Annotated in this window: 52 protein-coding genes and 1 tRNA gene (2 of these 53 cut by a window edge); 36 read left to right on the top strand and 17 right to left on the bottom strand. The window is 41.1% G+C overall.

Annotated elements, in window-relative coordinates; all coding sequences use genetic code 11:
- The 5 genes in view from BLR84_RS25195 to BLR84_RS25175 are tightly spaced (at most 12 nt apart) and all read left to right on the top strand, a layout consistent with a single transcriptional unit that may run on beyond the window.
- A protein-coding gene (locus BLR84_RS25195; RefSeq protein ID WP_090473032.1) for a carboxylesterase/lipase family protein crosses the window boundary here: on the top strand, positions 1–281 show its end. 1,342 nt of this gene lie to the left of the window's left edge; 281 of the gene's 1,623 nt are visible here — the last part of the coding sequence; its start codon lies off the left edge, out of view; its stop codon occupies positions 279–281.
- A gap of 12 nt (positions 282–293) precedes the next feature.
- A complete protein-coding gene (locus BLR84_RS25190) occupies positions 294–1,157 on the top strand; it encodes an alpha/beta hydrolase (RefSeq protein WP_090473031.1) in 864 nt (287 codons plus the stop codon).
- Between the two features lie 3 nt (positions 1,158–1,160).
- Positions 1,161–2,456 carry a CitMHS family transporter gene (locus BLR84_RS25185; protein ID WP_090473030.1) on the top strand — a complete coding sequence of 432 codons (1,296 nt, stop codon included), beginning with the start codon at positions 1,161–1,163 and terminating at the stop codon, positions 2,454–2,456.
- Entirely contained in the window at positions 2,457–3,791 is a 1,335-nt protein-coding gene (locus tag BLR84_RS25180) for an acyclic terpene utilization AtuA family protein (RefSeq protein WP_090473029.1), read from the top strand.
- Positions 3,781–4,104 carry an AtuA-related protein gene (locus tag BLR84_RS25175; RefSeq protein WP_090473028.1) on the top strand — a complete coding sequence of 108 codons (324 nt, stop codon included), beginning with the start codon at positions 3,781–3,783 and terminating at the stop codon, positions 4,102–4,104. Before BLR84_RS25180 ends, BLR84_RS25175 begins: the two co-directional genes overlap by 11 nt.
- A gap of 8 nt (positions 4,105–4,112) precedes the next feature.
- Here BLR84_RS25175 and BLR84_RS25170 read toward each other — a convergent pair whose 3' ends face one another.
- Positions 4,113–4,889 carry an NUDIX hydrolase gene (locus BLR84_RS25170; RefSeq protein WP_090473027.1) on the bottom strand — a complete coding sequence of 259 codons (777 nt, stop codon included), beginning with the start codon at positions 4,887–4,889 and terminating at the stop codon, positions 4,113–4,115.
- A 120-nt stretch (positions 4,890–5,009) separates the two neighbouring features.
- Here BLR84_RS25170 and BLR84_RS25165 point away from each other — a divergent pair, with 120 nt between their 5' ends.
- From BLR84_RS25165 to BLR84_RS25140, 6 genes are all read left to right on the top strand, one after another.
- On the top strand, positions 5,010–7,514 hold the full coding sequence (locus BLR84_RS25165) for a glycoside hydrolase family 2 TIM barrel-domain containing protein (protein WP_090473026.1): 2,505 nt from the start codon (positions 5,010–5,012) through the stop codon (positions 7,512–7,514).
- 19 nt (positions 7,515–7,533) lie between these two features.
- The gene (locus tag BLR84_RS25160; protein ID WP_090473025.1) at positions 7,534–7,911 is read left to right on the top strand and encodes a hypothetical protein; all 378 of its coding nucleotides are present in this window, start codon (positions 7,534–7,536) and stop codon (positions 7,909–7,911) included.
- A 35-nt stretch (positions 7,912–7,946) separates the two neighbouring features.
- Positions 7,947–10,256, top strand: coding sequence for a beta-glucosidase family protein (locus BLR84_RS25155; protein ID WP_090473024.1), 2,310 nt, complete (start codon positions 7,947–7,949; stop codon positions 10,254–10,256).
- Positions 10,253–12,631 (top strand): glycoside hydrolase family 3 C-terminal domain-containing protein, encoded by a 2,379-nt coding sequence (locus tag BLR84_RS25150; RefSeq protein ID WP_255367041.1) that lies wholly within the window; start codon positions 10,253–10,255, stop codon positions 12,629–12,631. Before BLR84_RS25155 ends, BLR84_RS25150 begins: the two co-directional genes overlap by 4 nt.
- Positions 12,632–12,636: 5 nt before the next feature.
- On the top strand, positions 12,637–13,437 hold the full coding sequence (locus BLR84_RS25145; protein ID WP_090473023.1) for an SDR family NAD(P)-dependent oxidoreductase: 801 nt from the start codon (positions 12,637–12,639) through the stop codon (positions 13,435–13,437).
- Positions 13,438–13,565: 128 nt separating this feature from the next.
- Complete coding sequence (locus tag BLR84_RS25140; RefSeq protein WP_090473022.1) at positions 13,566–14,345, top strand: DUF3667 domain-containing protein; 780 nt, start codon at positions 13,566–13,568, stop codon at positions 14,343–14,345.
- Positions 14,346–15,124: 779 nt separating this feature from the next.
- On the opposite strand, the gene BLR84_RS25135 is transcribed toward BLR84_RS25140, so the two are convergent.
- Positions 15,125–15,379, bottom strand: a complete 255-nt coding sequence (locus tag BLR84_RS25135) for a hypothetical protein (protein ID WP_090473021.1) — start codon at positions 15,377–15,379, stop codon at positions 15,125–15,127.
- A gap of 268 nt (positions 15,380–15,647) precedes the next feature.
- On the opposite strand from BLR84_RS25135, the gene BLR84_RS25130 reads away from it, so the two are divergent.
- Positions 15,648–15,935 carry a hypothetical protein gene (locus tag BLR84_RS25130; RefSeq protein WP_090473020.1) on the top strand — a complete coding sequence of 96 codons (288 nt, stop codon included), beginning with the start codon at positions 15,648–15,650 and terminating at the stop codon, positions 15,933–15,935.
- A 25-nt stretch (positions 15,936–15,960) separates the two neighbouring features.
- Here the strand turns inward: BLR84_RS25130 and BLR84_RS25125 are convergent, their stop codons facing one another.
- Together BLR84_RS25125 and BLR84_RS25120 are read right to left on the bottom strand one after the other, a co-directional pair.
- Positions 15,961–16,233: a DUF7825 domain-containing protein gene (locus BLR84_RS25125; RefSeq protein WP_090473019.1), complete on the bottom strand. Its 273-nt coding sequence runs from the start codon at positions 16,231–16,233 to the stop codon at positions 15,961–15,963.
- A gap of 71 nt (positions 16,234–16,304) precedes the next feature.
- Positions 16,305–17,807 (bottom strand): RtcB family protein, encoded by a 1,503-nt coding sequence (locus BLR84_RS25120; RefSeq protein WP_090473018.1) that lies wholly within the window; start codon positions 17,805–17,807, stop codon positions 16,305–16,307.
- A 246-nt stretch (positions 17,808–18,053) separates the two neighbouring features.
- On the opposite strand from BLR84_RS25120, the gene BLR84_RS25115 reads away from it, so the two are divergent.
- Complete coding sequence (locus tag BLR84_RS25115) at positions 18,054–19,097, top strand: helix-turn-helix transcriptional regulator (RefSeq protein WP_090473017.1); 1,044 nt, start codon at positions 18,054–18,056, stop codon at positions 19,095–19,097.
- Positions 19,098–19,976: 879 nt separating this feature from the next.
- Here BLR84_RS25115 and BLR84_RS25110 read toward each other — a convergent pair.
- The 6 genes from BLR84_RS25110 to BLR84_RS25085 form a co-directional block, all read right to left on the bottom strand.
- Positions 19,977–21,383 carry a HEPN domain-containing protein gene (locus BLR84_RS25110; RefSeq protein WP_090473016.1) on the bottom strand — a complete coding sequence of 469 codons (1,407 nt, stop codon included), beginning with the start codon at positions 21,381–21,383 and terminating at the stop codon, positions 19,977–19,979.
- Between the two features lie 122 nt (positions 21,384–21,505).
- A complete protein-coding gene (locus BLR84_RS25105) occupies positions 21,506–21,829 on the bottom strand; it encodes a hypothetical protein (protein ID WP_090473015.1) in 324 nt (107 codons plus the stop codon).
- 25 nt (positions 21,830–21,854) lie between these two features.
- The gene (locus BLR84_RS25100; protein ID WP_090473014.1) at positions 21,855–22,577 is read right to left on the bottom strand and encodes a DUF6602 domain-containing protein; all 723 of its coding nucleotides are present in this window, start codon (positions 22,575–22,577) and stop codon (positions 21,855–21,857) included.
- A gap of 2 nt (positions 22,578–22,579) precedes the next feature.
- The gene (locus BLR84_RS25095; RefSeq protein ID WP_090473013.1) at positions 22,580–23,515 is read right to left on the bottom strand and encodes an AAA family ATPase; all 936 of its coding nucleotides are present in this window, start codon (positions 23,513–23,515) and stop codon (positions 22,580–22,582) included.
- Positions 23,516–24,028, bottom strand: a complete 513-nt coding sequence (locus BLR84_RS25090) for an HORMA-1 domain-containing protein (protein WP_176852152.1) — start codon at positions 24,026–24,028, stop codon at positions 23,516–23,518.
- A 4-nt stretch (positions 24,029–24,032) separates the two neighbouring features.
- Positions 24,033–24,998, bottom strand: a complete 966-nt coding sequence (locus BLR84_RS25085) for a CBASS oligonucleotide cyclase (RefSeq protein ID WP_090473012.1) — start codon at positions 24,996–24,998, stop codon at positions 24,033–24,035.
- Between the two features lie 132 nt (positions 24,999–25,130).
- On the opposite strand from BLR84_RS25085, the gene BLR84_RS25080 reads away from it, so the two are divergent.
- From BLR84_RS25080 to BLR84_RS25055, 6 genes are all read left to right on the top strand, one after another.
- Positions 25,131–25,868, top strand: a complete 738-nt coding sequence (locus tag BLR84_RS25080; RefSeq protein ID WP_090473011.1) for an RNA polymerase sigma factor — start codon at positions 25,131–25,133, stop codon at positions 25,866–25,868.
- 7 nt (positions 25,869–25,875) lie between these two features.
- Positions 25,876–26,217 carry a hypothetical protein gene (locus BLR84_RS25075; RefSeq protein WP_090473010.1) on the top strand — a complete coding sequence of 114 codons (342 nt, stop codon included), beginning with the start codon at positions 25,876–25,878 and terminating at the stop codon, positions 26,215–26,217.
- 1 nt (position 26,218) lies between these two features.
- Positions 26,219–27,016 carry an ImmA/IrrE family metallo-endopeptidase gene (locus tag BLR84_RS25070; protein ID WP_090473009.1) on the top strand — a complete coding sequence of 266 codons (798 nt, stop codon included), beginning with the start codon at positions 26,219–26,221 and terminating at the stop codon, positions 27,014–27,016.
- 473 nt (positions 27,017–27,489) lie between these two features.
- On the top strand, positions 27,490–29,361 hold the full coding sequence (locus BLR84_RS25065) for an NACHT domain-containing protein (RefSeq protein ID WP_090473008.1): 1,872 nt from the start codon (positions 27,490–27,492) through the stop codon (positions 29,359–29,361).
- An 80-nt stretch (positions 29,362–29,441) separates the two neighbouring features.
- On the top strand, positions 29,442–31,520 hold the full coding sequence (locus BLR84_RS25060) for an AAA family ATPase (protein ID WP_090473007.1): 2,079 nt from the start codon (positions 29,442–29,444) through the stop codon (positions 31,518–31,520).
- Positions 31,517–32,479 (top strand): hypothetical protein, encoded by a 963-nt coding sequence (locus BLR84_RS25055; RefSeq protein ID WP_090473006.1) that lies wholly within the window; start codon positions 31,517–31,519, stop codon positions 32,477–32,479. The genes BLR84_RS25060 and BLR84_RS25055 overlap by 4 nt, the downstream gene beginning before the upstream one ends.
- A gap of 98 nt (positions 32,480–32,577) precedes the next feature.
- Here the strand turns inward: BLR84_RS25055 and BLR84_RS25050 are convergent, their stop codons facing one another.
- Together BLR84_RS25050 and BLR84_RS25045 are read right to left on the bottom strand one after the other, a co-directional pair.
- Positions 32,578–35,112, bottom strand: a complete 2,535-nt coding sequence (locus BLR84_RS25050; protein ID WP_090473005.1) for a S8 family peptidase — start codon at positions 35,110–35,112, stop codon at positions 32,578–32,580.
- Entirely contained in the window at positions 35,112–36,089 is a 978-nt protein-coding gene (locus BLR84_RS25045; RefSeq protein ID WP_090473004.1) for an AAA family ATPase, read from the bottom strand. Before BLR84_RS25045 ends, BLR84_RS25050 begins: the two co-directional genes overlap by 1 nt.
- Positions 36,090–36,306: 217 nt before the next feature.
- Between BLR84_RS25045 and BLR84_RS25040 the strand changes: the two genes are divergently transcribed.
- From BLR84_RS25040 to BLR84_RS25020, 5 genes are all read left to right on the top strand, one after another.
- Positions 36,307–37,065 carry a hypothetical protein gene (locus tag BLR84_RS25040; RefSeq protein WP_090473003.1) on the top strand — a complete coding sequence of 253 codons (759 nt, stop codon included), beginning with the start codon at positions 36,307–36,309 and terminating at the stop codon, positions 37,063–37,065.
- Positions 37,066–37,212: 147 nt separating this feature from the next.
- The gene (locus tag BLR84_RS25035; protein ID WP_090473002.1) at positions 37,213–37,476 is read left to right on the top strand and encodes a helix-turn-helix domain-containing protein; all 264 of its coding nucleotides are present in this window, start codon (positions 37,213–37,215) and stop codon (positions 37,474–37,476) included.
- Positions 37,473–37,793, top strand: coding sequence for a hypothetical protein (locus BLR84_RS25030; RefSeq protein WP_090473001.1), 321 nt, complete (start codon positions 37,473–37,475; stop codon positions 37,791–37,793). The genes BLR84_RS25035 and BLR84_RS25030 overlap by 4 nt, the downstream gene beginning before the upstream one ends.
- Before the next feature lie 258 nt (positions 37,794–38,051).
- The gene (locus BLR84_RS25025; RefSeq protein WP_090473000.1) at positions 38,052–38,606 is read left to right on the top strand and encodes a BfmA/BtgA family mobilization protein; all 555 of its coding nucleotides are present in this window, start codon (positions 38,052–38,054) and stop codon (positions 38,604–38,606) included.
- Between the two features lie 12 nt (positions 38,607–38,618).
- Positions 38,619–39,545 carry a DUF5712 family protein gene (locus tag BLR84_RS25020; RefSeq protein WP_090472999.1) on the top strand — a complete coding sequence of 309 codons (927 nt, stop codon included), beginning with the start codon at positions 38,619–38,621 and terminating at the stop codon, positions 39,543–39,545.
- A 374-nt stretch (positions 39,546–39,919) separates the two neighbouring features.
- Here BLR84_RS25020 and BLR84_RS25015 read toward each other — a convergent pair whose 3' ends face one another.
- Together BLR84_RS25015 and BLR84_RS25010 are read right to left on the bottom strand one after the other, a co-directional pair.
- Positions 39,920–41,257, bottom strand: coding sequence for a hypothetical protein (locus BLR84_RS25015; protein WP_090472998.1), 1,338 nt, complete (start codon positions 41,255–41,257; stop codon positions 39,920–39,922).
- A 152-nt stretch (positions 41,258–41,409) separates the two neighbouring features.
- The gene (locus tag BLR84_RS25010; RefSeq protein ID WP_090472997.1) at positions 41,410–41,829 is read right to left on the bottom strand and encodes a helix-turn-helix transcriptional regulator; all 420 of its coding nucleotides are present in this window, start codon (positions 41,827–41,829) and stop codon (positions 41,410–41,412) included.
- Positions 41,830–42,028: 199 nt separating this feature from the next.
- On the opposite strand from BLR84_RS25010, the gene BLR84_RS25005 reads away from it, so the two are divergent.
- The 9 genes from BLR84_RS25005 (at position 42,029) to BLR84_RS24965 (ending at position 53,005) form a co-directional block, all read left to right on the top strand.
- Entirely contained in the window at positions 42,029–43,558 is a 1,530-nt protein-coding gene (locus tag BLR84_RS25005) for a HEPN domain-containing protein (protein ID WP_090472996.1), read from the top strand.
- A 213-nt stretch (positions 43,559–43,771) separates the two neighbouring features.
- The gene (locus BLR84_RS25000; protein ID WP_143013994.1) at positions 43,772–45,115 is read left to right on the top strand and encodes a hypothetical protein; all 1,344 of its coding nucleotides are present in this window, start codon (positions 43,772–43,774) and stop codon (positions 45,113–45,115) included.
- A gap of 339 nt (positions 45,116–45,454) precedes the next feature.
- The gene (locus tag BLR84_RS24995) at positions 45,455–46,618 is read left to right on the top strand and encodes an ATP-binding protein (RefSeq protein ID WP_090472994.1); all 1,164 of its coding nucleotides are present in this window, start codon (positions 45,455–45,457) and stop codon (positions 46,616–46,618) included.
- Between the two features lie 214 nt (positions 46,619–46,832).
- Positions 46,833–47,711, top strand: coding sequence for a helix-turn-helix domain-containing protein (locus BLR84_RS24990; protein ID WP_090472993.1), 879 nt, complete (start codon positions 46,833–46,835; stop codon positions 47,709–47,711).
- Between the two features lie 64 nt (positions 47,712–47,775).
- Positions 47,776–48,333, top strand: a complete 558-nt coding sequence (locus BLR84_RS24985) for a DapH/DapD/GlmU-related protein (RefSeq protein ID WP_090472992.1) — start codon at positions 47,776–47,778, stop codon at positions 48,331–48,333.
- 111 nt (positions 48,334–48,444) lie between these two features.
- The gene (locus BLR84_RS24980; RefSeq protein ID WP_218128482.1) at positions 48,445–49,422 is read left to right on the top strand and encodes an alpha/beta hydrolase; all 978 of its coding nucleotides are present in this window, start codon (positions 48,445–48,447) and stop codon (positions 49,420–49,422) included.
- 375 nt (positions 49,423–49,797) lie between these two features.
- Positions 49,798–50,268: a (2Fe-2S)-binding protein gene (locus BLR84_RS24975; RefSeq protein WP_090472990.1), complete on the top strand. Its 471-nt coding sequence runs from the start codon at positions 49,798–49,800 to the stop codon at positions 50,266–50,268.
- Complete coding sequence (locus BLR84_RS24970; protein ID WP_090472989.1) at positions 50,265–52,412, top strand: xanthine dehydrogenase family protein molybdopterin-binding subunit; 2,148 nt, start codon at positions 50,265–50,267, stop codon at positions 52,410–52,412. Before BLR84_RS24975 ends, BLR84_RS24970 begins: the two co-directional genes overlap by 4 nt.
- Positions 52,409–53,005 carry a hypothetical protein gene (locus BLR84_RS24965; RefSeq protein WP_090472988.1) on the top strand — a complete coding sequence of 199 codons (597 nt, stop codon included), beginning with the start codon at positions 52,409–52,411 and terminating at the stop codon, positions 53,003–53,005. The genes BLR84_RS24970 and BLR84_RS24965 overlap by 4 nt, the downstream gene beginning before the upstream one ends.
- Positions 53,006–53,621: 616 nt before the next feature.
- On the opposite strand, the gene BLR84_RS24960 is transcribed toward BLR84_RS24965, so the two are convergent.
- From BLR84_RS24960 to BLR84_RS24950, 3 genes are all read right to left on the bottom strand, one after another.
- Positions 53,622–53,972, bottom strand: a complete 351-nt coding sequence (locus BLR84_RS24960; protein WP_218128479.1) for an ORF6N domain-containing protein — start codon at positions 53,970–53,972, stop codon at positions 53,622–53,624.
- Positions 53,973–53,990: 18 nt separating this feature from the next.
- Positions 53,991–55,229: a site-specific integrase gene (locus BLR84_RS24955; protein ID WP_090472987.1), complete on the bottom strand. Its 1,239-nt coding sequence runs from the start codon at positions 55,227–55,229 to the stop codon at positions 53,991–53,993.
- Between the two features lie 248 nt (positions 55,230–55,477).
- Positions 55,478–55,549 (bottom strand) — tRNA-Glu (locus tag BLR84_RS24950).
- 193 nt (positions 55,550–55,742) lie between these two features.
- On the opposite strand from BLR84_RS24950, the gene BLR84_RS24945 reads away from it, so the two are divergent.
- The 3 genes in view from BLR84_RS24945 to BLR84_RS24935 are tightly spaced (at most 9 nt apart) and all read left to right on the top strand, a layout consistent with a single transcriptional unit that may run on beyond the window.
- Positions 55,743–56,024 (top strand): DUF427 domain-containing protein, encoded by a 282-nt coding sequence (locus BLR84_RS24945; RefSeq protein ID WP_090472986.1) that lies wholly within the window; start codon positions 55,743–55,745, stop codon positions 56,022–56,024.
- Positions 56,025–56,026: 2 nt separating this feature from the next.
- The gene (locus BLR84_RS24940; RefSeq protein ID WP_090472985.1) at positions 56,027–57,412 is read left to right on the top strand and encodes a mercuric reductase; all 1,386 of its coding nucleotides are present in this window, start codon (positions 56,027–56,029) and stop codon (positions 57,410–57,412) included.
- Positions 57,413–57,421: 9 nt separating this feature from the next.
- Positions 57,422–57,671, top strand: partial view of an ABC transporter ATP-binding protein gene (locus tag BLR84_RS24935; protein WP_090472984.1) — the start only. Its footprint extends 713 nt past the window's final position; 250 of the gene's 963 nt are visible here — the first part of the coding sequence; it begins with the start codon at positions 57,422–57,424; its stop codon lies off the right edge, out of view.

Raw genomic sequence — 57,671 nt, 5'->3', positions numbered from 1 at the left:
AGGCTATGCATTGTATGGATATCGCTTTCCAGTTCGATAATATCGGGCGCTGCGAGGAAATGACCGGTGGCGGCAAGGATGCCTATGCACTTGCCTCGAAAATAAGCAGTGCCTGGATCAGTTTTGCCCGCAGCGGTAATCCCAATACGCCAGGTTTGCCAAAATGGCCCGCCTATACGTCTGCAAATGGCGCGACGATGATCCTGGATAACAAATGTGAAATGCGTGATCACCCGGATGCCGAACTGCTTAAAATAGTCAACGCTCCAAAAAAACAATAAAAATTATCAACGATGAGAAGACTCTGCTATGTTTTTGCGCTCGCCATGCTTTGCAGCCCCTTATGCTATGCTTCAAAGGTGGATACCCTTGAAATACCGAGCGCGGCCATGAATAAAACTTACAAAGCGGCCATCGCATTACCAGATAGCTATAACAAAAGCAAAAAGGACTTCCCCGTACTTTACCTGCTGCATGGCGGCTTTGGGCACTTCAACGACTGGCTGCTGAAAACGCCTGATAAAATGCTGGTGCGTAACCTGGCCGACCAATACAATATGATTATTGTAATGCCGGAAGGAGAAATATTCAGCTATTACATTGATAGCCCGGTTGATCCAAACAGCAAATTTGAAACTTATATTATCAAAGAGGTCGTTCCTTTTATCGACAGCAAATACCACACGGTCAAAGACAAAAAAGGCCGGGTGATCACGGGCTTGTCGATGGGCGGGTATGGCTCGCTTTACCTTTCTACCCGCCATCCCGAATTATTTGCGGCGGCCGGGAGCATGAGCGGGGCGCTCGACCCGAATATGACCACCTGGAACCTGACCCCGGAACGGTTTAAAGGGCTTACCAAGTTTCTGGATAAAATAATGGGGCCGATGACGCCGGATAGTTACCTGCCTTATTCTGTGGTAAATATGGCTGATCAAATCAGAAAAAACGGATTGCCCATCGTAATGGATATCGGGGTAGAGGATTTTCTGCTTGAACCCAACCGCGAATTGCACCGGCGCCTGGTATATAACCATACCCTGCATGATTATACAGAACGGCCGGGCGGCCATACCTGGGAATTCTGGCAGGATGCCTTGCCTTACCAGGTTTTGTATTTTAGTAAACGTTTAAAGGCCAATGGCGTAATGCTCTAATCCATGCTATCCATCCTCGGCTTTTTAACCATCTGTGTCTTTTTAGGGTTGATCCTTACCAAGCGCCTGTCGGTATTGCTTTCTTTAATCCTGGTACCGGTTTTATTTGCATTGATCGGTGGTTTTGGGGCGAAAGAGATAGGCGAAATGGTACTGGGCGGGATCAAACAAGTAGCACCCACAGGCATCCTGTTGATCTTTGCCGTATTATACTTTAGCCTGATGATCGATACAGGATTATTTGACCCGGTGATCAGGGGCATTATTAACCTTGCCAAAGGCGATCCGTTGAAAATTACCCTGGGAACCGCCATTTTGGCCATGCTGGTTCACCTGGATGGAGACGGTACGGCCACTTTTATGATCACCATCACTGCTTTATTCCCTATTTACAAAAAGTTGGGCATGAAGAAGCTGATACTCCCCTGCATCGTCGCGCTCAGCGTGGGCGTTATGCATTTGGTGCCCTGGTCGGGCACTGTAGCCAGAGCTTTAAATGTGATGAAAACTGACCCTGCGCATTTGATCATTCCGATTCTCCCGTCCATGATCGGAGGGATTCTTTGGGTGTTATTTGTGGCATTCTGGCTTGGCAAAAAAGAGCGTAAGCGTTTAGGCGTTGTTCAGCTGGATTACGATCACCACCAGGAACTTTCTGACGAACAAAAAGAAAGCCGCCGGCCCGCATTATTCTGGTTCAATGCGGTTCTGACCATCGTTTTGATCGCGGCGCTTATTTTGTCGCTGGCGCCGCCATCGGCTTTATTCATTATCGGTTTTGCCGTAGCGATACTGGTTAACTATCCCTCGCAGGCCGAACAAAGAAAAAGGATACAGGCACATGCAGCCAACGTGTTTTCGGTTTCTATCATCGTTTTTGCAGCCGGGGTATTTTCCGGTATACTCACCGGAACCAAAATGATCGACGCTATGGCATTATCAATGGTTTCCATCATTCCCAAAGAGCATGCAGGTTATTTGCCGGCATTGGTCGGCGTCACCAGTATGCCATTGAGTTTGGTTTTTACCCCTGATGCCTATTATTTTGGCGTAATCCCGGTTTTAAAAACCGCGGCTACCCATTATGGCATAAATTCCATAGAAATAGGTCGGGCAGCAATTTTAGGGCAGATGACAACAGGTTTCCCGTTAAGTCCATTGACTGCCTCAACATTTGTTTTGGTAGGATTGTCGGAAGTGGAATTAGCCGATCACCAGAAATTCACTTTTAAATGGGCTTTCGGTACCACTATAATTATGACCATAATAGCAATAGCATTTGGGGCGATAAGCATATAAATGAAACAGAGAGATAAAGTCCGTATTGGTTGTGGTGCAGGTTTTTCGGGAGACCGGCTCGAACCTGCTGTGATCTTAGCCGAAAAGGGTGATTTGGATTACCTGGTCCTGGAGTGCCTGGCCGAGCGTACCATCGCGTTAGCTCAAAAAAGAAAAGCGACAGACCCGGCACAAGGGTATGATCCGCTGCTGGAGCGACGCATAGCGTTGCTGTTACCCTTGCTCAAAAAAAATAAAATCCGCCTCATCACCAATATGGGGGCGGCAAACCCGGTCGCGGCAGCGGATAAAATTATTGAAATAGCAAAAAGACAAGGTATCTCCATCAAAGTAGCGGCAATTACCGGCGATGATGTTTTGAAATCTATCAGCGGCGATGAGATCGCTATGGAAACAGACAATCCTATTTCCCGGTCAGGACAAGTCATTTCAGCCAATGCCTATTTAGGTGCGGATGCTATTTTACCGGCGCTGGCAACGGGCGCCGATATTATCATAACCGGGCGTGTCGCCGATCCGTCCTTATTTGTCGCGCCACTGGTACATGAGTTTGGCTGGTCTTTGGATGATGTGGATATTATTGCTAAAGGAACAGTGATCGGACACCTGATGGAATGCGCGGGGCAAATAACAGGTGGTTATTTTGCCGATCCGGTTAAAAAGCCAATCGAGAATATGAGCACATTGGGCCATCCTTTTGCAGATGTTTGGCCGGACGGAAGTGCAACTATAAGCAAAGTTGATGAGACGGGAGGCAATATAACCTTAGCAACTGCAAAAGAACAGCTGTTGTATGAGGTAACAGATCCTTATCAATACCTGACGCCCGATGTATCAGCAGATTTCACCACGGTATACTTGAAACAGGATGGAGAAAATCGTATTAAGGTAACTGGCGGCAGCGGCAATAAAAAGCCATCCACCTTGAAAGTCAGCATTGGGTACAAGGCAGGCTTTACCGGCGAAGGGGAGATCACTTATGCAGGCGCAGGCGCACGGGAAAGGGCGCATTTAGCAGGTGAAATTATTCAGCAACGATTAAAAAACCAATTTCCTGATTTAAGGACCGACTATATCGGCCATACATCGGTTCATCCTTCTTCGCTTGCAAATGACTGTCAGCCTTATGAAGTACGTTTGCGCGTAGCCGGAAAGGCGGCCACTGCTGATCAGGCTGCGATTATAGGTGAAGAAGTGGAAGCGCTTTATACCAATGGGCCGGCGGGTGGCGGCGGGGTGCGAAAATATGTAAATGAGGTGATCGGTATAGTGTCGGTACTGATCGACAGGAACAAAATAAAACCATCGGTAATTGTGAAAAGTTATGGGCATTAAACTTTATGAGATAGCGCACAGCCGAGCAGGTGATAAAGGCAATACCTTGATTTTATCACTGATACCCTACAATGAAAAGGACTATGAGCTGCTCTGTAATCTGGTGACTGCGGATAAAGTGAAGGAACATTTCAAAGAGGTCATACATGGCGAAATTGTCCGGTATGAGCTTCCTAATATTTGCGCGCTGCAGTTTGTATGCCTGCAGGCTTTGGCAGGCGGGGTTACTACATCCTTAGTGATGGATACCCACGGCAAAACCTTAAGTTATGCACTGCTGGAGATGAATCTTGAATTGCCAGAAACTGCCTGATATTAGCTTTAAAACACCAACGCCACTCCGCTTTTTAGACCTTCCTGATAGCGTTCCTTATCAAACTTGTAAAGGAAGGGCGACCTATGCCTTCCTATTTTGCGGGTTTCGTCTAATTTAGTAACGATTTTAGTCAGCAACAGTTTTTTGGTGAAGTTACGATCATCAAGTGATTTACCCAATATGGTTTCATAAAGGCTGTGGATCTCGGGTAAGGTGAATTTCTCCGGTAATAACTCGTAGCCGATTGGAAAGTGGGCAATGTGCAACCGCAAAGCAGATAATGCTTCATTGATGATATGCCCGTGATCAAACATCATGGGCGGCAGTTCATTAACCGGCCACCATCTGGAATCTGCTTCCAGTTCGCCTTTCGTGGATTCTACTTTCGAAAATTCGGTAAGCGTGTAGAACGCTACGGAAACAAAATAGTCAAAGATCCATGAATCCGCCGGAAGGTCAAACCCTGTTATTTTCTTAATATATTGGGGTGTAAAGCCATTATCGATTACACGCTGAGGGTTCCCGAATGAACCGAATTGCTTCAGGTAAAGGCCTTTGATACCAGTGCGGTCAAAAGCAATTCTGCTGGCGGCATCTTCGATGGACTCTGTTTTTTTGATGTATCCACCCGTCACTGTCCATTTTTCTAAGGTGTAAGGCTGTTGCAGCAATACTTTCAATTCTTTTTCGTGATACCCCAAAATTACATTGTCTACAGCTACGTTCTTGAGGAATTGGTCGGAATATTCGGAGAAACTGGCGAAGCCTGGGGGTATAATCATGATTCAAATTTGCTTTCCAAAGATACAAAAGTTATTAATTCCGTTAAAAATACGGAATTAATTTGGATATATGAAGGCGCCACCATATCTTTATTCCGTTTTTAATACGGAATAAAAATTATGAAAAGCATTCAATTCTTTTTTATCTTACTTGCCTTGCTTTTGTCAGTTGGAATTACCCGTGCTCAGGACAGCGGTGAGATATCATTTGACAACAATTGGCGTTTCAGAAAAGACACCTTAAATGGTGCACAAAATCCGGAGTTTAACGATTCGGGTTGGCGTATTTTAAACTTGCCGCACGACTGGAGCATTGAGGATCTACCAAATCAAAAAGAAGGTGAAGTTCAGGGGCCTTTTACCAAAACGTCTGTGGGCAAAGCCGCGACAGGATTTACCGAAGGTGGGACCGGCTGGTATCGTAAAACTTTTACTTTAAACAATAATTACAAAGGAAAAAAAACATACATCCTGTTTGACGGCGTCTACATGGATGCTGACGTCTGGATCAACGGTCACCATTTAGGCAATCATCCGTACGGCTATACGTCATTTTATTATGACCTTACTAATTATTTAACAACCAATGGCAAATCAAATGTAATTGCCGTACGGGTTAAGAATTTAGGTAAGAACAGCCGCTGGTATTCAGGCTCGGGTATTTATCGTCACGTCTGGTTGTTGGCTGTCAATCCAATCCATACAAAGCTTTGGGGGAATTATATTACGACACCCGAAGTCTTAAAGGATAAGGCAACAGTAAAAGTTCAAACTTCGATAGAAAACAAATCATTAAAGCAAAAGACAGTAATTGTAAAACTCGATCTGCTTAATCCTTCAGGCCAGGTTGTGGCTTCACGAAAAATGCCTCTGACCGTCCCGGCTGATAGCAGCGCTGATTTAACTCAAAAATTGATCGTTATCGATCCAAAACTGTGGGGATTGGATAATCCGGTATTATATAAGGCCAGGGTAACGCTGACCGCGGACAACAAAACAATCGATCAAACGATCACGCCTTTCGGTATTCGCAGCCTGCAATTTGACGGGCAAAAGGGCATCCTGCTTAACGGACAAGTGATAAAATTGAAAGGCGGATGCATTCATCATGATCTCGGCCCTTTGGGAGCAGCCAGTTTTGACCGTGCTGAAGAAAGAAAAATAGAACTGATAAAAAACGCTGGGTACAACTCAATTCGCCTGAGTCATAACCCGGCTTCATCAGCATTACTTAATGCCTGTGACCGCCTGGGCATATTGATACTCGACGAAGCCTTTGATATGTGGGAACTACCAAAAAATGCACAGGATTATCACCTTTATTTCAAAGATTGGTCGCAAAAGGATTTGGCCTCCATGGTACTACGTGACAGGAACCATCCATCAGTGATGATGTGGAGCATTGGTAATGAAATTTATGAAGCCCCTGACTCATCGGGCATTCAAAATGCAAAGCGACTTTCAAATGAAGTCAGAAGACTTGATCCAACAAGGCCAGTTACTGATGCCATCGTTTTCCTACCACCCTACACCAAAAAACCGTGGAAGGATTATGAGGCGCACGTAGCCAACCTCGATATTGATGGCTACAATTACTTCCTTGACCCATCTATTTATTTTCAAAGGGACAGCGCGACCCTCCACAGGTTCGAGACCGAACGGGCCAAACACCCCAATAAGTTGTATATGTCAACAGAATATCTTCCAAATGCAGCATTGGAAAACTGGAATGCGACTGAAAAATATCCCTGGTTCTTGGGCGGGTTTTGCTGGACGGCTATGGATTATATAGGTGAGGCCGGAATAGGTAAATCGATATTGGTTCCTGAATCTCAAAAGCTATCAAAGGGTCTGATGGGTATGGGCTTGTTCTACCGCAACAATTGGCCGATATTTAACGCCTACTGCGGCGATCTTGATCTGATTGGCGACCGCAAAGCGGAGTCCTATTATAAGAATGTAGTATGGCGCAACAGCCCGATAGAACTTCTGGTGCACCGCCCGATTCCTGAGGGACAGAAGGAAGTGATAGCAACCTGGGGCATGTCGGACGAAATCAAATCATGGACCTGGCCCGGCCAGGAGGGTAAGAAAATGCAGGTTGACGTATATACGCGTAGTAAAACCGTAAAACTTGAACTAAACGGAAAAGTGATCGCCGAGCAGACTGTTCCTGAAGGATCGATTACAGCGACCTTCCAGGTCGAGTATGAGCCCGGAACATTGGCAGCTAAAAGTTATGACAATGGAAAGGAAACCGGTTCAAGCGTATTATCGACCACTGGCAAACCAACTGCAATCCGGCTTATTGCTGATCGTAAAATAATAAAGTCAAATCAGAACGACCTTTCATTTATAAGTGTCCAGATTGTTGACAGCAAAGGCAATGTTGTTCCGTCAGTGGATGACACAGAAATCAATTTTAAACTTTCAGGTAATGCGACGATTGCTGCTGTTGGGAATGGTAATCCATCGGATATGTCCAGTTTTCAGCAGCCGCATAAAAAGGCTTACCAGGGCAGAGCACAGGTGATCCTTAAGTCATCATCGAAACGAGGCCTTGCGACTTTAACAGCCTCGGCTCCAGGACTAAAAGAAAATACTATTCAAATGCAAATCAATTAAACATAAAAAAATAAAAATCATGAAAAAGCTAAGCTTAATTTTTACCGTTATTATCGGACTATTTCTATCCTTGAATGTAAAGGCTCAAACCACCCCCGATTACTATCCTGGCAAATGGAATATACTTGTGACGGGTACTCCCAATGGTGATTCTAAGATGACTTTCATTCTCGAAAGGAAGGATGGCAAGTTAACCGGCGCTGTACAAGATTCAACAGGTAAGGAATTAACTAAAATTACTTCTATAGAAGAGAAAGATAAAACCATAACAGCGGCGTTCACCATCCAGAGCTATGATGTTACACTTTCGCTTGATCCGGTAGATGACGACCATGTAAAAGGCAGTTTGATGGGCATGTTCGATGCTAAAGGAGTACGTGTAAAGGAAAATAAATAACCTGAATAATTTAACCGTATTCCTAAGTAGTTAACATGAAGACTGTACAGTTTCGTCAACGTATTGCCGTTGCCTTTTTATTGGTTGGCCATACCGCATTTTCACAGGAAAAGTTACCCCAACTGGGTCATGCCCCGGTTAGCGAGATCGTTAAGTTAATGACACTTAAGGAAAAAGCGTCTGTAGTCGCCGGAACCGGCATGCGCTTCCAGGGCCACGGCGCTGTCATTGGAGAAGCAGACGGACGTGTGCCGGGCGCTGCCGGAAATACCATGAGCATTAATCGTTTCGGCATTCCGGGTACGGTTCTTTCTGACGGGCCTGCCGGAGTACGTATCGATCCTTTTCATAAAGGTGATAGTACGAAATCTTATTATGCGACGGCCTGGCCGGTTGGCACCTTACTGGCTTCTTCATGGGACACGGCTTTGGTTAAAAAGGTTGGTGTAGGATTTGGTAATGAAATTAAAGAATATGGCGTAGATGTGATCCTGGCACCAGGTATGAACATTCAGCGCAACCCATTGAATGGCCGCAACTTCGAATATTTTTCGGAGGACCCCTATGTTTCCGGATATATGGCTGCGGCTATGGTAAATGGCATCCAATCAAACGGGGTAGGAACCTCTATAAAGCATTTCGCAGCTAACAACCAGGAGAGCAACCGTAATGCGGTAAATGCAATCATCAGTGAGCGGGCGCTTAGGGAATTATACTTGCGCAGTTTTGAGATCGCTGTTAAGCGGTCGCAGCCTATGACGGTGATGAGTTCCTATAATAAGATCAATGGAACGTATACTTCTGAAAGCAATGACTTACTGACCAAGATACTGCGTGAAGAATGGGGATTTAAAGGCATGGTAATGACGGACTGGTTCGGCGGTAAAGATCCCGTTGCTCAAATGAAAGCCGGAAATGACCTGCTTGAACCAGGTACACCGAAACAGCAACAGGCAATTATTGATGCCGTAAAAAATAGAACGTTAGACGTCAAAGTGCTCGATCAAAATGTGGAGCGGGTATTATTGTACATCCTTAAAACACCTTCGTTCAGAAAATATCAATATTCTAACACACCCGATCTTAAGTCACACGCAACCTTATCCAGGAATGCGGCAGCAGATGGCATGGTACTATTAAAAAATGACAATTCCGCTCTTCCGCTAAACAAAGGCCAGAAAGTGGCATTGTTTGGGATCGGATCTTACAAACCGGTGATTGGTGGAACAGGAAGCGGAGCCGTCGTGGTAGCTTACACTGTTGCTCTTGAAAAAGGTCTTTCCCAAATCGGCTATGTGCCCGATACGGCTTTGAAAAAGATTTACGTTACCCAGATCAAAGGTGACCTGAAAACGCACCCCGAAAAAAACATGGTATTAGGTAGCCCGCATTTGGTGCCGGAGCCTGAATTAAGAGCGACAGATATCAGCGCAGCAGCAGACCAGGATGATATCGGTATTTTTACCATCAGGCGGAACGCCGGTGAAGGCGCTGACCGAAAAGTGGAAGATTTTTATCTTTCAGAAGCCGAGAAAACACAACTAAAAGCTGTGGATAATGCTTTCCACGCCAAAGGGAAAAAGCTGATAGTTGTATTGAATATTGGTGGCGCCATAGAAATGGAAAGCTGGAGCAAAAATGTTGATGCCATTTTATTAGCCTGGCAACCCGGACTGGAAGCAGGAAACGCTATTGCCGATGTTTTGAGCGGAGCGGTTGGTCCATCAGGCAAGCTGGCAACAACTTTCCCGGTTAAATATGAAGATGAGCCATCTGCAAAAAGTTTTCCGGGTACACCCGCTAACCGCCCGACTGAAAGTATATACGACGAAGGAATATATGTTGGCTACCGGTATTTTAATACATTCAGCGTAAAGACCTCGTATCCGTTTGGCTATGGCCTAAGCTATACCAGATTTGCCTACAGTAGTCTAAAATTGAGTGCGGCTACCTTCAGCAAAAAACTAACTGCAACAGTTACCGTCACCAATTCCGGAAAAGTTGCAGGTAAAGAGGTTGTGCAGCTTTATTTAAGCGCCCCGAATAAAACGCTTGACAAACCTTCAGAGGAATTGAAGGGGTTTGGCAAAACAGGGTTACTTCAGCCTGGAGCATCACAAACACTCACTTTTACAATTGATCCTAAAAATCTTGCTTCTTTTAATACTGAAAAGTCAAGCTGGATAGCTGATGCCGGAAAGTATACCGTAAAGATCGGGGCTTCGAGCGAGGATATCAGAATGACTAAGCCATTTGCATTAGCTAAAACCTTGATTGTTGAAAAGGATCATCAAGCAATTGTTCCACAGGTCACCATCAATGAATTAAAAAAACTGACAAAATGATGCCATCAAAAAAAATATCACCCAATATCCTCTTGTTTTTATGCGTCTGCGGATTCTCGTTATCAGTTCGGGGACAGCAATCGACAAAGTTGCCACAGTTGGGAAAGTCTTCTGTAAAGGAAGTGATTGCCGCTATGACGCTTGAGGAAAAAGCCTCGTTGGTTGTGGGTGGAGGACTCAATATCCCTCCTGCGATGAGAAAGAATAAAATGTTTGCTGGCATGGTTGCACAGCCGGGTACTTTAGCAGCAAATACGGTTAATCCCGTACCGGGTACCGCCGGAAACACGATTGCGATACCAAGGCTGGGCATACCCTGTATCGTGGTAAACGATGGCCCGGCAGGCTTACGCATGATAGGGGGCTTTGGGGGGCAGAAGTATGAATGCACGGCGTTCCCGGTAGGTACGCTGTTAGCATCAAGTTGGGATAAAGACCTGATTTTTAAGACCGGGCAAGCGTATGGCAATGACGTATTGGAATATGGGGTCGATATATTGCTCGCACCTGGCATGAACATACAGCGAAATCCGTTATGCGGCAGGAATTTCGAATACTATTCTGAAGATCCATTGTTATCAGGCACCATAGCTGCCGCCATGGTAAACGGCATACAGTCGCAGGGTGTAGGCGTATCCATAAAACATTTTGCTGCGAACAATCAGGAGACAGACCGTCAAACCGTAAATACGACTGTAAGCCAACGGGCACTTCGCGAGATATATCTTGAAGGTTTCAGGGTCGCATCCAGGGAATCACACCCATGGACCGTCATGTCCTCCTACAATTTACTAAACGGAAAATACACATCCGAAAACTACGATCTGCTAACTACAGTATTAAGAAAAGAGTGGGGCTACAACGGGCTTGTGATGAGCGATTGGGGTGCCGGAAAAGACGCGGTTGCACAGATGAAAGCAGGCAACGATCTGCTGATGCCCGGACCTAACCAGGTTAGCACCATAATACAAGCTGTTAAAGATGGCAAATTGGATGAAAAAGTATTAGACAGAAATATTGAAGATATCCTCAATCTTATTCTCAAAACTCCCCGCTTCAAAAATTACAAGTATTCAAATAAGCCTAATACAGTAGCAAATGCTGCAATGTCGCGAAAGGCGGCTACCGAGGGAATGATTTTACTGAAAAACACCGATAGCGCGCTTCCGTTTACCGAAAAAACAAAAAGTGTTGCCTTGTTTGGAAATACTTCATACCAGGCGTACATAGGAGGTTCAGGGAGCGGGTATGTTGCCGTAGCTTATTCTGTAAACTTAATAGATGGGTTAAAAACCGCTGGCTATGTGACCGACGAATCCCTGAATGGAAAATACAAGACCTATATGACGAAAAATGCTCCTAAAGGTGGCGATATGATCGCGAACATAATGGGTGGCAAGAAACGTGCGCCTGAGATGCCTGTAACAGATTCGCTGGCTGAACAAATGGCTGGGAAATACGATATAGCGATTTTTACAGTTGGGCGCAACTCGGGAGAGGGTGAAGACAGAAAGCTGGATAACGATTTTAATCTTTCAGCGATGGAATCAGCTTCGATAAATACTATTTGCAAGGCATTTCATGCCAAAGCGAAAAAGGTTATTGTAGTACTTAATATCGGCGGGGTTATAGAAACAGCAAGTTGGAGAAACAATCCTGATGCCATATTGCTCGCCTGGCAGCCAGGTCTTGAAGCGGGAAACGCTTTAGTAGATTTACTCAGCGGCAAAGTAAATCCTTCCGGTAAACTGGCGCAAACGTTCCCTATATCTTATGCCGATGTTCCATCGGTGAAGAACTTTCCCGGTATTGAAGTAAAAGATGATTCGACCATAAAAAGAAAAGTGGTTTATGAAGAAGGTATTTATGTAGGTTATCGCTACTATAACACCTTTAAGGTGAAACCTGCCTATGAATTTGGCTATGGTTTATCTTATACTAATTTTACCTACAGCAACCTCAAATTGAGTTCAAAATCATTCACCGGCAAGATCGCGATAAGTGTTGACGTAAAAAATACAGGAAAAGTTGCCGGAAAAGAAGTTGTACAGGTTTACCTGAAAGCACCCAAAGGAGACCTGGATAAACCTGCGGAAGAATTGAAGGGGTTTGCTAAAACCGGATTATTAAAACCAGGCGAATTGCAGACACTCACTTTCACTATCAATGCTAAAGACCTTGCTTCGTTCAACACATACCAATCGGCCTGGGTTGCGGATCCGGGACGATATGAAGTAAAGATCGGCGCTTCCAGCGAGGATATTAAACAAACTACGTCGTTTACATTGAATAGAAGAATGATCGTTGAAAAAGTTACCAGGGTGCTGATGCCTCCAATGACCGTTGCTGAACTTAAAAGCAGAAATCAGGAATAACAAAAATGAAAGCTGAGAACAAAACGATAATAGTTACCGGAGGCGGCAGCGGTATGGGCCGCGAACTCGTACTGAACCTGCTGGCAAAAGGTGCAAAAGTAGCTGCGATAGACATCAACGAAAATACTTTGCAGGAAACTGCAGCATTGGCGGGTGACAGGAATGTAAATTTAAGCCTGTTTGTGACCGATATTACCAATAGAACGGGGGTGGAAGGCTTATTAGAGAAAGTGATAAGCAAATTCGGTGCGGTGGACGGTATTATTAACAACGCCGGTATCATTCAGCCGTTTATCAAAGTAAATGACCTCAGCTACGAGGTGATCGAACGGGTGATGAATATCAACTTTTACGGTACACTTTATTTGATCAAGACTTTTCTGCCACACCTGCTTACCAGGCCTGAAGCGCATATTGTCGACATATCCAGCATGGGTGGGTTTTTACCAGTCCCGGGCCAAACCATTTACGGCGCATCCAAGGCAGCTGTAAAATTGCTGACAGAAGGACTTCATTCCGAATTGTCGGGCACGAATGTAAGAGTGACTGTAGTATTTCCCGGCGGTGTCCGCACCAATATCATGTCCAACTCCGGACTTGCCGACCGAATGTCTTCTTCAACCGAAGGGGCTCAAAAGATTCTTTCTGCCGATAAGGCCGCAGCAATGATTATCGCGGGGATGGAGCAAAACCGTTACCGGGTATTAGTGGGCAAGGATGCTAAAATGTTGGACCTCCTTTATCGCTTGAACCCTGCGTATGCGGCAGGACTGATCGCAAAGAAAATGGGTGCATTACTTTCTTGAGAATAAAGATAATTCATATTCGATAATGGATACAAAGAACCGGCGTTTACCGGATGTGACCGTTAATTAACCCAATACAAAATCGTAAGTTTAAGCATTGTTAGCTCAAAGCTGAACAAAGAAAGCAAATGGGAAAAACGCTGAAAAAAACTGCTCATAAAATAAATACTACGATTATTTGCAAAAATTGTGGTGACCAGGTATCGGGCAATTTTTGTAGTAGTTGTGGACAACGGGCAGACACCCACCGACTGAACATGCATTTTATTTTGCATGAGCTGCAACATGGACTGATTCATTTTGATAAAGGGGTTCTGTACACTGCTAAGCAGCTTCTGACAAGACCCGGTCACACTATCCGCGAGTTTTTGGAAGGAAAAAGAGTCAGGCATTTTCAGCCACTATCCTTTGCTATTGTGCTTGCCACTTTTTATGGGTTACTCTGGCATTACTTAATTTTCGACCGGCTTCACGCGAGTCTAATTGACCCCAGAAAGGACATAACAAGGGCTTCCGGGAAAATCATTACCTGGATAACTGAGCATTTTGCTTTTGACGGTCTGATCCTGATCATAACCAGCACCTTGGTTTCCTATGTCATTTTTAAAAAACGGAAATATAATCTTGCAGAACACCTCGTTTTGAATACATACTTAATGGGATTGTTTTTAATTGTTAGCCTACTCGTTTTCCCCCTTGTTTATATTTTCGGTAACGCATTAACTCTCCAATATGGCATAGTTCAACAGTTTTTTTTACTCCTTTTAATGTGCTGGTGTTATTCCCAGTTCTTCAACAATACTTCGAAAGCTAAGATAATCGGCCTCACTTTAGGCTCCTTTTTTATTATTTCGCTTCTAAATCTGACTATTGGATATTTTGCCGGTTGGATTGTAACGCAATTTTAGGGGCAGAAATAAAAAATGAATTATTACAAAACCAACGATAAAAGATTTCTAAAAATGGCTTCAATATTCATTCGGTTTTGTGGCGAAGTGGATCCAAGCGGGATTGATCCCTCTGAATTTCATTTTAGACTCCTGCCGAAATCTGCAGCACCTCAATAGAAGATAATACATCAATAGCCTAAAGGGAGTCGAACACCTAAAACATTGATTAAATCATCTCAGGCCACTTTTTTAGAAAAAAAAATTCCGCTAAAATTTTCGTTAAAATATCGAACACCTTTTTCGAGCTTAAAAGAAGACCTTAATTTTCTGATAGCCAAAAAGTTAACTGCATAAAAAAAGGAAACATACAATTATGTACGTCTCCTTTAGTAGCCCGTAGGGGAATATGGTTAGCCTTGTAACAGGCTTATTTTTAATATCTTATGAAGGCTCAAAACCTTGCTCACCAGCGAACTCACCAATGTGTCCGCTCAATGCAAATCCAGTATAAAGATACAAAAACCAGATTTTACATCCAAATACTTTCCCTTTTATAGGTCAACTAAGATGCGTTTGGATGCCTTCTTCTTGGCCCTGCTCATGACCCTGGTGTAACGCTGTGTTGTTTTCAGATGCCGATGCCCCAGCATCTTGGATATGGTATAAATATCCGTTACCTTAAAGAAACAGCCGACCTATAGGATGTTCTTAAACATCTAACGTTCCACCTAGCGAGGCATACTTTTGCCACAACAGTTACTGATCAATAATATAAATAAAAAAGCTCACTGACTTTCTCATTTTTTCAAGGTCCATTCAATAGAATCAATTTGTAATTTTCCGTTAAAATAGCCCTCAGCCCTGAGCTGGTTTACTCCTTTAACGGGGTTGATATTTTTAAGCACAAGATCGTGTTTGGTTGTACCTGTTTCTGCCTGATTTACTTTTTTACCGTTGAGGTAAAGCGTAACGGATGAGGTATTGGCAAATACTTTCAGCGTAGTTATGGCCCCTATCCGATCCGTATTTCTGCGGCCGCTGATATACAGCACAAGTTCCTGGCTCCAATTGGCTTTGTACCAGTAAAAGGCATTCTTTTTATTTTACGGGCATAAGTAACTAGGCCCTTCATGTTACGGGCAGGCACCCACCTCCGTTGGTAGATGGCACCGAAAAAATCGAAGTTGTAAATTTCGACCCGTAGATATAGGATTTGATACCCGGTGATAAATTGAGCCTTGCTTATTGTAAATTAAGATATCGTTGAAGGCATCATTTACCAATCATGTATTAACTACTTTTGGAGAAAATTAGTATCCAATGAAAACTTTAGCCGAATTTAAACAATCACTAAATTTAGAACAGCCCATTGGCGAACTCTCTGTTCAATTAAGAAGCCTTTGGTATGACGGTAAAGGCGACTGGTATCAAGCGCATGCGCAGGTTGATCATCTAAAAGATCAGGCATCCGCGTGGATACATGCTTATCTGCATCGTAAAGAGGGTGATATTGCAAATGCTGATTATTGGTACAGCAAGGCAGGGCAAATCCGTCCGAACCTGTCTTTGGAAGAGGAATGGGAACAGTTAGTATTTCAATTTCTTTGATGGAGTAAACCTTGTGGTTTCCGAATTATTTCATTTTCTGAATCACTTTCTTTAACGTTTCTGTAGATTCCCAAATATTCAAACGCGCAATAACATGTTCGTTTATAATTGTACTTTTATTGACAGATAAGACCTCTCCATAAATTTCGACTGGCGAAAGTATTAGTGTCGGTGTTAATGATAACATTCGTGAATATGCAACCAATTTAAGAGCCTCTTCAGATTTGGGAGCGAGGAGAAAAAGGGAAGAAGCTCTTGACGCCTTTCTAAGACCAATTTTTGAAACTATTTGATCCATGAATGCTGTTTATCTATTATGTAAATAATGTAAAGTTTAGAAAGAACCTACAAATTCTTTCTAAACTCCCACTAATCCTCCGGCTTCTCCCGCGCATCTGCCATCCTCACAATCCTCGGCTCAAACTTGGCCAATACTTCAACCAGGTCGCTTTGCGCAGCCATCACGGTGTGAATATCCTTGTAGGCCATCGGCGCTTCGTCCATATCGCTGCCCATTAGGGTGATGCGTTTATCTACCAAATTGGCGGCAATCAAAGCTTTATCTAATGTTTTAAAGGCTGCACTACGGCTCATGGCCCTGCCTGCACCATGACTGGCGGAGTTAATGCTGGCCGCGTCGCCTTTACCACGTACCAAGAAGCCGGGCGTACTCATGCTGCCGGGGATAATACCTAACACGCCTTCGCCGGCCGGGGTGGCACCTTTACGGTGTACCATTACTTCGGTGCCGTCGGCCAGTTGCTCTTTCCAGGCAAAGTTGTGGTGGTTCTCTATCCTGCTGATAGGTTTAACACCCAACGCACGGGCAATTTTATTATGGATCTCATGGTGATTGGCGCTGGCATATTCGCCGGCCAGGTTCATGGCAATCCAGTATTCCTGGCCTTCGTCTTTATCCAGATCTAACCAGGCCAAATGTTTGGCTTCGGCAGGGAGTTTAGTTTTGGTCATCGCGATACGGCTGTAATGGTCGGCCACGGTACCTCCAAAGCCACGAGAGCCAGAATGAGAAAGCAAGGCCAAATATTTACCGGTCGGGATCTCGGCTAAAGCCCCTTCGGTAATGTCCAGTTCGCCCCACTCCACAAAGTGGTTGCCGGTTCCACTGGTTCCTAATTGCGCGTATGCTTTATCTTTAAGAGAGCGGATCACCTTGGTTTCGCCCCAGGTTTTGCTGTCAAACAAGGAGCTATCAAAGTACGATTTGGTTGTACAGCCCATCCCAAAGTAGGTGTTATCAACCAATATATTTTTCAGTTTGTCGGTTTCGGTATCAATAGCTTCGGCAGGCAAATCGAAAATGCTTAAACACATGCGGCAGGCAATATCCACACCCACTGCAAAGGGGATAATAGTATTAGCCGTAGTAGCCAACACTCCGCCAATAGGCAGGCCGTAACCCTGGTGTGCGTCAGGCATTAAAGCCCCGGCAACGGCTATGGGTAATTGCACTGCTGTACGCATCTGCGCTAAAGCACCTACCTCAATATTTGCTAATCCCCATACTGGGAAGTCGGCAATCTCTTCTTTCAGCTTAAAATTGCTGCGTTCTTGCTTTACAAATTTGCCTTCTTTACGCATAGCAATTACGTCTTCGGCCAGGTTTTTAAACTTGCCACCTTTCTTTAAGGCGTAAGGCATCGGGTCGTCAATCAAGGCTTCTAAATTGGCCAGTATTTCGGGCTTAGCCATTACGTTGTGTTTAAGCAAACCATTAGCCACGCGACTAAAGTTTACCAATACTTCCACATCATTAATACCTAATGCCTTTAACTCGTTGTTGCCTATTTTTTGCTTTTGCCCCCCAGCCCCCTGAAGGGGGAGTATTTCGGTGCTATTTTGCTTTCTCATAAACGTGAGCTTGTAATTTAACAATTTTAAAAGTCTCCGGGCCCAAACCCCTCTCCCCGGATCGGGAGAGGGGGCGTTTGTGAACGAGTTTAGCCTTTCGACAGTACAAAGAGAAACACCAAGTGCGCAGCGTATTTGCGCAGTAAGAATATTTTTTTAATCTTTAATCAGAATTTTAAGATTCACAGAATATTAGTTGTGGTTTTAGCATTCTGAAAATTCTTTAATCCTGCAAATTCTGATCCCATGCCTGTTAACCGCAACGCCCTTATCCGCTACCGCACCATTGACCAATGCCTGCAAAACCGTTTTAAGAAATGGACCCTGGACGATTTGATAGATGCCTGTAGTGATGCCATTTACGAATACCAGGGTATTGATACGGGTGTGAGCCGCCGCACCGTACAGGCCGATATGGAAATGATGCGCAGCAATAAGCTGGGCTACGAAGCGCCGATCGTAGTGGTTGATAAAAAGTATTATACGTACAGCGATAAGAATTATAGCATTACCAACAGCCCGCTAAATCAACAGGACATGCAGGTATTGAGCGAGGTATCTGACCTGCTGAAACAGTTTAAAGGTTTCAGCCACTTTACCGATCTGAATGAAATGGTAAGTAAACTAGAGGACAAGATATATACTCAAAAAACGCAAAGCGCGCCGGTAATTGATTTTGAGAAGAATGATAACCTGAAAGGCTTGGAATGGATAGAAGTGATCCGTAAGTATATTGTGGCCAAAAAAACCATGTGCGTAACCTATCAATCATTCAAAGCGCGAGAGGCCAGTACGTTTTGCTTTAGCGGGTACTTGCTTAAAGAATATCGCAATCGTTGGTTTGTGTTGGGCATATCACACCAGCGCTATAAACCGTTGCTTAATTTGGCATTGGACAGGATACAAACCATTACCGCGCACGATGATGATTATATTGAGAACACCATTATCGATTTTTCAACCTATTATAACGACGTAATTGGCGTAACCAAATCACCCGGTCAGCGCGATGTGGAAGTAGTGTTTTGGATTGATGCTAAAAATGCGCCCTATGTGATAACCAAGCCTTTGCACCACACCCAAAAGTTATTAAGTGAAAATGATAAGGGTAAAATATTTAGCATCCGTGTAATTATGAATTTTGAGCTGGAGCGTGAGTTATTGGGCTTCGGAGCAAAGCTTCGGGTGCTTGGCCCAAGGATATTGGTTAAACAAATCAAAAAACAGTTGTATGAAACTTTGGAGAGTTATAAAGTGCCGGAAGAAAAAGAGATTAACCCTGAAAGCTGATTAAAAGCTGGGGTAACTTATTATGGTCTTTCCGGCTTATTGCAGAATATACTAGTAGATAAACAAGATTTTCTAACGCCAACTCGTTTTAGACGGCAGCGTAGGGAATACCCTCACTCTAATATAGATCTCATTTTCAGCACATTATATTAAAAAACTCTCTCGGCTTACTGATAACTCCATGTCGTTTTTTTCAGCGCTGCATGGCAAAGTATCGTTGAATTCTAATAAATTTTAATGATTGATTTCGGTAGCCTTTGGAGAACGAGATCTAAGTTGGACGGGACTCGAACGGAGTCCAGTACTATCCTTATTTTCAATAATTTACAAATTTGTATTCGTGAGGACTCCCGAACTTTTCACAAATAATTTGATATCGTTTGATTCCTAATGACTTATGTAAAAATAAGCATTAACGTTAATTGTTGCAATATATACTGGCATAAAGTTCTCGGATTAGGATCGGACTCGGTAATAATCGGGGCCGAATAGCGATTAATTAGACATGGCGACACTTAGAATCACCGTTGTTTTTTGATATTTCAATAATAAAACCAATAATCCCCCCTTAAATTAAACATTGAACAAAGTGAAGATTTAAGTATTCTGGCACGCTATAACGGATGAGTACAGCCGATATATTTATTCGATAATGTTCAGTCATCCTTTATTGGGACACTGGTATTAATCGAATTTCTATTTTGATGAGAACCCTCATTTCGCGTTGATAACTCATCTGATATTACATACTTATTAAATGTGGCTTTACAACCAAAGGAGCTCTGATTAAGGTACAATTGTCCTTTTGTAAAGATAATTCTCTGAGCATTATATTACCAGATTTAAAGAGATTAGCGAGCTCACTCGTATCCTTGATATCTAAGAACGTAGCAAAAGGAGATCATTCGTTTTGGCTTCTAAATGCTGAGGGTGCAAAATGACAATTTTTAATATTTCGCGCAAATAACGTTTTGCTAATTCAATTGTTGGAATGGTAGAATTATCGGGAAGTTTTATTTCACGGCTTTTTTGTGCCCTTTTATCAGCGCCGTGAACAACAGCAGATCTATAATCATAAATTTTCTTAATATTATTAAATACTTCTTCCGCATGGTATTCTGAATTTTTATACTTTCGAATTAAAGCTGTTAGACGCATTGACAATTTATAGGTAATATCACTTTTTTCGCCATCACTTAAAAGCAACTCCAAAGCGATTATTAAATCAATAATTATATCTTCTTCTTCCTGCCGCATCATTGATTTATAAAATCTTTTGAGGGATATATCTACCTTATTGTCGGGGGAAAGATCAGCTTTATTAAAAAGTTTTTTAATTTCCTGGAGCTCCTTAAGCGTTAGTTTTGTATATGATTTCCTTGTCCAGTAAAAATTTTCAAAGTGATGAGGATAGCTTTTAGTGATCGCACCTTTTACTGGTTCGACATCAGCATAGTAACTATCACACCAATTGCTTGGATAAACTAATATCTGTGCAAAACCAGATGTATAGTCAGTTACCAATTTTAAAATAGTAAAAAACCTTTCAATTATATTTAAGGGATATAGGAACGGATCGCTAAAATGGAAATAGTCGTAAAGGCTTGATTGTCTCTTGTATGAATAATTCCTCAATACAATTTCGTGAGTTGCCGACATATACAAACTGTCAACAATTGCCGGTGAATAAGCAGTAATTCGATGCCGCGCACGGTTATTTTCATCAGATATTTTCCTGATAACCACGTTGTTACTGATTTTAAATGTATCAACTTCAAACTTTACAAATAGTATAGGAACTGCAATGTCAAAATGTAGTGTCTCTGAATACATATAATTCTCGACAGACTTATAGATTTTTTCAAACTTTGTTCTCGAAAACTTTACTCCATGTAAATAATAGTAACGCTCAATAAAACCTTCAATGAAGTTTGCGACGAAAAAATCGTAACTTTTATCAAGTTCGGCATCCTTATTTGGTAATCGAAAATAATCTTTCAGGTCTGGATTCGATTTAATTTCATTGAACAGCCAGATAAAATCAGGACTATTTTTTAAATCAATAGCCGGTTCCTGACCACTATATAAAGGTCTAAAAACCTGCGATATATCTATTTTTAACGGGTATTTTGAGATCGTTGGAAACCCATTTTCGTTATAACCCAAATTTGGATAATCGCTAAATTCAGCTGGGTAGTACCTTTCTTTAATTGCGGGCTCGATAAAGGGTAGAATCTTCGGTAACAAGTTACAGAGGTGCTCGAAAAAATCAGGATTTTTAAACATTAAAGCGTGTCATAATTGTCAATAAAATAGTTTTTTCCAAACATTAAAAAGTTGTCGTGGTCAAGGTTAAGTTAGCAAATTTTTAGGACACAATCTTATTTCATAAGCCAATGACGTCTATCTCAAGCAAAGGTATTGAGCTGTGTAAAGTGCTTATTAAAATGTACCAACAATACCTCGGTAAATCTACCAGTAATATATCCTTTTACCGCCTCTCCAGGATCTCCTTTGCTCTTCCACCACTTGATTGTTAATGTCAATTTATCATCCTCAATTTGTGGTTTTAGCATAGCAGTTTCTCTCCATTGCTCAGGCGAATGACTGTAAAGTATTTCGTTATCTGAGTTTTCGACTAATTCCCAAGTTTTCAATTTTTCATCAGTTATAGCCTTATTTATCGCTTTGTATAAGGCCTCTGCTTTATCTGTAATTGCTACTATTTTCATTGCTTGTATTATAAATTCGTATTTATTATGCGGGCGTTAACCATTTTGAATATTCTAAAACATCAATCATTGGTACTGTCCCGCTAAACTGTAGTTGTGAAATCAGTTTAAACAAAAACGCTGTTGCCGGTTTACCGGCTAAAACAAAATCGTATTCGTGATTAGCAGCATTCAAACTGAAGTAACCATGTGCAGCAACACAACCCAAATCCAAAACGTTTAGCTCGCTTATCAAGCTGTTTTTCAATGCCTCTCCCATGCCGGGTGTCCAATCACTTTCAAATGTTAAAATACCGCCAATGATTTTGATTGGCGGTTTCGCAGGATACGTACCACCAGCGTGCGGAATCGGCAAACTTGTTCTATGTAAGTCACGCACCGTTTTAAGTTTCTCGGCGGCATACTTAACGTATTGGGCGTTGATTGTTTGCTTGGCCTCAAAAATCGCATATACGCTTTCCGCAGGTATAATATATTGCCCTTTAAAATTGAAAATAAATGGTGAATATTGCCTGTCGAAAACAACTACATCAATCTGATCGCTGAAATTCCCTTTACTATCAACAACATGGGCTTTTTCTGCTCTATAACGTTCAGGTAGATACTTTTGCAAAAGCTCCAACCATATAGTCTCACTGGCATCGCCTTTCGTACCTGGGTGATTAAACGATTTTCGCGCAGTCTCCAGTTGTTGGTGTATATCATCGTGTAATCCGTGTAGTAATGTTTCTAATGACCAGTCTGCCATAACTAAACTTCTTTAAATGGTGAGGTGGGTATAATTTGTTTAATAATTTGAATTGCTCTGTCCGCCTCCACTTTTTTAGAAGGGTACGCGTCTAATATAATTGAGGGTATAAGGCGTTGAACGAGATCCGAAAACGTAAAACCAAATGCGCGATCGTTTTGAGGACCGGTTAGTTCTACTATTTCTTTAATTTTTTTGTCGTCAAAACCCAATTCTTTTAAAGGTGTTGAAAGAACTGCAAAACGTGATTCCTCGTTAGGGCGTTGAAAGTAAACAATTTCGGCTGCGCGACGTCTGATTGCAGGGTCTAACGAATTCGGCCTATTGGTGCACATTATAACTGCAGCCGGTAGTTGGCCATTGCCCAAGCTGTCGATACCTCTTATGAATGCGTTTACACCCGCTTTATCTTCATGGTGCATTTGGTCGCTTTCTCTTGATTGGGCAAGTGAATCAGCTTCATCTACTAAAAGGATTACAGCTCCGCGAGATTTTGTACCACCACTTTTTAGTTTTTTTGCTTTGTCTAACGTATAACCAAATGCTGCGGAAATTAATTGCGTCATTTGGCCAACTCTTCCCTGTCCTCTTGTAGCTAAGCTTAAAGGGTATAATTCAACATCTAACCCTTCTTGCCTTGCAACGGCATCGCCAATAGTGTAGGCCAATTCTGATTTTCCAGAACCAACATCTCCAGCAAGTATAATAAGTGGTGGCCTACGTGTTACAAAATTGAGTATTTGACTGGCTCCATTATGATATTTATCAACCCATTCATGCACTCCATTAGGGTTAATCAGAAGGCTTAAAATCTTTTTTATTTTCTCTTTGGTATCATCCAAACCAACCAGCAAACCTAAACGTTGTTGCATGTCGGGATCAGGATAAAGAATAGTATTCTCAAATAATTCTGAAAATGACGGCTTTATATTTTCCATTTAGTAACTTTTTACTGATGAACGATCAAGTGACCTACCACCTGAAGAATAAACTTTATCTGAACTGAAATAGCCACTCACACCTGGCGTTGCGGCATTTCCTCTTACAAAAGGCAATTGCGTTTCAAACTGTTCTTGCTGATAAGGCGTTAAAGCGCTAAAATTTGAGTTTGTAACCATGAATGTATAGAAGGAAGCCCCTGATATATCTGCATTAGGCCGTAACCGTCCCGGATCGTCATCTGTGCCAATCATCCCTGCCAAATCACGGGCAGTATACTTTAAAGTAGGTTCTATCCAATTGCCATTTCGTTTAAAGCCATAAGAAACCTCAGTTAAGTAGCCCCCTTTTAAAAACTCAATAAGTTCCTTCTCATAAATTTCAATCTGACTGTCGGACGGTGAGCCGTAAAAACGCTGCATCCTTTTAAGGTCTGTGACAACTTTTGATGCCAAGTATTTGGCATTTGTTAATGTAAATGTGCTTGAATTTGAATAACTGTCGCTGCTCATAATTTTAAACGTTAAATGTGGTACCAAAAACTTTCTGCCAGTAATAAACTGTTTTCTCCTTTGTTGTTGCAGATAACGCACTGTCAATAGCGTCGCCCGCATCTATGGCGGCATCTACGATTTCATCCGCTTGCGCTCTGGGATATAACTTAGCTGCGTTATTTTTAGGATTTACAGGGTCAATAACCTTAATTGGATTAGTGAATACTGGTACATCAGATGCTTTATAATAATCATAAAAAACTATTAACTCATCGAGGTTGCTGGTTGCCAGATAAGTAAAGAAACTTTGTAAGGCTTCAGGATAGTCAGAAAAATCAACGCCTTTATCCAAAAGCTTTGACATAACCAATTCAACCATGAATGATTTGAATCTAAACCCACTTCGTTCTGTCTTCATCAATCTTACCCAATATTTAGCAAGGCGTATAACTTGTGCAAAATGCGTTTCTTGTTTTTGTTTGCGTGATCTAATAAAATCTAAGTGTCGAGGAATACAGGTTTCCAATAAAGAACCGTCATCCTGGCTTACGACACACCCATACCAATCTTTATCTCCAAAATAAAGTATCGGCACCACATCAACATCTAAGCCCGATCCTCGAAATGAGATTGTTACTGAATATGTTTTAGGTTGAACCTGGTCTGGGCTTAAATTGGGGAAGGCATTGCGTAGCTTTTCGGCCAAGTAAGTTATTAAAGCGCTAATGTCTTTGGGCGCTTCAGAACCTGATATGTAACAGGCCATATCTATATCGTTAATTGTTCTCAGTGCCGTTCCTTTCGCCAAGCTACCCGAAAGCAATATTTTTTTTAGCGAAAAATCAGGGTGATCGTTTAAATATCCAGTAACCTTTTCACGTACACGTCCCGCTTGCGCACGGTATTCATCCGCTTTATCTTTTGGAAGATTAACCCTGTCCTTTGCAAACTGGGCTATTTCATTGTGACCTACATGCTCTCTCGCCATATCAGTTGTTTTTTAGATTAAAAAATAATTTCTTATCTTCATTTAACCTATATACAGAATTGTGTGAATTAAGCTAAAGCCTGTAAAAATTCACGCTTTTTTGTATAATCAATTAGATACCTTTTTCACATAATGAATAACGCCGCAAAAGTATCACCAGCAGAAGATGAACCAGATGACGACTTGATCGCTTTGATGGGCATGAAAGAAGATTTTCCAGATGAAGCGCTCGCTGCCTACGGTAAAATTTACCAACATTATTGGGAAATAATGTTGACTATCGCCAAAGGAGTAACCAGAGACGAAAAAATGGCAGAAGATTTAATAGCCGATACATTCAATGTAATTTACAACAGGGCCTCAACGTTTAAAAGAGGAAAACTCCGTAATCCTGATAACATCCGTTTATCTATAACTAAATGGATGACTACCATTATGGAGCACGTTTTTTATGATAACTTTTTGGACGATGCTTATAAAAAGCATTCAGATAGCGAAACCTTTGAGGAATCTTGCATCATAGAAAAGCAGTATATAGTTAAACGGCTTAATACCGACTTTGATGAATTTATAGGGGATTTAGAAAATGAGGAAGAAACGGAAATTCAACAGGCAATTGCAGATTCCAGTGGCGACTCGGAAAACATTAAGCATGTACAGGCTTATATCAACAAGCAGTCAGACAGGGATCGCGATATAATTTTAACAACATACAATTATTACGAAACAAATAAATACACACCAACTGAAGTTTTGGACGAATTAGAAGATAAATGGGTAACAACCCGCGAAAATATCCGTAAAATCCTTCAAAAGTTTAGAAAAGCAATTAAAGAAGAACTACAGTCAAAAATGATAATCAGAAAATAGGCCGATCATGAACAACGAAATTAACCATATTGACGATTTGTTTGATGATAGTATTAGCAAATCGCTTAGAAAGTTAGGTTTTATTTTTCCCAGGACATGCGCTGACTTTAATAAAATAGAGGAAAACATAAAAGTTAACAAGCTTAGCATGCCAATGAATTTAAGAGATCCTTCTGTTTTTCTTGGAAAGAAGGTTTTCCAAAACCATTCTGCAATCACACTTTCATTATCTGATTACACGATGAAGCTCGCTCAAGCAGCCAGAGAAGGAAATGATATTTCTGAAGAAGTAAAGGACAAAATGGAAAAAGATAAATTGGCCGCGAAGAATAAAAACAAAGCAACTTAAAATGTTACCTAAAATCCGGGAAGCAGAATTATCTGAGTTGGCAGAAACCATTGCCGATATATATTGTCCCGATGGAATAGTTTTGCCGGAAGTCATTGCTGAGAGAAAAAAGATTTCCTATTGCTATGGTAGTTATGGCGGTGCTTTCGACGGGTTGATTGAACAAGAACACAATTCCTTTCATATATTCATCAACATACAAAAAAGCCCAGCGGAAAGCCCGAGATCGCGTTTCACTTTTGCCCATGAATTGGGGCATTATTTTATAGACGAACACCGCCAGGCTCTTTTGAATGGTAAAACTCCGTCGCATCCATCTTTTACTAATTTCTCTTCCAAAAATCTCGTCGAAGTTGAGGCTGATTATTTTGCATCAAGTCTACTATTGCCTGAAACTCGAATAAAAAGGGACTGTCACAAGAAGAAATTTAATTTTGCTCTTATAGAAGAGCTGGCAAGAAAATATAATACCAGTATAACTGCAACGGTTATAAAGTTGATGACCATTGATAAGCATCCGATTATGTTGGTATGTTCTATCGCTGGAAAAATCAAATGGTTTAAATTCAGCCATGATTTCCCTTATAAATGGTTAAAAAAGCCATATGGCACTGTACCTAAAAACACACTTGCCGGCGTATATTTTAAAACAGGTGAAAAGTTTGATGAGGAATTACCCATTACTGCTAATGATTGGTTTGAGAATGTTTGGGATAAAGATGTTGATCGCTCGTTTTTCGAAAAATGTATTTATTCAGATCGTAATCAATTTGTATTAAGCATAATTTGGGAAGAATAAATTTTATGAGTAGTTGTAGCTCGAAGATGATTAAAATATTCCCAAAACCACTGTTTTTCGTGTATTATAAATTACATGAATCTTTAACTTACTGTACACATTTTTTCCCGATAAGGTCTATTTAACTCTGATATATACAAGTAACAATGCTTAATAAAAAAGGTTCGCTTTCATATTGTCTTAAGATAACATTATTAGTTGTGTAATTGCAACTACAATATGACTTGCGACCGTGGCACATTGAATAGATATGCTAGCGTTGTCCGTCTGGTTCGGAAGCTTCTCAAATATCATGTACTCAAATATTCCACATGTGATGCGGGATTTCTTAACAATGTCAATATTGGAAAGCCATATAAATAGAGAAGTATGCCGCTTTGCGTCTTTCGTTATTAACAATGATCCTCTTCGATGAATTCTGAATGTGTTAATTCACAATAGTACTTTGATTCTTATATGTGTTATCTTTATTCATGCAACTTCCCTTATCAACATTTAAAGCAGAAATCATTTCACTCTTTCGCGACGGAAAAGATGAAATCGTTAACCTCTTTGATATAGGCCTTGAGGATTATTTGGAGAACCACTATAATAAGCTCTCATTTACCAATACCTTTCTTTTTTCTCATGAAAAAGTCAAGTTTTATGATGTTTTTTTTCCTCTGGAAATAGAAACTAGAAAAAGTTGGCACAGCGCCTACGATCTTTATCAAAAAATTAATTCTTTAAATCTGATTGAAAGTTTATTCACAAGATCGAAATATGTTGCAATTATTGGCTATGCTGGTTCAGGTAAAACAATGCTTGCAAAACATTTATTCTTAGAATGTTGCAATTCTACCTTTTTAAAAAAGATTCCAATTTACATTGAACTTAGAACATTAAATAGCTTCTCTGGGGGGTTGAGAGAATATATTTATTCTGTCTTGACAAGTAACAAAATAAAGCCTAATTCCAAAATAATTGAACGGGCGTTAAGTAAAGGCAACTTCACATTTATTTTGGACGGATACGATGAACTACGTTCAGATATATTGGAGAAAATAACAATTGAGATAGAACAATTTTTTGATGAATTTCATAAAAATTATTTCGTTTTGACCTCTCGCCCTGGATCAAATGTAGAAAATCTATCGAGAGTTATTTGCTATTATGTCGATCCACTAAATAATGATACTATAAACAGCTTTCTGGAAAAACAATTGAGAGCTGCTAATGATGATGAGTTACTCCATAAAATCATTGAAACAATAGAAGATCGGAAAAATTTTGACTTTAAGAGCTACCTGTCCAATCCATTGTTACTATCTATGTTTATTTTAACTTATAGCAAGTATCCTGACATCCCCAAATTAAAGAGCAAATTTTATGGTCACGTTTTGGATACGCTTATTACAAAGCATGACAGTATTTCAAAGAAAGGAGGTTTTAAACATCCAAGAAAAAGTCACCTCGCTAATGAAGATTTTGATAATATTCTTAAAAGTTTTGCCTATATAAGTTTTTTCGAGTCTCGCTATGATTTTGATTCTGAATATTTGAAAGAGCGACTAAAATTTATAAAGCCTAAATTGAACCTTACATTTGACTTAGATGATGTTGCGTATGACCTATCGGTGTCGCTATCCGTAATTGTCTTAGATGGGTTTAGTTACAGATTCCCGCATCGTACGCTCCAAGATTACCTTACAATCCTATTCATAAAGGATTTAGATGACAAAGCAAAGGAGGTTATTTATGGTGAAAAACTAATTAAATATTTTGAACGATATAAAACTGTTGATCTAAACTTCGTCATGCTATGCCTCGAAATGGATAAGCATTCATTTTATAAATTTTTTGCCAAAAAGATTATCGGTGATTTTATTTCAGGCCTCGAAGGGAAATCTCAAGACGAAATTTTCATTCAGATAATGAAGGATCTGTTGGAGGGTTATGATGTTACAAGGTCTATTTTTAATCAAGTGGTTTGGGCAAACACCCCTCACAAAAAGGCTAAATTAGTTTATTCGCTATTATATTCTCTTGAGTTTTTAAAGACAAAAAATCCGTCATTGGTTGTTGATTTAAATATTAAAAATAGATTGTTGGATATCTTTGGTAACAAGATCTTGAATGATATCAAAAAGAAAGGCTATTTGATAAAAAAGGACCGAATTGAATATTTATCCCTTGATAATCTGCCGGACGAACTTATTTTAAAATTAATACATAACTATAAATTAAATAACCCTATCACCACCCTTATTGAAAGGATACAATCTTGTAACATAGAAATTGATACCATGATGTCACAGGAAACGCAAAATATTCACTCTATATGGGATTTTTCAGATGAGAATTAAATCTAAAAAAAATCATTAGAAAATGAACGCCTTTAAAAAATTTGTGCATAAAGAATCCGATTCCCTTCAGACCCAATTACATGAGTAATTTTAGTTTAATCGCTATACGCCCTCTATCTAATTGTGCAGAGCGTTTTCTCAGAAATCTAAAAGCGGACCACCCTTACATTTTTCACCAAGCATACAAATTTTGTATCAAGGCTAGCGCTGTTGAATCGATTAATTATTTCCCGAATAAAGATACCAATCTGTATAATATACCCCGAAAAGAAATCGGGAGAAAAAAAACGCTTGCTGATCTGGAAGTTAAGGTATCCGCTGTCGTGGGTAAAAATGGATCAGGTAAAAGTAACCTTTTCGAGTTTATCTTTCTTGCCGCCTATATCATAGCCAACAAGCAATTGATACTGGAAGATAATGGAGTGGAGGCTCAACATGACCTTAATGCTGCACTAATAGATACGCCAGCAGATCAGGACAAAATCATGGAGCTGAAAAAAGCGGTTTCGGAGCATGAGCAATTATTTAGTGATTTCGCCGCAGAAATATATTTTCGAGACGATGCCGACATCAAGTGCATTCGAATTGAAAATGGCGATCGTCAGATTATTCAGTTTAAGGAAGGAGCTACACCGGATACTTATAACCCTGTCCTTTTTCCAGCAATTGATTTTTCACTTGATCATACCGATTTGGGTCGTTATTTCTATACCGTTGTGATTAACTACTCCCTTTACGGATTGAACTCCAGTAAGAGTGGTCAATGGTTAAAATCATTGTTTCATAAAAATGATGGCTATCAAACGCCTATCGTGATCAATCCATTTCGCCGGGACGGCAATATCAACGTTAATTCAGAACTACATCTAGCGCAATCCAGATTGCTCGCGAATCTGATGGATGAGACAATGACCGTTAAGAATGTCCTCAGTGATAAGCCGATTAAATCGGTTTTGTTCAGCTTTGACGAAGTACAATTAAAAAAGATAGAAGGCGCAGAAATGGAGCCTAGTATTATACGCCAACTGAAAGAAACGACTGAAACCCTCGAAGATATCTTCGTGTCAACTTATGAAGTTTTTATGCAGAAGGAATGCGAGATCGATGAATTCCGCACAAATATTATCTACTTTGATAAAATCACCCGGTACGTCTTCAAAAAGCTTCTTAAAATTGCCATCAAATATTATCCTGAACATGAGTTTCACAAATTCAGTGTTGAACTTGATGAGGTTTACATTCGCCAATTAGCAGGTTATTTAAACTTTTTAAAAGGACAAAACTCACATATAACGCTTAAACTCAAACAGATCCTGAATTGTGTACGATTTAATTTATTACGTGCAGACTCTGGAAAAAGAATTGTTTGGAAAGATGAGAAAATTGAAATCCCAATCGACATTTTAGAAGAACGGCTTCAAACCGCTACGGGGGGAATTAAAGTACTGGATCCTCTGGAATACATGCCCACAGCCTTTTACCGTCCGGCATTTATCCTTGTTGATGATACAGCGTTTCATTCGCTCAGTTCAGGAGAACAACATTTAGTGCATACTACTCAAGCCGTTCTTTATCATTTGATTAATTTGAATACAGTATTCAACAGGCCAACTTTGTTATCCTTCCAGCATGTTAATTTGATGTTGGATGAAGTGGAGCTTTATTTTCACCCTGACTTCCAGAAAAGAATCGTTTCGGAATTATTGAACGGCATAGCCCGGCTCAATATTCCCAACATAAAATGCTTAAATATCCTTTTTTCAACCCATTCTCCTTTCATTTTATCTGATATTCCTTCCCAACACGTACTACGATTGGATGCAGGTAACCCTTGTCCGACTGGACAAGAAACGTTCGGGGCAAATATTCATGACCTCCTTGCCGACAGTTTTTATTTACAGGGTGGATTCATGGGGGATTATGCGCAAAAACAAATTACAGATGCTATTGATTACCTGGAAAAATGCGAACATCATCCTGATGGTTCTGTGACGACTCCGCAAGGTAAGGGACATTGGAACAAGAAGACTATTAAGAGTCTCCTTGGGATCATTGGCGAGCCTGTTCTAAAACAAGCCGTCGAAGAGCTATATTACAGCAAGTTCCCGGACAAACTAGAAGAAGAAATCAAGAGATTAACGCAATTGAGGAAGTTATGATACCAATAGGCTCAATTAAAATGGAAGGGGTGATTGGAAATCATCGGACACTGATTGAAAAAATACTCAAGGACGCAAAAACAGCCCTAGACATTGTAAAAAGAGATTTCGGTAGTTCATTTATACAGGAAGAAAAAAATTATCTTGATAAAGTAATCGCCTGTTTTGAAGAAAAAGGATTTCTTACCTACGATCAGGAGCAAATCAGTAAAAAAGCGAAAGATCTCGGCAAAGTGCCCGATAATGACAAGGCGAAAATCAGTCTATCAAGCCACATTCTGAGAGCACTAAATTATAAGCACCTCAGGAGGACCTTTTACCCCAAATTTTTCCGCGAACTCGGACTCCGAGCCTGCGTCTATTGCAATTCTCAGCCAACACTTTCCATTCAGAAGTTCAGTCCCAACGAAAGCAGCGTTACTATACAAGGAAAATTTCAATTGGATCATTACAGGAACAAAGATGAGTATCCATTTCTAAGCATTTGTTTTTATAATCTTTATCCGGTATGTAGTTGTTGTAACAATGCAAAAAGTAAATCTTCAGTGGACTTTGACCTTTATGGTGATCAACCGGCAAAACCCTATACGTTTAAATTGTCCCCAGGCAGTTTAGCGAAGTATCTGGCAACTGGAAATGCAGAAACTATCAAAATCCTATTTCTTGACCCGGATAAAGATAATTTACAGGATCCCAACCTAAAATCATTTCAGGAAGTTTTCAATATCCAGGGAATTTATGAAACGCAAACAGATCTGGTAGAGGAACTGATCCTTAAATCACAAATATATACAGGCTCGTATAAAAAAGCATTGACAACCTCGTTTAAAAAACTTTTATCAAATGAGAAATTAGCCAATCGGATGCTGATTGGCAACTATATGGATCTTGAAGATATTCACAAAAGACCTATGGCTAAATTCATACAAGACATTGCTATTCAGCTGAAAATGATTTAGTTATACACGGCGTATAATCCATTAATCTTAGTGAATTAAATGGGATTAACATATCACATTTTGCGAAGAGTCATACGGAGAATGCTTGGCCATCTGCGCTAAAGCTCAATAGTAACCATTTGAAGTACAGGATTGTAAATGTTAACATCTACATTTTCAGTTTCGATAGAAACAATCAGACTGTATCGAACGATACTATTGGCAAGCCCTAATTTTTTTCGTGTACGATACCATCCATTCTTTGGATAGACCGCCAATACATGTCGTGTGGAAAGGTCGGCACCAGAAGTAGCTATAAAGTCTTTCTTCAGGCTTCCTCGATTTCGCGCTGATTTCAAACTCCACACTTCGCCTTCTCGGTTGACGTTCTCATCACTTTCATCATCTTCAGCCGCTTTAGAAACCCGGAGTTTAAAGGTGTCAAGGTCCTCGGCTGGTTTGATAAGTATGAAGTCTAGGGAATGCGAATGGTACTGAAAATTATTGACATATCGTCGATCACCGGGATTGGGCTCTATAAAATAAGACAAAGTTATTTTCAGACGCACATTACTTTCTGCTAGTTCGTTACGCAAAATGTCCGCCGGCCATGGCAATTGGTAGAGGTGGTATTGATGATACTTGGGCGAATTCGTCCCGACCTGCTGGAAGGGCTGTATCGTTCGCTCTATTATCATGTGGAGACAATTTGAAGCAGAATAAAGCGCCCTTTGCAGATTTGGAACGCCGTGTCCGTAGCGCCTCAATAATGTTCGTTTCTCAGCAGAAGTCGTAGGGAAATGTCGTCCGTTGCCGAGCATTTGTGCGGAGTATTCAGCGGAATGGGCTATCAACCCTCGAACTGTTTCCGGCCAATATAGAGGATATGCGGTTGCAATTTCGGCAGCAAGTTTTGCAGCAAGCGCCGCCGCTCCGCTAGTATCTCCAAAAAATTGAAGGACATTATCCTGATGTCGTTTACTAGTGCTAATTAGTTGTAATTCCGGAACGTGAGAAACATCTACTTGATTAGTGGTCATATTGCCGCCCTCCATCACGATATCTGGCTTGATCGGCCATTGGCTGTCCCAAAGTAAAGATGTTGAATTCGAAGGTGACATGCCACCACGAGGTGCAAGTATCCTCCATTCAGGAAGTGTCGCAGCGTCTAATCTATCCTTCATCGTATAACTTCCCACGGTAAGCGCATTATACGCTTGTCCTGGGTCGTGAACACTAGAGGTGTCGTTCAGGTCGGTATAATCGATATGTTGATTTGTAAATACATTTCCGCTACTGATTAGTAATAATTGAGGTGGCGAAGCTTCACTTGCTTTTCCGTACGCAATTCTATCGATCATCGCTGACCAAGAAGATGGTCGCCCCCTGAATGCAAAGTCCGCATCTGTGATACTAAGGCAGAATACGCGGCGATTACCTGGATGAGTGATCGCTGGTTGATTGATTGCGTTTAATGTGATCGTTCCATAAAGGTCAGGATCATTTACAACACCGTATTGTTTGATCTTAAAGGATTCAAGGGCGTGAGTAATTACAATCCTTTCTCGAGAAGCGAAAGCCTCCGTTAGATCGCCATATAGAGCGAGTCCGGCCATACCGGTGCCGTGCCCTTCTCCTGACCAACTATCAAAATTCCCCCAGTCAGAATTATAGGCGTAAAGTCGATCATTAGGAAGGAATGGTGTAATTAAAGGATGGCGATTATTTACGCCGCTGTCCAAAAGACAGATAAGCACAGAGTTCTCATCGATTTGTACATCAGTTCGATCCAATAGATCCTGAATCAACTCCTCCCGGCCACTTAAACCCTCTCGCATAAAACAGTCAGCAGTTTCTTGTGGGTTACGCAATTCAGCTAGATTATCTAGTAGTAATAAGGATGATGAAAGCTGGTTAGCAGTCGCCTTAACTAGCCGTACAATATGTTCCGGAAATTGTATCTCTGATTGTCCTATCTGTGCTCCAATCGCTCTTAAATTTTGGTTGACACGCTCGATTCGTTCTCCATCATTTGAAGTCCTCCTGAACCAAACCTCCCACCATCTGTTCTCATCTCCATTTGGAAAATCGATGAGCAGTCCGTCGCTCCAAAACTCCCGCAGGGTAGCGATCTGAATCAATTCAAGATTTGCAAAGAGTGAATTATATTTGGGATTTGTCGCAACTATATTTCCGTCATCATCCTTTTTAGGGACATCTTTTTCAATATTAATATAATCCGTTACGTGTTTTATAAAATGACTGATTCCGCCTTTTGTCAACATGGCTAGAGTACGATATCGCTCTCTGCCCATGTCATCATCACTAAATTCCTTTGTTACCTTAATAATTTGATATTTGGGATGGTCAGCATCGCTATGTAAACTATTAAAGTTTAACGGAAAATTCCACTCTGAAATAAATTCGACGTAGATGGCATCATCGCTTACTATATTCTCCGGCAAGGGCTCATTCTCAAGTTGCTCAAACCGCTGTCTGATCTGTTCGAGCTGTTGCAAAATGCGATTACCGTGAATCGCTCGGTTCCTCGCAACCAAAGGAAATTCTATAACTACTGTATGCGGATACCGATAAGTTTCAGGAGTTACATGGCCGTTGATCTTAATATGCGGTAATTCGGAAATAATTGGCATTATAGCTTTTTCTTGTGAAGGATTCGGTTTAGTAAGGTTAAAGATAATGAATTTCTATCACTCAATACCATTTCCTTTACAACCTCTTCACAGGCTTTTACTAGGTCCGAAAAATTAAGTCCATCAGCAGTTGTTGCCAATTGGTCAAAATCCGGATGGCCGTCAAAAATAAAATGCTGCGTTTTCTCTCTCAAAATTTCTGCGATTTCTTCTTTGGTTGGCAACGGATAAGATATAATTTCGTCAAAACGCCTGAATAATGCCCTGTCCAAAGCATCAGGTAAGTTGGTTGCTGCAATAATGATACTATTGCTTTGATCCTTTTCAATATTGATCAGAAAACTGTTGAGCACCCTCTTTACTTCCCCGACATCCTGGCCGATATGACGGTGGGAACCTATCGAATCAAATTCATCGAAAAGATACACTGCACGCTGTGCAGGCATTGCATCAAAGATCAGACGGAGTTTAACAATTGACTCGCCCATAAACTTAGACATGATCCCATCCAAACGGACGATAAATACGGGGATACCTAATTCACCTGCGATAGCTTCGGCTGTCATTGTCTTTCCACATCCTGGAGGTCCCATCAAAAGAAGTTTTCGCTGAGGGCTAAGATTATGCTGTTTCAAAATCTCGATTTTGCGCTGTTCGTCGATAACACGAGAAAGAACACTATGAATCTCGGGAGAAAGCACCATATCTTTCAATGATAATTGCGGCTGAAAAATATCTATCAGTTCTGCCAGTTCACGTTTTTGTGGGGACATGTGAACCGTCTTGTTCCTATCAAAAATTTGATGCGATCTATTTTTTCGAGCTTCCTCAATAAGTGATTTTAGTTCTTGAGCAATGTTAGTATGCCCCTGGCGAGCTTCGGACGCGGCGATTTGAATAGCCGATGAGAAAAAACGATCCTCGTCGCCCTCGCCAAACGACTTGATGAGACTTTTAATTTGTTCCGCAGCTGCCATGGCGCAAAATTAAGGATTAAGTTAGGATTTATGACGTAATATATGAAGTTAAAATATATCCTCGACAATGATCATTAAACTTGTTAACAATATAACATTGTTATATATAGCACACACTCAACTCTCCTGGTCTGAACGGCTTCTCTCGCTTTAAAATGTTATAAAACAACCGTAAACCATATCCGCTTTTTGAGCGTTTTGTATAAAATCCCTAACTATGTCAACACAATACAGTTATTTCAAATTCCGAAGCCGGTTTGAGCTATTCCCCCATCGTTATGATATCGGCTGGCCAATCTTTACAGACAAGATTTTCGGGTTAAATTTCTTTGTGGATAAGATCTATAAAATCAGGAAAGATGAATATGCCCTGTTTTACAATCACCAGCTAAATCACTACCTGGAAGGGAACGCCGGCCGGGAAGAAGCTTTTTTCAATCATGTTTATGATATCATAAAGAACAGGATTAAATACTATAAAGGCCTTAAGCCATCTGGTAGTACCTATGCCAAAGGGCTGATTTTTACAGCTAAGTTGGAAGTATTTCTGGCATTCCTGAAAAGTATTGATCAGTGGCATAAAGTTGAACCCTTGGAGTCAGTCATCGGTGAAAAAGATAAACTGATCGATCAGTTAAAGGCGCGGATTGAAAAACTGGAAGCCCAATTAAAGCAAGCGAAAGATTTCGATGCAAATGAAAAGGTCGTCATCACTAACGGATATATTGCAACGTTCATGGATCTTGTGCATCAGTTTCAAAACTTGACATTGGGACAGACTAAGCTGCTCAGCTCGCAAGGCCAGAGCCCATGGTACAAAATGATTGCCAAATACTTCCAACACGGCGTAAACGAAATACCGATTGATACTGCTCACAACTACTTTGCCCCACGTAATAAACCCAAACCGCCAAAGTATATTGAAATAGCTGAGGAAGATAAGCTCTTCGAGATAGTTCTCAAGAATAAAAAGTAGAACTACCCTACTATCCGTGACTAAACGCCTACAATGGTCATTCATTTTACATCTTTTGCCTTGACATTTGCTTTCAGATCGTTCAGACGGGGCTATTCCATTCCACGTCTGAACAGGTTTGAATTTGAACTAAAAAAGGAGGCAAAAATGAATTTGGAAATTATCACGAAAGAAGATCTAAGAGAGTTTAAGAATGAAATGCTAGGCGAGATCAAACAACTGATGCAGCCAGGGCAAGGGCAATCTAAGAAATGGCTGAAAAGTAATGAAGTAAGGAAACTACTGAATATCTCGCCGGGTACTTTACAAAATCTACGAATCAATGGCACATTGAGTTTTACCAGGATAGGCAGCATCATGTACTACAAACTGGAAGATATCAACAAGCTCTTGGAAGGGGGCTTGAGATGAGGCAAACCATTTCAAATGCAGAACTCGCTGGCTACGGCAAGCTACTTCGTCGTATGAGCAAGGACCAGCGACTGATTGCAACGCATATCAGCTTATTTTCGGCTTTATTTATCCAATGGCAACGAAATGGTTTTGCCAACCCTTTTGCGGTTACCCGCAGAGAGCTAATGGCGTTCAGCAAGATCGCTTCGATTGCTACTTACCATAAATGCATCCGGGAACTGGATGAATATGGCTATATCCGTTACCAGCCATCTTATCATCCAAAACTCGGCAGCCAGGTTTATTGGCCTGCCGGATGGGAGGCGGAAGGATGATGCGTAACCGTATAGCGGTATATCTGAATAGCTGTGTATCTGCGCAGCTATATATCTGCATAGCCAAGCAGTTTACAGTCCTTCCGCGAAAGCGGGGGGAGCGAGCGGAAGTCGGGCACACCCGACTTTTTCCGCTCGCCCTGCGGGGCAGAGCCGATTCGCGTATACCTGTGGTATACTTTACCCCCCGCTTAATACAATAGGTTATGTTTTCGGTATACCTGACGGTATACTGATTTTAAAGAAATAACAGGCAATATGACCAAAGATGAAAATGTAAAAACCATCAGGTTTCCGGTTAAAACAGATGAAAAGATACAGAGTTTGGCCAATAAGCATGGTCTGACCAAATTGGATCTTTTCATCTATATGGTGGACTATTTTTATAAGAGTAAGAAAGATCCGAGGGACCTGAATGACGAGCTGCTTAAGAATGCGATCAATCGCAAGACCGACAACATTGTAGCTTTTATCAAAACACAGGAGCAGGAATTATTGATCCCTATGAAGAAAGATTCGGAGAGGATCATAACCGTACAGGGTAAGATCGTCGATTTCTTTAATCATCATATCCTAAAGTATAATGATGTGCAGAAAGCTGCTTATGCAGAACAGTCAAAGAACATTAACCAGATCGCCAAATACCTGTCGGGATTGGATACCGCTCAGTATGATAAAAAGACACTCAAAAGCAGGTTCTCAGAGATACTGGAGCACTATATCCAAAACAGGGAGCAAATGGGTATGCTGACCAAGCAGGTAGAAAAAGATGAACTGATCAAGTATGTCCGAAATATGCTCAGGAACTTATAAAGAATTGATAGCATGTATGTAAATATTACCAAAAGCGAAACAGGAAATAACAAAGGCAGCAGCAGTCAATTGGTGGCCTATTTGGAAAAAGAAAACCGGTTAGCAGAACAGTTAAAGCAAAGCTACCGGCCGGAATATTGGTTCAATCCTGAAAGAGATAATATTCAGGCCTATGAAGTAAGGCAAGGCATAGATAACAATATAGCCAAGCTGTCCAGAGATGAGGCTAAGTTTTTCTTGGTCAATATCAGCCCGAGTGAAAAAGAGCTGCTTTATCTAAAGTCCCAGCTTGGAGAAGAAGGTGCTAAAGAGCAATTAAAACGTTATGCTAACGAGGTGATGGATGCCTATGCTAAGAATTTTAAGCGAAATGGTATTGATGGTAACCAGGACCTGGTGTATTACGGGAAGCTGGAGAATCACAGATACTACACTTACAAAGATCTGGAAGTAAGAAAGGGACAAGTAAAGCGAGGCGATAGGAAGCCTGGTGAGCAAATGCACATCCAGATCATTGTCAGCAGGAAGGATGCCAGTAATCGTGTCAAATTAAGCCCTTTGAATAATTCCAGGGGTACCAATGCCGTGCATAGTCAGCAAGTCGGACAGTTTGACCGGGTAGCTTTTAAGCAAGCTACGGAAAAGTTATTTGACAGCCGGTTTGGATATGACCGGGAGATCAAAGAATCATTTAAATATGCCAATACTTTAAAACACGGTTCTTATGAACAAAAGCAGGAGGTAAAAGAACAGCAAAAACAAGAACAAGCGGTCAAAATAGAAAAGCAGCAAAGCCATCATCAGGGGAAAGGACTTTTAGCTACCTTATTGGATGGGCAAAGTGTTTATGTTGCGCCTGCACAGGATGATGATAAAAAGCGCAAGAGGAAAAAGAAGCGAGGGAATAACCTGGACCAAAGCCAGGGTCACTCCATGTGATACGTGCTCATAGTCCATACGGCTGCGGCATGCGGCAGAATACCACCACGCGCTTCGCTCCAGGCTGCATTCCACCGCCAGCCTCGCCGTCGCGCGACAGGCGTGCTTTCGTTGCCTCGGCACACCTGCCTTTTCCGGATGGCTGATTAAAATAAGATCGTCACAGCACCGCGGTCACAAAATTAGCCACGCAGGAAAACTGTCAAGGGTGTATAAACCCCGATGGTAGAATCGGGGCCCTTGACAGTTTCCCAGCTAACAGCTCCGGTTGTTTAAGCGGTGCAATGACCGGATGTGTGCTAGGTACAAATATCTATAGTGACTTATAAATTTCATATTGGCAGTATTTATTATTGATCTTTAGTTTACAAGCCTTAACCTTGTTGGGTAGGGGTATCAAGTTGATCGGGTTTGGGCTGAACAGACTCACGTTCTGATATGGAGTCGATGTCATATGTAAGTTGCTTCCCGGTACTTTTATTAATAAATAACAAGTTATTTATTTCAACCTGTATATCGCTGTCATTTTGCATTAGCCCCTCTTTAATCATATTAGAAAGCTTTGTCGCTATATCAATTCTTTTTAATTGGCCCTCCAATAACTTGTTTTCTATATCCACCTGTTTTTCTAAAAGCTCTAATTTTTTTCTTTCAATATCTAACGCATTTGATTCCTTCGCTAATTCCTTTTCCGGTAGATTATCGATTTCTTTATGAATTTTGCTGATCTCTGCCTCATTTTTTTGAACTTCTGAAATTCGTTTACCAAAAAGTTCAGCGTCTAAAGCTTGCTTGGATTTTCGCAAAACATCCTGAGTTTCTTCTTTTGCCCATAAACTCTTAAATTGGATAACTAGTTTCGCCCATTTAGACCCATTGCCCCAACTTACCAATTCAATATTAATATCTTCATCGTTGATAAGTTCTATAGCCTTTGATAAACAAAATAACATATTGAAAAAGGTTGTTGCTTTTGGACGGTGATCAGGTGTTGTGATCACTACATCCCATTGACTCACAGCTCGCTTATAAAGGCTATTTTCATATTTATTTATCAAGTCTTTTAAGTTCATTCCTTTCACGTTTGACCTGAGTTGTTCAATATCGATATCTCCAACTAAGAGTTCGTCATGAAAGCCAAACGCTTTCATTTCGTATCTATCCTTAATTTTAAAGTTTATTGTTTCGAACCCTTCGCCCAGTTCAGTATAAGGAACGAAATTATTTTTGTCCTTACTAGCCATTATAGCAAGCGTAACTGAACGTTTGTAGCTTGCAGTTCTAGTGCCAGTTAGATCTTCCAATAGCAATTTATCGTAATCAATGGAGGGGCCGAAAAACGAACTCTTATTTGTTATAAAGCTTGAGTCGCGGATATCAAAAATATAACAGAGGCCCAATAAATTATAAGCGAGATATGCAACAAACTTTCCATCTTTATATAAATACTCCAAAATGGGGAACCAATCTTGAAGAGTCTTTATTACAATAAGATCAAGCGCAATTCGAAGGGATTCCTCATTTAATTTCAATTGATGGAGATCTACAATATTTCTATCTAGAATTGTTAAGACATTCCCAAGAGGGGAATAATCAACTGGACGTTCCTTAGCCTGATGCATTTTGATCATCTCTAAAAATGCAAAGTACTTATCAAATATGTTATCTCCTTTTCTACTCGCTGATTTAACAGCACTCTTTTCAATACTCATTTTTATCGTGTAAGGTTAGGTAATAGAATAAATCAATTGCTCTAATAAGCTACAATCATAGCTTTATATTTAACGCGAAATCCAGTAAGGATCGATCTTACTGGTTTAGAAATAACATAATGCGTTTAAAATAATATCGGCATCAAGCTACATTAATGACTCTGCTTCTTAAGTAATTCAACTTTTTCACGTTCACTTGCCAGTAACTCTTGGTAAAGCTTTTTGTTTTCCTCAAAAAGTTCTATCAATTTATCTATGGGGTTAAAAGTCGGGTAGTAGTTAAAAAAAGCTGCTTGATCGTGATTGTTTACTGTATTTCCAATTATATTGAATACGGCTTCTTCATTGAAATTTTTGATTGCCTCTTCTGGAACTTTTAATATTTTGGCAACTTGTTCTATAATATCATCTTCGATTACTTCTTTCTGTTCTAAAAGAGAAACCCTTTTCTGACTCCATTCACCACCTAATTCCAAAGCAAGGGCTTCTTGTTTTAAGCCTAACATTTCACGGAAACGTTTCACATTACGGCCCTGGTGTATCTTGTTTGGGTTTTCGGCAGTTGTGCTCATTGGTCAGATGTATTATAAATAATGATTTAGACAAATGTAATAAAAAAATAACCTTAGGTGATAAAGCTGGTTTAGGTCTTTACGGGGATAAATTACCTGACTATTATTCTTCTTTAGAAATCCACAGAATAGGTTAGCATTTATGCGATAACCAGATTTGTATTGCCGGTCAATGTAGGCCGGTAACAATTGAGTCAGTATGCGTCTCGGATATCATGCACCATGGGAACATTATCCCAAGAACCTGTACTTCGAAGAAGTGCAGAATCCATATCTGGTTTTGAATCAGTTTTTCGGAAGCTGGCCGGACACTCACAAAAAAGATCTCAAACAGTGGCGAAAGGCAGTTACCGCTGACACCTATTTCAAGGGAAAGCCACACGGTCCCGGTGAACTTTTATTTATCAGTGAACAGGTCGTTCGCTTAGTCGAGGCCTGTTATTTATTATGGGTTTCCTATAAAGGCGGTCATCGACACGAAAACCTACTCACACCGAAACTGCTGGAAAAGGCAAGGCAAGAATGGATCTATTTTCCGGACGATCTTTCGGAACAGGAACTACTCAATCCTTATAAAATACTCAAAAAAACATACAAGGACATCAATGTGCAACGATACCGTGATCATCTGAAATACTGGTTATATGGTGCTATGTATAATCGCCCCATTCATGACGACGAGGTCATAACCCAAATGAAGACGATTTACCGTAATCTTAGTCAGCTATATGACGCAGCCTGGGTTATTCAGCAAACTGAGGGTATCCGGACATTAATAAAACATAAATATGATAAGCTTCAAGATGAAAAAGAAATAGCTATCAAAAGGTCAGATAAAATATTGAGCGATAAAGTGCCGGAAATAGCAGAAGAAAATCTGTTTATTGACCCAAAAGCGATCACGATAAAACCATTTGAACCAAAGATGACACCAGCGGAAAAACTGGGAATCGATACGGTTACTGGGCACCTCTTAAAAATTATACCGACAATACGCTCTATTACTTACCTGGGCAGTTACCCAAAACCCTTTACTTATTACCTTTTGATACTGGTAGATGACGAAGAAAAAATGCCAGAGCATAGTATTGTTAATAAGCTGATCGATAACACCAAGGCACTCACGAACATTTACCCAATCGTTCATAAGGTGCAAAGCGCGGCTGATGGAATTAACAGTAAGGGCCGGTTCTGGTCTATTGTATTTGAAAAAGGGATCAATGTCTATACCTCTGAAGGTCTTTACCTGCCTACACCCCATGTGCTCTCTCCAAAACAACAAAAAGCAGCTATAAACGCCAACTGGAAACGATGGTGTACCAATGGAAAAGAGTTCTTTCAGGGCGCTAAACGCTATTTAGAGGAAGGGAATAACAAGTTAGCCTTATTCCTGCTGCACCAGGCCGCAGAACACACCTTGATCGGTGCGCTGCAAATACTGTTCGGCTACCGGCAATCTGTTCACAGCTTGTCAAAACTAATGTCGCTAACCCTGCTTTTCACTGAAGACCTGGTAGTGATCTTCAGTCTGGACACTGAGGAAGGTAAAGAGATCTTCAATTTACTACAGAACGGCTATTCCAAGGCACGTTATGATGAAAATTTTACCGCTGACGAAGAGCCCGTAAAAACTGTGACACGTTTAGTCGGGATATTATTAGCCAAAGCCGAGGCACTTTACCGTGGGCAGCTGGAGCAGCAAAATTTATCGGCAGAGGAATCGATATAAAAAGACTCCTGTAAGTAAGCTATAAATTGACGGCAGAAGAGAGCAATGATGCTTTAATACCTAAATGGATCAAAAATACGGCGAGATTTTTAGCAGAGAAGTGCCAGCCGGAAAGCATCAATTATTTGTGCTCATCATATCATTAATAATTCTGACGCCCTGGCGGCAGCGGGCTACTGCCTTTTTTTGATTAACAACGTTAACAGTAATGCCATGATGACAAAGAAAACAAAGGTCAATAACAGCGAAAAAGTCAAGTATGAAGAGCTGTTTTTTTATACAATACCATTATGCAATAATGACTTGTTATTACATAAAGAAGTGCTTTATAAGCACTTTCCTGCTTATAAGAAAATAAACAAGGAAAAGGTTAAGCTAAATAGTGTATTTGTTGATTACCATACAGGTGTATTTACGCTGGCGCTACAAAAGGATGAAATGCGTTTTCAGCAGATTTACTTTCGCGTTGAAATGGGCACATTGCATGTTGCCTGTGATTGTGGTATGCCGGGACAGGTATTATGCGAGCATGCTTATCGGGCGTTAAGCAATATTATTCATCGTAAACTCGGCAGGCTTGAGCCTTACTACTGGCCTGGCTTCGAACCGGATGCAGAAGGTATAAGTAAGTATTTGGATATCAGGTTCACACAACAGGATGCTTATATTAAACCCAGTTTTGATTTTGGCAATTTATTCAAACGGGGATTAGGCTTTAAAAAGCAAGATGATGTGTCGTTTGAGCAAAAACTACCGGAGCCCGCATTTAAAAAGGAGGGTGTTCATGATGTGTTAGGCTATCAACTACTCTATAATTCACATTCTTTTTACCGCAATCATTTACCCTTTCTGATACCTTTTATTGGCACAACAACTAAAAGCGGGGATGGTATTAGTTACTATAAAACTTATCTCAAAAACGTAAAGCAATTCAAGCATGGTTTGAATCTTTCCAAAGAGCAAATTATACTTAATGAGATCAGCTATGCTATGTTCGAAATAGCAACTTCTATCCCGTTCAATAAAGTAAAAGGCGAATATTCACCGGCTACCAAGGAATATATGCCCTTAATGCTCAATTTATGGCGAAAGGCAATTCCCAAACTCAGATTTGAACAACACATTAAAAGTTCCTATTCGTATAATTTAAATACCCTTCCCAGTCGCCCGAAAAAAACGGATCTAAAAGTAAGCCAGATTACTATGAGTGAGCTTGACATCAGCTTCGTACTAAGTGATAACGGTGACTATTATCAACTTGTCCCGATTATTAAGGCAAATGGAAAAGATATCAGTGAGCATTATTTCAAAGTATCGCTTTTTATTATTGAACCAATAACGTCTTCACATTATCATTTTCATCTGATTGGTAATCTGCAAGATGAATACCTGCTGAATTGGCTGGATGAAAACCAACGAAGACTTACTGTTTTAAAGCAGGATTTTGAATCCTTTTACGATGGATTCTTAAAGAAACTAAGTGAATGTTATCAGGTAATGTTTCGACGATACAAAGGAAGCAAATTACAGCCTTACCGTTATGAAAGGTGTAGATAAATTCATAGTTAGGTACCGGCGACGCCACTTATAGAGAGTACATCGGTTGATGCGTTGGAGAATTTAAAAGATGTCAGCGGGAATGGGGGTTATTTTGACACTTAATACTTGTCAATTTAGGTCTCCTAAACCTCTGCTTCTAAACACTAGATAGTATGCCCGCTGTTGTCGTCCAAAGGTTTTTTCTCATATAAACAAATGTGTCTAAAGGGTCTAGCTGTGTCCACTAATCTCTTTCCTTTTTGGAGTGCTTATTTTTATGTATATTGTCAATTTAATCTATGTAAATTGTAAGTATATTATATGTAAATTGTAAGTTTGTCTATAGTTTTATAAGAAATGAGCAATTTTATACAAAGACAGTTAGCACCTATTATTAAGGCCCAGCAAACAAAATTTCCTGTTTTAGCGGTTACTGGTCCCCGGCAATCGGGTAAGACAACCTTGTTAAAAGAGCTTTTTAGTGATTACCGTTATGTGACACTGGAAAATCCAAATACACGTTCATTCGCATTAGAAGATCCTATTGCTTTTTTGAATCAATATGATCAGAAAGTTATTTTAGATGAGGTGCAACGGGCACCGGCTTTATTTTCTTATATACAGAGCAGGGTTGACGAATCCAAAATAATGGGACAATATATCCTATCGGGGTCACAAAACTTCCATTTGCTAAATAGCATTACGCAAACACTGGCCGGCAGGGTAGCCTTATTTAAGTTACTCCCTTTGGATTTTACTGAATTAAAGCATGGAGGCTTATTAGCAGATTCCTATACCCAGGCCAGCATTAAAGGTTTCTATCCGGCTATCTTCGACAGGGATATTGATCCCGTTGTTTTTTATGCCAATTATATTCAAACTTATATAGAAAAAGATGTAACGGAATTAATGAATATCAGGGATTTGAAACTCTTTCGGACGTTCTTAGGCTTGTGTGCGGGACGTGCGGGCCAATTGTTAAATTTCAGCGCCTTAGCTAATGAATGTGATATTTCACATAACACAGCCAAGGCGTGGTTATCCATACTCGAAAGCAGTTATATTATATTTCTTCTACAGCCTTATCATCAAAATTTCAATAAGCGTTTGATCAAAAGCCCTAAATTATATTTTTATGATACCGGATTGTTGAATCATCTGTTAGGAATTAGAGCACCTGAAGAATTGGAAGAGAATAGATTGAAAGGACACATATTTGAGAATATGATACTGGCTGAATATCAAAAAAAGAATCATCACTTATATCTGCATCAGGATTATTATTTCTGGCAGGATAGTAATGCCCATGAGGTTGATCTGCTGATGATGAAAGGGCAAAGCTTTTCCATTTTTGAGATCAAGGCAACTCAAACCATTAGCCCCGGTTTATTTAAAGAAATGGATCGTTTTGAAGAAATCGCTGCCCCTGCCGAAGTAAATAAGACACTGATCTACGGCGGTTCTGAAAATGAAAAAAGAACAAAATATAATGTGCTTAGCTGGAAAAATGTTTCAGAATAAAAGTCATTTTAATTAGGCGTTAAGCAAACCCTTATGCACGTTGCAATATCCAGGTAGAATCAGCATTAAGCCCTTATTCTGTGACATGCTAAAGATATATGTGTTATTATTTAATAAGATAATCGGTTATTTTCCGATTATCTGGCTTATAACAAACAATGTATTGCTTGTCTAAACCCGCATAACACTGTATTGATTTTCTTAACTTTGTATTATGAAAAATGACGTGGAACGGTCCATATCTGAGTTCAACAATGAGCTCAAGTTGAAAGGTTTCAATGCCTTCCAGCTCGAAGATGATAGCCATGCCACACGCTTTTATAGCCGAAAGGACTTTTATAAGATCTGCCTGACTACGGGTAAAAGCATTATCCACTACGCCGACCGGAGTTTTAAGGCAGAGGGTACAGTCTTGTTCTTTGGCAACCCGCATATTCCTTATTCATGGGAAACCATATCGACCACATACGTCGGCTACACCTGTCTTTTTTCAGAGGAGTTTCTTAACGTTTCGGAACGCGCAGATATCCTGCAGCAGTCACCTTTTTTTAAAATAGGCGGCACACCTATTCTTACGATCAACGAGGAGCAACGAGTTTTCCTGAATACCATTTTCCAGAAAATGATTAAGGAACAGAAAAGTGGTTATGCCTTTAAAGATGACCTGGTCCGCAATTATATTAACCTGATCATGCATGAAGCAATGAAATTGCAACCCTCTGAGAACTTTGATCAGCATAAGAACGCGGCCAATAGGATCACCGCGGTTTTTCTTGAGTTGTTGGAAAGGCAGTTTCCCATCGAAAGTCTAGATAAGCCATTAGTATTGAAAACGGCACAGAATTATGCGCAAAATCTCGCCCTGCATGTCAATTACCTTAACCGAATGGTCAAAGAAGTGACCGGCAAACCAACCACTGCCCATATTGCCGAGCGGATCATCAGCGAAGCGAAAGCCCTTTTACAACATACTGACTGGAACATCGCGGATATTGCCTACGCCCTTGGCTTTGAATATCCGAGCTACTTTAATAACTATTTTAAGCGTATGACAGGCACTAATCCATCATCGCTTCGTATCCTGGAAGTTTGAAATCCTTAATCATTGGTTTGATACTCATAAACAGCAGAGGTAAGGGGCGACCTACCTTTGCCTTATGAAAGATATTTTCGAAAGATTGAAAACGGGGGAACTCATCAGATTGGATGATCCGGAGTTTTTCAGGGTAGATGAAGTAGTCAGCCGCACACTGGCATTATCACCGGCACTCCATGCCGCAACTAGTGTAGATGAGGTAAGAACAAAACTTAGTGAGATTATTGGCACTACGCTGGATAGTAGTACCACCATATTTGCACCGTTCTATACCAATTTCGGTCGCTTCATAAACATAGGTAAACACGTCTTTATCAATCATGCTTGTTCCTTCCTGGATATGGGTGGCATCACGCTTGAAGACCATGTGCTCATTGGCCCGAAAGTGAATCTCATTACGGAGAATCATCCGCTTGATCCGAAAGACCGGCGGGGGATGCTATGTAAACCGATTTTGATAAAACGAAATGCCTGGATCGGTGCCGCTGCAACCATTTTACCCGGTGTGATCATCGGCGAAAACGCAGTGGTTGCCGCCGGTGCAGTCGTCAGCAGAAATGTTCCGGACAATACTGTTGTGGGAGGAATACCGGCAAAGGAAATCAGATCAATTTTTTAAACAAGGAGACACAGCAAAAATATGAAACGACTATTCAGTATTACAGTAATGTCCCTGATAATCCTGGGACAAATTTATGCACAATCAAATCAAAAATCAAAAGCAGTAAATATGAAACAAATATCACCGAAGGAGTTTACGACCTTCAAAGTAAGCGATAACGTTGCCCAGTATGCGGTTACTTTTAAAAACCAATACCAGATGAATGTAGCCGGACATCTTTTTATTCCTAAAAGTTTGGATCAGCATAAGAAAAATCCGGCAATCATTGTTGGGCACCCTATGGGTGCTGTAAAAGAACAAAGTGCCGATGTCTATGCTTCGAACATGGCCGACCGGGGGTTTATTACTTTAGCTATTGACCTGTCGTTTTGGGGCGAAAGCGAAGGTGAGCCACGCAATGCAGTTTTGCCCGATGTATATGCCGAAGATTTTATGGCAGCAATTGATTTTTTAGGCACCCGCTCGTTTGTGGATAGGGAAAGGATTGGTGCCATTGGCGTTTGTGGCAGCGGAAGTTTTGTGATCAGTTCTGCTAAAATTGATCCACGCATGAAAGCAATTGCAACGGTTAGCATGTACGATATGGGAGCTGTTACCAGAAACGGCATCAAAAATTCGCAATCGCTTGAGCAGCGTAAAGAAATTATTGCCAGAGCCGCAGATGATCGTTACAAAGAATTTATGGGCGGAGAGTTTCAGTGGCGTAATTATCTGCCGGTAAAGTTGAGTGCAAATGCTGATTCCATTACGCGTGAGTTCTACGATTTTTACCGTACACCGCGTGGCATACATATTCCTAAGGGCAGGACCCTGGAACTGACACAAAACCGCACAACTACGGCTGAAGTGAAGTTTATGAACTTCTATCCATTCAATGATATTGAAACGATCTCGCCGCGTCCACTGCTCTTTATTGCTGGTGATCATGCTCATTCAAGGGAATTCAGTGAAGATGCATACAAACGTGCAGCAGAGCCCAAAGAATTGTATATTGTTCCGAATGCCGGGCACGTAGATTTATACGATAAAACAGACTTAATCCCTTTTGATAAATTGGAAATATTTTTCAGGCAGAATTTAAAATAGTAAAAATACGGCTACAAGGATAGTGAAAGCATATGGCGTACCAGGCAATTAACATTAAGAAGGCCTTTAGGGCTTATTGAACGTACAGCAGACCTTTTCCTTAACATTACCAGCAATTATCGTTTTGTGCTTATGAAATCATGGACGGCTACAACTGTTTTGACATTTTCACAAGAAGCGACATTGCCAAAGACCTTGAAAACTATCCATCATACCTAAATGAAGTTTTGAAGCTAAAACAATTTTCTAATCTAGAAGTATTAAATTAGGCAATAACACCCCAAGAGAGCTTAGTTTGATTTTCGTAATTTTTAGTTTGAATATCGTAACTTTTTGAATACTAAATTAAGTAGCTTTATATAAACACTTTAGCTTATGATCTCTCTAACTGTAAACGGACAGCCCCGGGAAGTAGCTGCCGACCCCAATATGCCCCTGTTATGGGTCATTCGTGACCTGCTGGGTTTAACAGGAACCAAATTTGGCTGCGGCGTTGCGCAATGCGGTGCCTGCACCGTGCATCTGAACGGCGAAGCTGTTCGTTCCTGCGTCACCAAAGTAAGCCGGGCAGCAGGTCAGCAAGTGACGACTATCGAGGGCTTATCGACCAATAATAATCATCCATTACAGTTAGCCTGGCAGGAAGCCGATGTACCGCAATGCGGCTATTGCCAGTCTGGTCAGTTAATGTCAGCAGCTGTGTTGCTCAGGGAAAACCCAAATCCTACCGATCAGGATATAGACGATGCTATGTCGGGAAATATTTGTCGCTGTGGTACATATCCGCGTATTCGTGCGGCGATCCATCAGGCAGCTAAAATGCATCAGGGAGGAGCAAAATCATGAACCGCAGAAACTTTATACAATCGGGCGCTATTTTAGGTGGAGGCCTGCTTATCTCATTTACTATTCCACAGGCCAATAAACTGAGCGCTTTGGCCAAACCTGTCGCTGCCGGAGGTTTTACACCCAACGCCTTTTTAAATATCGGAACCGATAATACGGTTACAGTGACCCTCAGTCACGTAGAAATGGGACAGGGTATCTGGACAACACTTCCGATGCTGCTGGCGGAGGAACTGGACGTTGACCTTGATCAGATCATCGTCAGGCATGGCGGAGTGGATAAAGCTTACAACCATACCATTTACGGCATCCAGATCACGGGAGGGTCAAGTTCTACCTGGTCTGAGTTTGACCGTTACCGTAATGCCGGGGCTACTGCCCGCACCTTGCTTACGCAGGCGGCAGCTCAGCGCTCGGGCGTTGCGGTAACCAATTGCAAAACAGAAAAAGGTTTTGTTTTAGCAGGAGATAAAAAATTCAGTTACGGCGAATTAGCAGGAGACGCCGCTAAACTTCCTGCTCCGCAACAAGTAACATTGCGACCGCCTTCCGATTGGAAATACATTGGCAAAGGTTCCAAACGTGTGGATGCCCAGGTAAAGACCAACGGCGAGGCAAAGTTTGGGATGGACATGCAATTCTCCGGTTTACTTACCGCGATGGTTGCCCATGCACCGGTTTTTGGAGGCAAGGTAAAGTCGTTTGATGCTACTAAAGCCAAAGCTGTACCGGGCGTTCAACAGGTTGTTGAGATACCGGGTGGTGTGGCCGTTATTGCCGACCATTTCTGGGCGGCACAGCAAGGCAGGAAAGCTTTGCAGGTAACCTGGGATAATGGCCCGGGCACTGCACTAAACACCACTTCGCAAACCATCGCTTATAAAAGGCTCGCCGCAACCAAAGGCGTATCTGCGCAGGCAAAAGGCGATGCGGATGCCGCGCTGGCCAAATCGGCCAAGCATATATCTGCCGAGTATGTATTTGCTTATCTGGCGCATGCACCCATGGAGCCCTTGAATTGTACAGCCAAAATTGATGGGGACCATTGCGAGATATGGGCCGGAACACAGTTGCCGGGTGTTGACCAGGCCAATGTTGCCAAACTATTAAACATGAAGCCCGAAAACATTAAAATCAATATCCCATTCCTTGGCGGCGGATTTGGCAGACGCGCCACCCCAGCTTCTGATTTTGTAATTGAAGCGGTGCATATTGCCAAAGCCAGTGGCAAGCCTGTAAAAATGGTTTGGACACGCGAAGATGACATGAAAAGCGGCTATTACCGGCCATTTTTTGTGCATAACGTACAAGTAGGTTTAGATGAAAAAGGCATGCCCATGGCCTGGAACCATAATATAGTGGGGCAATCAATTATGGGTGAAGCAAAAATGTTTGGCCCTCCGCCACCTGTAGATGATACGTCTGTAGAAGGTGTTAAGGGTTCGCCCTATCTGAATACTGTCCCGGATCATTATGTGGGCTTGCATACCACAAAAGAAGTTGTGCCTATATTATGGTTCCGTTCCGTAGGGAATACGCATACGGCTTACGCAATGGAAACCATCGTAGATGAAATGGCTTATGCCGCCGGACAGGACCCGGTTGACTATCGTCAAACTTTGTTAAAAAGTTCGCCACGTCATCTTGCAGCACTAAACCTGGTTGCCGCTAAAGCCAACTGGAAAACAAAGTTAGCTCCTGGAAGATTTAAGGGTGTAGCCGTTCATGAAGCGTTCGGCAGTTACGTTGCTATAATTGCCGAGGTTAGCATAGTGGATAACGCTGTTCGCGTACACAAGGTAGATTGTGCAATTGATTGCGGCCTCGCCGTAAATCCCGACGGCGTAAAGGCACAGATGGAAAGCGGGATCATTTTTGGTTTAACTATGGCACTTTACGGCGAACTTACCCTAAAAGATGGACAGGTACAGCAAAATAATTTTTATGATTACCGTATTGCCCGTATGAACGAAAGCCCCGAGATCAATGTATATATTGTAGATAGTAAAGAGAAAATGGGCGGTGCAGGTGAGTGTGCAGTACCGCCTACGGCACCGGCCATAGTGAATGCCATTTTTGCCGCAACCGGTAAACGCATATACAATTTACCCATCATGAATACCAAACTTATTAAACAGGCATGAAAAAATTAATCTTCATCAGTCTTGTATTATTTACCGGCGCGTTGGTCGTGTTGTCCTTTAAATCAGGGAATGATGAACCGGGCAGCTATCCGGTGATACGTAAAGACAGTGTAGCCTCTGTAAAAGCTTTTAAACAAGTGTATACCGTATTAATGAGTGCCAGGTGCATGAATTGCCATCCGGCAGGCAATGTTCCGCTTCAGGGCGATGATAATCACCTCCATACCATGCTGCCACAACGAGGTATCGACGGTAAAGGGGTGTATGCTATGAAGTGTGCTAACTGTCACCAGCCAACTAATACGCCAGGCCTGCATACGCCGCCCGGAAACCCGAACTGGCACTTACCACCGGCCAATATAAAAATGGTTTTCCAGGGCCGTACGCCTCGACAGTTAGCCAAACAATTGATCGATCCTAACCAAAACGGGCATAAGGACATCAAGAAGCTCATCGAACATGCAGATGATGGATTGGTGCTCTCCGGCTGGAACCCGGGCGAAGGCCGGAAGCTTCCTCCGATGAGCCATGCGGCATTTAAAAAGGCGTGGATCACCTGGTTAACTACGGGCGCTTTTGCTCCTTCGAAATAAATAGTTCGCTAAAAAATTTGATTTCGTGAGGTCTTCAACTTTAACCCCAATTATTTCGAAATCTTTATCAAAGCAATAAACATGGTTCCTAACCGATCCCGAGCAAGGTTCGAGCTCTATCAATATTACCGGAGCACCGGCCAATTAGAAAAAGCTAAAGCGCTCGGTAAATCAATATTAAAGTTGCCTGTAAAGATTGAATCACCGATGATCAATTTCATTAAATTATCAGTCAAGTCCTCAGATCAAATCCAATGAGCAGGTGTCTGATCTGCTCATTGGTTCGACAAATACAGTGTGGGTTAGATCAAATATGCTTTAATTGGCTTAAGAAGCGCATTTGCTCGATTACTGCGGGGTTAAATTGTACAGCCTCGGGAGAATCGATATTATCCCCGGATTGGGCAGAATTCAAACCAAATCGTTGAGCAATTGGAAGTTTTGAATGAAATATATGCTATTTGAATCAATAATTCTATGAGTTAAACAATGACATCAGATTTATCAACTGTAAATTATCCGGCTCCCGTGAGTTAACTTACGAGGCTTGGGAATTGGAAGAAGATTAATTAGCCGCTATTTGATATTGCCTTTGATAATATCTTCAAAAATATTGTCAATGTGATCTTGTAACACAGGTGTCTGAAAAGTATCCGGAACTAAGCGTGCTGATCAATAATGCTGGCCGTGCATTTGCCTTCGCTAACATTAAAATGCCGTGTTCGCTGAATGCATAAGGCAATGTACCGCCCAGATGCTGCCTTGAAGGTATCGCATTTTGCGATACCATAAACTCCGTTTCTTCATCTGATAACTGAAACATAAAATGTGGCGGAAATCGTTCGAGATTCCGCTTTACGTGTTCTCTTAGCCTTATCGCTTTCACGCCGTACATTTCTGCTAAATCCCTGTCAAGCACTACTTTGGTGTTCCTGATGATATATCCTTTCAAAGATGTTCTCTTCATTGATTATTAGCGGCTTGTTCATATTGCTTTTGATTTGTTTTGGGATAAAGAGAGTTTTTTCTTCAACGCTTTCATGTCATCACTGACCTTTACATCAAGTATTTTGGCATAGTGCTGCGTCGTTTTTAAAAGAGTATGGCCCAACATTTTACTAACGGTTTCAATAGGCACTCCATTGGAAAGAGTTACTGTTGTCGCAAATGTATGACGAGCAAGATGAAAAGTTAAATGCTTCTTAATATCACACAGATCAGCAATTTCTTTAAGATAGGCGTTCATCTTTTGATTGCTCAAAACAGGCAATAGCAAGCCTTTAACATCACATTGCGGATGGTTGTCGTATCGTTTGATGATTGCAAGTGCCCGTGGCAAAAGTGGGATGCGTGAGCTGGTATCCGTTTTCTGACGGGTAGTAAAGATCCATTTTTCTCCGTCTATTCCGGTGCCAATTTCGATGCGCCTTAATTTTTGCACGTCCGCATAAGAAAGGCCCGTATAACAGCAGAAAACGAAAATATCGCGGACTTGGCATAGCCGTTCAATGGTTAATTTCTTGTGTACAATTTCGTCAAGTTCTGGCTGTGTGAGAAATGTTCGTTCGGTGGCTTTCGCTGTGGACTTGAATTTCAAGAAGGGATTAACCTTTAACCAATGATTTGCCAAACAGTGATTAACGATCTTTTTCAAATGCTTGATGTATTTAGCGGCTGATACACCGGAGCACTTGCAAGCTGACTTCAGGTAATATTCAAAGTCTACAATGAAAGCATGATTTAGACTCTGTATTTCGATATCATTCCGTCCATAATTGGTTTTTAGAAAGGCGGTCAAATGCTTGATTGATGTTTTGTAGCCTTTGAGTGTATTAGATTCAAATCCATTTCCAATAAGCGTTTCCATTCGTTGATTATGTTCCTTGAATAACTGCATTAAATATCTATTCTTCTCTGCCTTCCCGCACAATTGGTTTTTGATGTTTTCAGATGTAACGGTCTGACCGCTTTCCAGTAGGATCTGATGCGCATGGCGCACTCTTAGCTGCAATGTATCAAGATAGGCGTTAAGCATCCTTGCACTTTCTTTCGTGCCAATGCATCTCCCGGCATTGGAGTTCCAGCGATCTGGTTCGCACTCTCTTCCTGCGGACAGTTCAGACCTTTTGCCGTTAACGGTTATTCGGGTGTAAATAGGTACCGGACCCTTGATCCAGGCTTTTGGCTTCTTTAAATAAAAAAGCAGGGTGAAATTTGTGTTCATAAACAAGCTTTAAGAGTAAACAAATGTAAGCTTGCATCTTTGCGAAATCAAGATGTTCAATGATTAAACATGTTGATTTTCAGTTAATTATATAAGATCTGGTGAGTAGAAACTCAGCCATTTTTTACTCACCGAATAACTCACTTTTTTAATGAGAATTGGTGCATAAAATGGCGTTTTGATACCAACAAAAAAGGCTGCAAATGTTTGATTTGCAGCCTTTTAGTGTTTTTCGATATTGTTTTCCGTAGCCCGTAGGGGAATCGAACCCCTGTTTCTAGAATGAAAATCTAACGTCCTAACCCCTAGACGAACGGGCCTTTTTTATTTATTTCCCCTTGTTTTGGGATTGCAAAGATATAGCTTTACCGATAAATTAAAAATAAAATTTAAAAAAAATATTTTAGCTATAAATACTACCCGTTTTAAAGCGTCTCAAACAAAATCATGCCTTTATCATTGTAAATCTTTGCCATGTTAAAGCTATCTTTATAAATAAATAAAACATACTTTATGAAAGCAATTTGGAACGATCAGGTCATAGCCGAAAGTAATGATACCATCGTGGTCGAAAACAATCACTATTTCCCTATAGAAAGCGTCAAGGCCGAATATATTGAAAATACCGATACTCATACTACCTGCCCATGGAAAGGACTGGCGTCTTATTATACACTGCATGTTGATGGTAAAAAAAATCAGGATGCTGCCTGGTATTATCCCCAACCAAAGGAGGCGGCCAACCACATTACCAATTATGTGGCCTTTTGGAAAGGTGTTAAAATAACCGAATAAACATGAAGAAATACGATGCCATTATCATTGGCGCCGGGCAAGCGGGTGCTCCATTAGCCAAAAAGCTGGCTAACGCGGGCAAAAAGACCGCTATTATTGAAAAGCGGTTTTATGGAGGCACTTGCGTAAACGACGGTTGTACACCTACAAAAGCCATGGTGGCATCGGCAAAAGCAGCTTATATGGCAAGCAAAAGCGCAGAGCTTGGTATAGCTGTAAAAAAGTTTTCGGTTAATATGCCTCAAATTAAAAAACGCAAAGACGATATCGTACTCCGCTCGCGCAACGGAGGCTTGCATGCTGCAGAAAAGACCCCAAATCTTGATGTATTATTTGGCGAGGCTACTTTTTCAGGTCATAAAACCATTCTTGTAGCATTGAACAATGGCAAAAAACAAACCCTGCAAGCCGAGCTTATATTTTTAAACCCAGGCGCTAAGCCTTTTATCCCGGAGATAGAAGGCCTGAATGATATTGATTATCTGACATCAACAACCATACTCGATCTGGATTATGTTCCAGAACATTTGTTGATATTAGGTGGTAATTATATCGGTCTGGAGTTTGGCCAAATGTTTCGCCGGTTCGGCAGCAAGGTTACTATATTGGAAAAATCAGCCCGGATCGTATCACATGAGGATGAGGACATCTCTGCCGAAATGCAAAAGATACTGGAAGCAGAGGCTATTACTATTCATAATCAAACACAGGCTACCGGATTTAAGCAGAAAAAGGGTGGTAAAATAACCGCCACTATATCTGTAAATGGCGAAGAAAAAAAGGTCAAATGCACTCATGTATTGGTAGCGGTTGGCCGCACCCCTCAAACAGAAACACTTAACTTACCCTTGACCGATGTAGCCACTGACGAAAAAGGAAACATTAAAGTAAATAGCAAACTGGAAACTACCACTCCCGGCATCTATGCGCTTGGAGATGCAAAAGGAGGACCAGCGTTTACCCATATCTCGTATAACGACTATATCATTGTTTACCGCAACCTGATCGAGAAACAAGATCTGAATATAAACGACCGGCCCGTACCATATTGCATGTTTACCGATCCGCAATTGGGCAGGGTAGGGATAGATGAAACGGAGGCTAAAAAACAAGGGTTGAATTACAAGGTAGCCAAACTACCCATGGCCTATGTAGCCCGAGCTATTGAAACCGGCGACACCCGCGGTTTTATGAAGGCTATTGTTGATACCCAAACAAAAAAAATACTAGGTGCTACCGTTTTAGGACCCGAAGGCGGTGAGATCATGACCGTACTTCAAATGGCGATGGAGGGTGGTATTACTTATGATCGGATACGCTATTGTGTGTTTGCTCATCCGCTGTATTCGGAATCATTAAATAATCTGTTTATGACCCTGGAGGATTAGCCCCCGTTTATGATAAAGGTTAAAGATATAAGCAAGCGCTTCGGCAAAGTTAAGGCTGTTGATACCATTAGCTTTGAGGTTCAGGAACAAGAGAACCTTATTTTATTAGGCACCAGTGGTTGCGGCAAAACTACCACACTTAAAATGCTCAACCGGCTTATTGAGCCAACATCAGGCAGTATTTTTATCAATGGGAAAAACATAACAGACGAACAGCCAGAAACGCTAAGACGTGGCATTGGCTATGTTTTACAGAACA

It is taken from the genome of Mucilaginibacter sp. OK268 (assembly GCF_900103125.1).
Lineage (GTDB): Bacteria > Bacteroidota > Bacteroidia > Sphingobacteriales > Sphingobacteriaceae > Mucilaginibacter.
The sequence above is the reverse complement of the archived record's forward strand: the minus strand, read 5'-3'. Positions and strand labels throughout refer to the sequence as shown.

What these genes read in the sequence shown, in the direction of transcription:
- BLR84_RS25190 (WP_090473031.1), top strand. Translation starts at nt 294, where the DNA reads ATGAGAAGACTCTGCTATGTTTTTGCGCTCGCCATGCTTTGCAGCCCC.
- BLR84_RS25185 (WP_090473030.1), top strand. Translation starts at nt 1,161, where the DNA reads ATGCTATCCATCCTCGGCTTTTTAACCATCTGTGTCTTTTTAGGGTTG.
- BLR84_RS25180 (WP_090473029.1), top strand. Translation starts at nt 2,457, where the DNA reads ATGAAACAGAGAGATAAAGTCCGTATTGGTTGTGGTGCAGGTTTTTCG.
- BLR84_RS25175 (WP_090473028.1), top strand. Translation starts at nt 3,781, where the DNA reads ATGGGCATTAAACTTTATGAGATAGCGCACAGCCGAGCAGGTGATAAA.
- BLR84_RS25170 (WP_090473027.1), bottom strand. Translation starts at nt 4,889, where the DNA reads ATGATTATACCCCCAGGCTTCGCCAGTTTCTCCGAATATTCCGACCAA.
- BLR84_RS25165 (WP_090473026.1), top strand. Translation starts at nt 5,010, where the DNA reads ATGAAAAGCATTCAATTCTTTTTTATCTTACTTGCCTTGCTTTTGTCA.
- BLR84_RS25160 (WP_090473025.1), top strand. Translation starts at nt 7,534, where the DNA reads ATGAAAAAGCTAAGCTTAATTTTTACCGTTATTATCGGACTATTTCTA.
- BLR84_RS25155 (WP_090473024.1), top strand. Translation starts at nt 7,947, where the DNA reads ATGAAGACTGTACAGTTTCGTCAACGTATTGCCGTTGCCTTTTTATTG.
- BLR84_RS25150 (WP_255367041.1), top strand. Translation starts at nt 10,253, where the DNA reads ATGATGCCATCAAAAAAAATATCACCCAATATCCTCTTGTTTTTATGC.
- BLR84_RS25145 (WP_090473023.1), top strand. Translation starts at nt 12,637, where the DNA reads ATGAAAGCTGAGAACAAAACGATAATAGTTACCGGAGGCGGCAGCGGT.
- BLR84_RS25140 (WP_090473022.1), top strand. Translation starts at nt 13,566, where the DNA reads ATGGGAAAAACGCTGAAAAAAACTGCTCATAAAATAAATACTACGATT.
- BLR84_RS25130 (WP_090473020.1), top strand. Translation starts at nt 15,648, where the DNA reads ATGAAAACTTTAGCCGAATTTAAACAATCACTAAATTTAGAACAGCCC.
- BLR84_RS25125 (WP_090473019.1), bottom strand. Translation starts at nt 16,233, where the DNA reads ATGGATCAAATAGTTTCAAAAATTGGTCTTAGAAAGGCGTCAAGAGCT.
- BLR84_RS25120 (WP_090473018.1), bottom strand. Translation starts at nt 17,807, where the DNA reads ATGAGAAAGCAAAATAGCACCGAAATACTCCCCCTTCAGGGGGCTGGG.
- BLR84_RS25115 (WP_090473017.1), top strand. Translation starts at nt 18,054, where the DNA reads ATGCCTGTTAACCGCAACGCCCTTATCCGCTACCGCACCATTGACCAA.
- BLR84_RS25110 (WP_090473016.1), bottom strand. Translation starts at nt 21,383, where the DNA reads ATGTTTAAAAATCCTGATTTTTTCGAGCACCTCTGTAACTTGTTACCG.
- BLR84_RS25105 (WP_090473015.1), bottom strand. Translation starts at nt 21,829, where the DNA reads ATGAAAATAGTAGCAATTACAGATAAAGCAGAGGCCTTATACAAAGCG.
- BLR84_RS25100 (WP_090473014.1), bottom strand. Translation starts at nt 22,577, where the DNA reads ATGGCAGACTGGTCATTAGAAACATTACTACACGGATTACACGATGAT.
- BLR84_RS25095 (WP_090473013.1), bottom strand. Translation starts at nt 23,515, where the DNA reads ATGGAAAATATAAAGCCGTCATTTTCAGAATTATTTGAGAATACTATT.
- BLR84_RS25090 (WP_176852152.1), bottom strand. Translation starts at nt 24,028, where the DNA reads ATGAGCAGCGACAGTTATTCAAATTCAAGCACATTTACATTAACAAAT.
- BLR84_RS25085 (WP_090473012.1), bottom strand. Translation starts at nt 24,998, where the DNA reads ATGGCGAGAGAGCATGTAGGTCACAATGAAATAGCCCAGTTTGCAAAG.
- BLR84_RS25080 (WP_090473011.1), top strand. Translation starts at nt 25,131, where the DNA reads ATGAATAACGCCGCAAAAGTATCACCAGCAGAAGATGAACCAGATGAC.
- BLR84_RS25075 (WP_090473010.1), top strand. Translation starts at nt 25,876, where the DNA reads ATGAACAACGAAATTAACCATATTGACGATTTGTTTGATGATAGTATT.
- BLR84_RS25070 (WP_090473009.1), top strand. Translation starts at nt 26,219, where the DNA reads ATGTTACCTAAAATCCGGGAAGCAGAATTATCTGAGTTGGCAGAAACC.
- BLR84_RS25065 (WP_090473008.1), top strand. Translation starts at nt 27,490, where the DNA reads ATGCAACTTCCCTTATCAACATTTAAAGCAGAAATCATTTCACTCTTT.
- BLR84_RS25060 (WP_090473007.1), top strand. Translation starts at nt 29,442, where the DNA reads ATGAGTAATTTTAGTTTAATCGCTATACGCCCTCTATCTAATTGTGCA.
- BLR84_RS25055 (WP_090473006.1), top strand. Translation starts at nt 31,517, where the DNA reads ATGATACCAATAGGCTCAATTAAAATGGAAGGGGTGATTGGAAATCAT.
- BLR84_RS25050 (WP_090473005.1), bottom strand. Translation starts at nt 35,112, where the DNA reads ATGCCAATTATTTCCGAATTACCGCATATTAAGATCAACGGCCATGTA.
- BLR84_RS25045 (WP_090473004.1), bottom strand. Translation starts at nt 36,089, where the DNA reads ATGGCAGCTGCGGAACAAATTAAAAGTCTCATCAAGTCGTTTGGCGAG.
- BLR84_RS25040 (WP_090473003.1), top strand. Translation starts at nt 36,307, where the DNA reads ATGTCAACACAATACAGTTATTTCAAATTCCGAAGCCGGTTTGAGCTA.
- BLR84_RS25035 (WP_090473002.1), top strand. Translation starts at nt 37,213, where the DNA reads ATGAATTTGGAAATTATCACGAAAGAAGATCTAAGAGAGTTTAAGAAT.
- BLR84_RS25030 (WP_090473001.1), top strand. Translation starts at nt 37,473, where the DNA reads ATGAGGCAAACCATTTCAAATGCAGAACTCGCTGGCTACGGCAAGCTA.
- BLR84_RS25025 (WP_090473000.1), top strand. Translation starts at nt 38,052, where the DNA reads ATGACCAAAGATGAAAATGTAAAAACCATCAGGTTTCCGGTTAAAACA.
- BLR84_RS25020 (WP_090472999.1), top strand. Translation starts at nt 38,619, where the DNA reads ATGTATGTAAATATTACCAAAAGCGAAACAGGAAATAACAAAGGCAGC.
- BLR84_RS25015 (WP_090472998.1), bottom strand. Translation starts at nt 41,257, where the DNA reads ATGAGTATTGAAAAGAGTGCTGTTAAATCAGCGAGTAGAAAAGGAGAT.
- BLR84_RS25010 (WP_090472997.1), bottom strand. Translation starts at nt 41,829, where the DNA reads ATGAGCACAACTGCCGAAAACCCAAACAAGATACACCAGGGCCGTAAT.
- BLR84_RS25005 (WP_090472996.1), top strand. Translation starts at nt 42,029, where the DNA reads ATGCGTCTCGGATATCATGCACCATGGGAACATTATCCCAAGAACCTG.
- BLR84_RS25000 (WP_143013994.1), top strand. Translation starts at nt 43,772, where the DNA reads ATGATGACAAAGAAAACAAAGGTCAATAACAGCGAAAAAGTCAAGTAT.
- BLR84_RS24995 (WP_090472994.1), top strand. Translation starts at nt 45,455, where the DNA reads ATGAGCAATTTTATACAAAGACAGTTAGCACCTATTATTAAGGCCCAG.
- BLR84_RS24990 (WP_090472993.1), top strand. Translation starts at nt 46,833, where the DNA reads ATGAAAAATGACGTGGAACGGTCCATATCTGAGTTCAACAATGAGCTC.
- BLR84_RS24985 (WP_090472992.1), top strand. Translation starts at nt 47,776, where the DNA reads ATGAAAGATATTTTCGAAAGATTGAAAACGGGGGAACTCATCAGATTG.
- BLR84_RS24980 (WP_218128482.1), top strand. Translation starts at nt 48,445, where the DNA reads ATGAAACAAATATCACCGAAGGAGTTTACGACCTTCAAAGTAAGCGAT.
- BLR84_RS24975 (WP_090472990.1), top strand. Translation starts at nt 49,798, where the DNA reads ATGATCTCTCTAACTGTAAACGGACAGCCCCGGGAAGTAGCTGCCGAC.
- BLR84_RS24970 (WP_090472989.1), top strand. Translation starts at nt 50,265, where the DNA reads ATGAACCGCAGAAACTTTATACAATCGGGCGCTATTTTAGGTGGAGGC.
- BLR84_RS24965 (WP_090472988.1), top strand. Translation starts at nt 52,409, where the DNA reads ATGAAAAAATTAATCTTCATCAGTCTTGTATTATTTACCGGCGCGTTG.
- BLR84_RS24960 (WP_218128479.1), bottom strand. Translation starts at nt 53,972, where the DNA reads ATGAAGAGAACATCTTTGAAAGGATATATCATCAGGAACACCAAAGTA.
- BLR84_RS24955 (WP_090472987.1), bottom strand. Translation starts at nt 55,229, where the DNA reads ATGAACACAAATTTCACCCTGCTTTTTTATTTAAAGAAGCCAAAAGCC.
- BLR84_RS24945 (WP_090472986.1), top strand. Translation starts at nt 55,743, where the DNA reads ATGAAAGCAATTTGGAACGATCAGGTCATAGCCGAAAGTAATGATACC.
- BLR84_RS24940 (WP_090472985.1), top strand. Translation starts at nt 56,027, where the DNA reads ATGAAGAAATACGATGCCATTATCATTGGCGCCGGGCAAGCGGGTGCT.